This is a genomic window from Streptomyces sp. NPDC002742 (assembly GCF_042888885.1).
Classification (GTDB): domain Bacteria; phylum Actinomycetota; class Actinomycetes; order Streptomycetales; family Streptomycetaceae; genus Streptomyces.
In genome coordinates this window covers 300,146-356,353 of sequence record NZ_JBIAQF010000002.1, presented here as the reverse complement: position 1 = coordinate 356,353, position 56,208 = coordinate 300,146, and the positions used below count along the sequence as shown (strand labels likewise).

Here is a 56,208-nt window from a genome sequence, read left to right as displayed (position 1 = left end):
CCTGTCCCTCGGCACCGTCGCCGACGGACTCCTGTAGCCCCGTACCGGCTGAGCCCCCGGCCCGTCACAGGCTCAGCCGGTACGGCACCACGCACACGACGACGTCGGTACGGGCCCGCAGCGCGGCCGCCAGCAGCAGGCCGCGCTGGTTCTGGAGGATCTGGTACCGGCGGTGGCGCGGCTCGACCTCGGGAATGAGGACGGCGATCTGACGTCCTTCCTTCTCCGCCCGCCGGACGTAGTCCACGATCGGTTCCACGAGGGAGCGTTGCGGGCTGTCGATGACGTCCAGTCGTACGCCAGGATTCCAGCGGGCCCAACTCTCCTCCAGGGCACGTGCCTTGGCCGGATCACCGTGCACGGCGACCGCGACGACGTCGCGACCGAGCGCGCGGGCGGCCGTCAGCGCGAGCTGGGTGAGCTTGCTGACCTCGCCGACCGGCACGATGACGAGGGAGTCGGTGAGACGCACCGGCGGCGGAACCTCGCCGAGCCCGAGTTCCCGTCCGACCTCCGTGTAGTACCGCTGGACGCGGGAGAACAGCAGCATCAGCAACGGAATGGCGACGACCACCACCCACGCCCCCTCCAGGAACTTGGTGGACAGCAGAACGATGCCCGCCACGGCCGTCAGTACCGCGCCGATCCCGTTCAGCACCGCGCGCCGCAGCCAGCCGGGCTGCCGCTCGCGCCTCCAGTGCCGCACGAGCCCGATCTGACTGATCGTGAAGCCGATGAACACCCCGATCGCGAACAGCGGGATCATCCGGTGCGTGTCCGCGTTCACGGCGATCAGCAGCAGCGCCGCGAGCAGGGCGAGAGCCACGACTCCCCAGCGATAGACGGGTCGTTCCTTGCGCAGCCCGAAGAGATGCGGCAGCCGGTGGTCCTTGGCCAGCAGGCTCATCAGGACGGGCAGTCCGCCGAAGCTGGTGTTCGCGGCGAACGCGAGGGCCACGGTGACGATGAGATTGGTCGCGTAGTACGGCCAGCCCGTCCCGTACGAGCCCGCCGTGAGCTGTGCGAGTACGGTCACGCCGCCGCGCGGGGCCACATGGTCACGGCGGATCAGCACCGCCAGCCCGATCAGCATCAGCCCGAGCAGCCCGCCCAGCATCAGCTCGGTGCGCTGCGCCCGCCTGACGCGCGGCGCGCGGAAGGCTGGTACCCCGTTGGCGATGGCCTCCACGCCGGTGAGCGCGGAGCAGCCGGAGGAGAACGCCTTCAGGAGCAGCAGCACCCCCAACGCCTCGGTGGCGTGGACGGGTTGGTCCGTCCCGACGACGGCCGCCGGGTGGGGGCGCAGCAGCCCGAGCACGACGATGCCGAGGATGCTCACGATGAACAGCACCGTGGGCAGCATCAGCACCCGGGCGCTCTCGGCCACACCGCGCAGGTTCACGACCGTGAGCAGAGCGAGCCCGCCCAGGCAGAGCTCGAGCAGATGCGAGCCGAGCGAGGGGAAGGCGGACGCGAGACTGGCCGCTCCGGCCGCCAGGCTGACGGTCACGGTGAGCACGTAGTCCACGACGAGACTGGCCGCCGCGAGGTAACTCGTCCTGGGGCCGAGATCCTTCTTGGCCACCGCGTAGGCGCCGCCGCCGTCGGGGTGCACGGCGATCACCTGCCCGTAGGACACGACGAGCACCGCCAACAGCGCGGCGATGACCAAGGTCACCGGCAGCGTGGCGGACAGCGCCCCGGTCCCGGCGGCGATCAGGACGAGCACGATCGCCTCGGGCCCGTACGCCACCGAGCTCAGCGCGTCCAGGGACAGGGCGGCGAGCCCTTCAAGACTGGTGAGGTGGTGCCGTTCGCCTTCCCCTGGCAGCAACGGAACCTTCGGCCGCAGTTCGCGGCGGGCCAGACCGTACGCCATCAGGAACCACCTCGCGGTGCGGAGTGCGGAAGATCAAGGCTGTTCGAGGCCAGTGTGACCACGCCATCCGGGCGAGGAGCGCCAAGGACGCGCCAAGGCTTCGCTCCTCGTCGGGGAATCGGTTGCCCTCGGCCAGTGTGCGGGACTGGTATCCGGTGCGGATCTCAGCCAGGGACTCAGCGTTCGAAGCGGTAACCCATGCCGGGTTCGGTGATGAGGTAACGGGGGTGGGCGGGGTCCGCCTCCAGCTTGCGGCGGAGTTGGGCCATGTAGACCCGCAGGTAGTTGGTCTTGTCGCTCTGGCTGGCCCCCCACACCTCCTGCAACAGGTGCTTCTGCGTGATGAGCCGGCCGGGGTTGGTGACCAGGATCTCCATCAGATGCCACTCGGTGGGCGTGAGGCGTACGTCGTGCCCGGCGCGGGTGGCCTTCTTGGCGAGCAGGTCGAGGGTGAAGCCGTCCGTCGTGACGAATGTCGTCTCAGGGGCCAGGGGAATGTCCTCGGTGCGGCGGACGGCGGCGCGCAGCCGGGCCAGCAGTTCGTCCATGCTGAACGGCTTCGTGATGTAGTCGTCGGCGCCCGCGTCGAGTGCGGCCACCTTCTCGTCGGAGGCCCGGCGCGCGGACAGCACCACGATCGGTACGCGGGTCCAGCCGCGCAGGGCTTTGATGACGTCCGTGCCGTCCATGTCGGGCAGTCCGAGGTCGAGCAGCACCACGTCGGGTTGCCGGGCGGCGGCGAGGCGCAGCGCGGTGGTGCCGTCGGGAGCCGCGTCCACTCCGTACTTGCGGGCCCGCAGGTTGATCACGAGCGCCCGGACGAGCTGAGGGTCGTCCTCCACCACCAGTACCCGAGTCATCGGTGTGCGCCTTCCCTGTGGGACGGAGGGCCGGAACCTGTGGAACCGGCTTCGTGAACGCGGGAGTCGACGAGCCGGGGTGTCTTCCCGGTCGCCGACTCCCGCACGGTTTGCGTAAGGCCATCAGCTCTTCGCCGCAAGTTCCCTGAGTGCGATGTTGAGTTCGAGGACGTTGACGCGGGGTTCGCCGATGAAGCCGAGGGTCCGGCCGTCGGTGTGCTCGTCGACCAGCTTCTGCACCTGGGCGACGGGCAGGCCGTTCTTCTCCGCGATCCGGTGCACCTGGATGTCCGCGTACTCCGGGGAGATGTCCGGGTCCAGGCCCGAGCCGGAGGAGGTGACCGCGTCGGCGGGCACGTCGGAGGGCTTGACCGGGTAGCCGGGAACCGAGTTGTCCTTGATGACGGCGGCCTTGGCGTCCTTGACCCACTTGATCAGGTCGGCGTTGTCACCGGAACGGTTGGTGGCGCCGGACAGGATCAGGCTGTACTGGGTGTTGACGCTGTTGGTCCCCAGGCCGTTCTGCGGGCGGCCCTGGAACCACTTCAGGTCCGGCTCCGGGGTCTCCTGGCCCTTCTTCAGCGGCAGGTTGTACGCCTGCCCGATGAGCGAGGAGCCGACCACCTTGCCGTCCGCCTTGATCTCCGAGCCGTTCGCCTGGCCGGAGAACAGGCCCTGGGCGATACCGGTGACGGCGAGCGGGTAGATCACACCGCACACGACGGTGAGCACGAGCAGGGCGCGCAGGCCGGCCCAGAGCAACCGGGCCGTGCTGCTTACCGAGTTGTTCATGGGGATCAGCCGATTCCGGGGATGAGGGAGATGAGCAGGTCGATGATCTTGATGCCGATGAAGGGGGCGACCAGGCCGCCGAGGCCGTAGATCCCGAGGTTGCGGCGCAGCAGCTTGTCGGCGCTGACCGGGCGGTAGCGCACACCGCGCAGGGCGAGCGGCACCAGCGCGATGATGATCAGCGCGTTGAAGATGACGGCCGAGAGGATCGCGGAGTCGGGCGAGGACAGGTGCATGACGTTGAGCTTGTCCAGACCCGGGTAGACCGCGGCGAACAGTGCCGGGATGATCGCGAAGTACTTGGCGACGTCGTTGGCGATGGAGAACGTCGTCAACGCGCCCCGGGTGATCAGCAGTTGCTTGCCGATCTCGACGATCTCGATGAGCTTGGTGGGGTTGGAGTCCAGGTCCACCATGTTCCCGGCCTCCTTGGCGGCCGAGGTGCCGGTGTTCATGGCCACGCCCACGTCGGCCTGCGCCAGCGCCGGGGCGTCGTTGGTGCCGTCGCCGGTCATCGCGACGAGCTTGCCGCCCGCCTGCTCCCGCTTGATGAGCGCCATCTTGTCCTCGGGGGTCGCCTCCGCGAGGAAGTCGTCGACGCCCGCCTCCTCGGCGATCGCCTTCGCGGTCAGCGGGTTGTCACCCGTGATCATGATGGTCTTGATGCCCATCCGGCGCAGCTCGTCGAACCGCTCCCGCATGCCGTCCTTGACGACGTCCTTGAGGTGGATGACACCCAGGATCCGGGCGCCTTCCGTGTCCTCGACGGCCACCAGCAGCGGCGTGCCGCCCGCCTCCGAGATCCGGCTGGCCAGGGTGTCGGCGTCTTCGGACACCTCGCCACCCTGCTCCTTGACCCAGGTGATGACCGACCCGGCCGCGCCCTTGCGGATCCTGCGGCCGTCGACGTCCACACCCGACATACGGGTCTGGGCGGTGAAGGCGATCCACTCGGCGCCCGCGAGTTCGCCCTGGTGCCGCTCGCGCAGCCCGTACTTCTCCTTCGCCAGGACCACGATGGAACGGCCCTCGGGCGTCTCGTCGGCCAGCGAGGACAGCTGGGCCGCGTCGGCGACCTCCGCCTCGGTCGTCCCCGTCACCGGCACGAACTCCGACGCCTGCCGGTTGCCCAGCGTGATGGTGCCGGTCTTGTCGAGAAGAAGGGTGGAGACGTCACCGGCGGCCTCGACCGCACGGCCCGACATCGCCAGGACATTGCGCTGGACCAGGCGGTCCATGCCCGCGATGCCGATCGCGGAGAGCAGCGCGCCGATGGTGGTCGGGATCAGGCAGACAAGCAGGGCCACCAGCACAACCACGGTGAGGTGCGTGCCGGCGTAGTCGGCGAACGGCGGCAGGGTGGCCACCGCCAGCAGGAAGACGATCGTGAGGGACGCGAGGAGGATGTTCAGCGCGATCTCGTTGGGCGTCTTCTGCCGGGCCGCGCCCTCGACCAGGGCGATCATCCGGTCGATGAACGTCTCGCCGGGCTTCGTCGTGATCTTGATGACGATCCGGTCGGAGAGGACCTTCGTGCCGCCGGTCACCGCGGACCGGTCGCCGCCGGACTCCCGGATGACCGGGGCCGACTCGCCGGTGATGGCCGACTCGTCGACCGAGGCGACCCCCTCGACGACGTCACCGTCGCCGGGGATGATGTCGCCCGCCTCGCAGACCACCAGGTCACCCACGCGCAGTTCGGTGCCGGGCACCTGCTCCTCACGGTCACCCACCAGACGCCGGGCCACCGTGTCGGTCTTGGCCTTCCTGAGGGTGTCCGCCTGCGCCTTGCCGCGTCCTTCGGCCACCGCCTCCGCCAGGTTGGCGAAGATCACGGTGAGCCACAGCCAGGCGCTGATCGCCCAGCCGAACCAGTCGCCCGGGTCCTTGAAGGAGAACACCGTCGTCAAAACGGACCCGACGAGGACGACGAACATCACGGGCGACTTGACCATCACCCGCGGGTCGAGCTTGCGGACTGCGTCCGGCAGCGACCTGAGCAGCTGCTTCGGGTCGAACAGACCCGCGCCGACCCTTCCTTCGTCCTTGTGGCCGGTCGGCACATCACTGTGCGGCGCCCGAGTGGGAACAGTCGTGGACACGGCGTCCTCTTGGTTGTCTGTACGAGTGGTCATGACGCCAGCCCCTCGGCCAGCGGACCCAGCGCCAGGGCCGGGAAGTAGGTCAGACCGGTGATGATCAGGACCGCGCCCACCAGCAGCCCGGTGAACAGCGGCTTCTCCGTGCGCAGGGTGCCCGCGGTCGCCGGCACCGGCTGCTGCCCGGCCAGCGAACCCGCCAGCGCCAGCACGAACACCATCGGCAGGAAGCGGCCCAGCAGCATGACCAGCCCGATGCTGGTGTTGAACCACTGGGTGTCGGCGTTCAGACCCGCGAACGCCGAGCCGTTGTTGTTGGCGCCCGAGGTGTAGGCGTAGAGGATCTCGGAGAATCCGTGCGCCCCGGAGTTGGTCATCGAGTGGCCCGGGGTCGGCAGGGCCATCGCCGCCGCGGTGAAGACCAGCACCAGCGCCGGGGTGATCAGGATGTAGCAGGCCGCGAACTTGATCTCGCGGGTGCCGATCTTCTTCCCCAGGTACTCGGGGGTTCGGCCGACCATCAGACCGGCGATGAACACCGCGATGACCGCCATGATCAGCATGCCGTAGAGGCCGGATCCGGTACCACCGGGCGCGATCTCGCCCAATTGCATGCCCAGCATGGTGATACCGCCGCCGAGACCGGTGAACGAGGAGTGGAAGGAGTCCACCGCACCCGTCGACGTCAGCGTGGTCGCCACCGCGAAGATCGACGAGGCACCGACCCCGATGCGGGTCTCCTTGCCCTCCATCGCCCCGCCCGCGATCTGGAACGCGGGACCGTGGTGGTGGAACTCGGTCGCCATCATCAGCGCGGTGAAGCCGATCCAGATGGTGACCATCGTGGCGAGGATCGCGTAACCCTGCCGGACCGAGCCGACCATGACACCGAAGGTGCGGGTCAGCGCGAACGGGATCACCAGCAGCAGGAAGATCTCGAACAGGTTCGAGAACGGCGTCGGGTTCTCGAAGGGATGCGCGGAGTTGGCGTTGAAGTAACCGCCACCGTTCGTGCCCACCTCCTTGATCGCCTCCTGCGAGGCCACCGCACCACCGTTCCACTGCTGCGAGCCGCCGAAGAACTGGCCCACCGAGTGGATACCGGCGAAGTTCTGGATGGCGCCGCACGCCACCAGCACGACCGCGGCGACCACCGACAGCGGCAGCAGGATGCGGACCGTGCCGCGCACCAGGTCGGACCAGAAGTTGCCCAGCTCACCGGTCCGCGAGCGGGCGAAACCGCGGACGAGGGCGACGGCCACCGCGATGCCGACGGCCGCGGAGACGAAGTTCTGCACCGCCAGGCCGGCGGTCTGCACGACGTGGCCCATGGCCTGCTCGCCGTAGTACGACTGCCAGTTGGTGTTCGTCACGAACGACGCGGCGGTGTTGAACGCCTGGTCCGGATCGATCGCCGTGAAGCCCAGCGAGCCGGGCAGATGACCCTGCACGCGCTGCAGGAGATAGAGGAACAGGACGCTGACGGCGGAGAAGGCCAGCACACCGCGCAGATACGCGGGCCAGCGCATCTGCGTGTCCGGGTCGGCACCGATGCCCTTGTAGATCCACTTCTCGACGCGCAGGTGCTTGTCGGAGGAGTAGACCCGGGCCATGTAGTCGCCCAGGGGACGGTAGGCGAGTGCCAGCGCGGCTATGAGAGCGAGCAGCTGGAGCACGCCGGCGAGAACGGGACTCATATCGAGGCTCAGAACCTCTCCGGGAAGACAAGGGCGAGGACGAGATAGCCCAGCAGGGCGACGGCCACGACCAGGCCGACAATGTTCTCGGCGGTCACAGCTTCGTCACCCCCTTGGCGACGAGGGCCACCAGCGCGAACACCGCGATCGTGGTGACGACGAAGGCCACGTCGGCCATCGGAACTCCTAGAAGAGGTGCGGATCGAACGGACGTTTAGAGGAAACCGTCTCTCTGGCCGAATTCGAGCGCCGTTGACGCCACCCATACGGAGGCTCGGACACCTTTGACGGAACCCTTACGGCCGACTCGTCCATCTGTCGGAACCGATCCCCCATCCGCCTGAGACGTCGACGATCCGTGCGTCCGCGCCATCCAGGTGCGGGCAGTCCGCCATCCAGGTGCGGGCAGCCAAGGTGAGGCGTCGGAGGATGCGGTACCGCAGCCGGCGGATCACCACGTCCGTGTCACCGGCACCATCACCACGGTGCGGTCGCGGTGCGGGACTCCCTTTCCGGCAGCCCATGCCACACCGTGGCGTCAAGAACGAGCAGGGTGCCCATCAGAGTCCCGTCAAGACATGCGGTTCCGGCCTCGCGGGGTCTCTACCTTCGGCAACATGGAACGCCGCAACGACGCGCGACACGACGCGGTCCACACTCCTCCAGAGCCGCCTGCGGAAGTGGCGCACGACCGCCACTGGGCAAGGGATCTGCGCAGCTCGATCCGCTGCGCGGCCGTTCTGCTCACCACTCTCCTGCTGATCGACTGGGGAGCGGGCACCTTCACCCCCCTGCGCGGCGCGCTGTGGGCCGGGCTCGGCGTGCTCCTGTTCCTGGTGCTGTACCCGCCCAGGGTCAGCGCGGGCGAGGGCTGGCTGGCCTCACGCGGACTGCTGCGGAAGCGGCGGGTACGCACCGACCTGCTGGTGTCGGTGCGCTGTCTGGACGGCGTCTCGCAGCGGCTCCTCCTGCGGGACGCGTCCGGTGTGCGGGTCGAGATCAACCCCCAGGTCCTGGTGGACAACCCCGAACTGTGGCACCGCCTGGACGAGGACGCCCAGAAGTCGGCGGCGTCCGGATCGCTCACCTGCGGGGCGACCGCGCTGCGCCAGGTCTCGGAGCGGATCGATCGCGAGACCGCCCTCACCGTGTTCAAGGTCTCCGGGCTGGGCTGAGCGCACACCGCCGCTCATCCCCGTCTGTCCACCGGATGCGGCTGCACCCCGGTCATGAGGATGTCCAGACCGCGCCGCGTCGTCGCCGGCACGACTCGGTCGGCCGCCCGAAGCACCCGCCCATGGGGCGGACGCCAGTCGAAGCCGGGCCGGCGGAACCGGATCCCCGCGAGAGTGTCCCCGGACGAGGACCCGGGGTGCGCCATGGCGGAACCGACGGCCAGGACCCGCCACTCGTGCTCGCGGAACGCCTCATGCACCGAGCGTCCCTCGAGTTCGGGGTGCCCGGCCACGTCGACCACCGTGAACAGCAGCGAGCCCCGCTCGACCGGCATCACTCCCAGCACATGGCGGCCCATCATCGCGGCGGCGAAGGAGGGCGCCGCGAGCGCCGAAACGCTGCGGCTGCGGGTGGGCGCGTCGGGGTAGGAGGCGCGCAGGGTGCGTTGAACGGTGGCGGCGAAGTCGTCGTCGTACAGCCGCATCACCACCCGTACACCCGGGTTGGTCTCCCGTGCGGCCATCACGATGTCGAGGTTCTCGCCGTCGTCACGGGTGAGGACCAGCAGCGACTTGCTGTGCCGGACGCGCGCCCGCGGGTCCCGGTGGAGCGCGGCGATCTCGGAGCCGTGTTCGTCACGCCGGGAGGGCAGCACGACGGTGACGGCCTCGCCGCACACGGCGTCCAGCTCGACGGCGAGCCGGTGCGCGAGCCCGTCGTCGCCGCAGATCACCATGTGCTGGGAACGGAGGCCAAGTTCCGTATGTGTATGGAGAGTTGACGTCACATCAGTCAAGAACGGCAGCATGGACGGGACCAGTTCCGGGGAGACACCGGTTCGGCGTCAACGTTCCGTATGGGTCTGTCATCTCGTCCCGTACGCCTCCATCAGCCGTCCCTCACCGGCCCCGCCGTGTCGAGAGCCGCACCCGTCCGGTCGGCGAGGGTGACCGCGACCAGGCGTGCCTGGAGCGGCGGTACGGGGCCCGGGCCGGGGGTGAGCATGAAGTGGCCCAGGTAGCGGCCGTTGCCGTGGGTACGCAGCTCGGTCTCACCGTCCGGCCAGCCGCTCGCGTCGAGATCCCAGTGCCGCCGCCCGACCGCCACGTTGCCGTCCTGTTCCAGGCGCGGCGGCTGCCCCAACAGGGTGCCGTACTCGAAGCGGCAGCCACGCAGGCCGAGGAGTTCGGTCAGCTCCCGGCGGACGTGGTCGACCACGGTGTCCGAGGACTTCGCGGACTGGGCGAGCTCGGCCGTCTCGTGGATCCGGGCCAGGTATCCCGCGTCCGTCACGGTGATCACTTCGAGGCGGCGGGCGCGGGCCGCGAGCTGGGACACGATCAGGCCGACGATCAGCAGCAGGACCGCCGTCTCGATGTCCGAGGACGCGGTGATGTCGAAGGTCTGGTAGGGACGGGTGAGGAAGAAGTCGAACCAGGCCGCCGCCGACAGCGCCGCGAGCACCCCCGCCGCACGGCTGCCGATCGCCGCGACCGCGGCGACCACCACGACCAGGATCAGCGCCGCGTTGGTACGCGACAGATCCGTTCGGAAGGGCACGAGGGCGAGTGCCACCAGGAACGGGCCCAGGAGACCCGCCACCAGGGCGAGCCGGTCCCTCATCGGATATCCGGTCATCACGCCGTCACCTCCTGCGCTCGTCACGACGGCTCCGAGCGCCCGTGTCCTGGCGCTCACGAGTCCTGGTGTGCCGTGTTCGGTGCTGCTCATACGCCGCCTCCTACGCTCCGCGTGTCTCCGTGTTGCTCCGCCCGCTCGGCGACGGGCAGCGACAGGACCATCGTCAGACCGCCGCCAGGGGTGTCCTCCGGGGTGAGCGTGCCGTCCATCGCCTCCGTCAGCCCCCGGGACAGGGCCAGGCCCAGCCCGAGGCCGGTGGTGTTGTCGGTGTCGCCCTGTCGCTGGAAGGGTTCGAAGAGCCGGTCGCGTTCGGTGGCCGGCAGGCCGGGCCCGCGGTCGACGACACGCACTTCGACGCGGCCCGCGTGCGCGCTGGCGGTCAGCAGCACCTGGCGGTCCACCGGGCTGTGCCGGGCGGCGTTGGCTACGAGGTTGGCGATCACCCGCTCCAGCAGGGGCGGGTCGGCCAGCACGGCCGGAACCTCCTCCAGGTCCGCCACCTCGACCTCGGGGGTGTCCGCCAGCGCGGCCGGCAGGATCTCCTCCAGCGTGGTGGCGCGCAGATTGAGGGTGAGGACGCCTGCCTGGAGGCGGCTGAGATCGAGGAGGTTCTCCACCAGACGGTTCAGTTTCGCCATGGACTCGTCCGCGGTGGCGAGGAGTTCGTCCTGGTCCTCGTCGGAGAAGTCGACGTCCCGGCTGCGCAGCGAGGAGACCGCTGCCCAGCCCGCCGCGAGAGGCGTACGCAGGTCGTGACCGACCGCCCGCAGCAGCGCCGTACGCATCCGGTCGGCGGCCTTGACCGGTTCGACCTCGGCGGCGGCCTCGGCGAGCCTGGCCCGTTCGACGGCCGATCCCACGTGCGCGGCGAACGCGGCGAGGACGCGCCGCTCCGACGACGGAAGTGTGCGACCGCGCAGGACCAGGAAGGCGCCGGGTCCCGCGGGCACGACCGTCGCGCCGTCGTCTCCGGGCGGCTCGTCCACCAGCTCCACGGAGTCCATGCCGAAGGTCTCACGGGTCCGTTCCACCAGCGCCGGGATCGTCGCTCCGCCCCGCACGATGCTGCCGGCGAGCGAGGACATCGTCTCCGCCTCCGCCGTGGCCCGCGCCGAGCGCCGCGACAGGAGCAGGGCGCACGCCCGACGACCTCCAGGCCGTCGAGCATCCTCTCCGTGCCGGGGCGCCCGTGGCACTCCACGAATCCCACCACCACATCCACGCCGCGTGCCGCCCGGCGTCGCCCCTCGTCGAGCATGCGGTAGGTCTTGCCGACCCCGGGGGCGGCGCCGAGGTAGACCTTCAGCCGTCCGGGCCGTACCTCGCCCACACCAGGGGGTACGCCCACCGCGACGGGCCGTACCTCGCCCCCGCCGGTCCGTACGTCGCTCATATCGGTCCGTACGTCACTCATCGCAGCCGACGTGCTCCACTCACTGACGATCGATTCCCCGCAGGGAAGTGTTGCTTCCCCTACCGAACCTGTTGTGCGCGTCGCCCGGCGCGCTCCCTGACGCATCCTTGGCGCCGGTCCCGTGGACGTTGACACCGCTTTGACGGGCGCCGGCCCGATAGGGTGAAAGCGGTGTGCCGGGAAGTCTGGTCGGCGGGGAGCCAGAAGGTCTCCTCCTCATGAGCAAAGGCATGCCATGCGCGCGGTAGGGACAGTCCTGGCTCTCGTGGTCCTCGCCACCGTGGTGGCCACCTTCGCTCGCCATTGGCGTATCCCCGCACCCTCCCTGCTCGTGATCGCGGGCCTCGCCGTCGCCCTGCTGCCGGGCACCCCGGAGATCCAGATCAGCCCCGAGATCATCGGCCTCGTCGTCCTGCCACCCCTTCTGTACGCGAGCGCCGAAGACCTCCCCTGGCGCGACCTGCGTGCCGTGTGGAAACCGGTCGGAGTCCTGTCGACAGGCCTGGTCCTGGCCTCGGCGGCCGCCGTCGGGGCGGTCGCCTCCCTGGTCACGCCGCTGTCGTGGCAGATGGCGTTCGTGCTGGGAGCCGTGCTGGCGAGCACCGACCCGGTGGCGGTGACCGCGCTCGGCCGACGGCTGGCGCTGCCGCCCAGGGTGCAGGTGCTGGTGCAGGCCGAGAGCCTCTTCAACGACGCGACCTCCCTCGTCCTCTTCCGGGTCGCGGTGAGCGTCGCCGTGGCTTCGGCGGCGGCCGGCTGGGGTTCGGCAGCGGGAGAGTTCGCGCTGCTGGCAGGGGGCGGCATGATCATCGGTGCCGCGGTCGCGGGCGTGGTGACGCTGATCCGGCGGCGCACGGAGGACCCGGTCCTGGAGACGGTGATCGCGCTGGTCACGCCCTACGCGGCGTACGTCCTGGCCGAGGCCGCGCACGCCTCGGGCGTCACCTCGGTGGTGGTCGCCGGAGTCGTCCTGGGCGGACGGGGCGACGGCCTCACCAACGCCCGCATCCGCCTCCAGCTCCACGCCGTCTACGGCACGGTGGTCTTCCTGCTGGAGAGCGTCGTCTTCAGCCTGATCGGGCTCGCCCTGCCGGCACAGGTGCGGGCGCTGTCCGACGCCGATGGCGCCTGGCCCCTGTACGCGCTCGCCGTCGCCGCCACGCTCATCGCCATGCGCCTGTTGTGGCTGGCGCCGCTGTCCGCCGTGGTGCAGCGCAAGGGCGGGATCCAGCGGATGAACTGGCGGGTGCCGGTGGTCCTGACCTGGGCCGGCACCCGTGGTGTGGTCCCGCTGGCCGCCGCCCTGTCCATCCCGGTGACCATGGAGGACGGGTCGACGCTCTCGGAACGCCCGCTCGTCCTCGTCCTGACCACCTCGGTCGTGGTCGTCACCCTCGTCGTCCAGGGCTTCACCCTGGCTCCCGTCGTCCGCCGTTCGGGCATCGCCCTCGAACCCGACCACACCGAACGCGAGGAGGCTCGGGCCCGCTGCAGCCTGGCCAACGCGGGCCTGAGCCGACTGGACGAGATATCCGAACTGGAAGCCGTCCCCGACGTCGTCCTCGACCGGCTTCGCCGCGGCCTGACGGCCCGCCTGGACGACGCGAGCGATCGGCTCGGGCAGGCCGACGGCGACGGCACTCCGACGGAATCCGCCGACCTCACCTACCGCCAGCTGCGACGCGACCTGATCACGGTGGAGGAGGCCGAACTCCAGCGCCTCTACGACCGACACGACATCAGCGACCTGACCCGCCGCCGGCTGCAACGCTCGCTGGACCTGGAGGAGGCACGGCTGGCGGACGCCCACGGACTGCCCAGCGATTGAGGCCGAGCGCAGGCAGTCGATCGTGGGGCGGGCGACCGTCAGGGGGTGTCCCTGCGTCACCGCCGAACGCTCCCAGCGCCTCAGCGGAACTCGGTGAGCCGTGGCCGCAGCCCGAGGGCGGTGAGCGCGGCCACCGAGGCCAAGGCTCCCAGGGCCCCCGGCAGCAGATCCCCCACTGAGGACCGGCCAGCCCGGACCGAGGCGGTGAAGTGCCGGCGGTTGATGTCGGTCACCTTGTCCAGCGCCGTCATCCACGCCCCGAAGTGCGCGTTGGACGTGCCTGCCTGCCAGCCCATGCAGAACGCGACGGCCTCGCGTTCCTTTCCCCGCGTGAGCAGGGCGCGGATCTTGCGGTCGTCGCGTTGGTACACGGCGTACGTCTCGACCGTCTGCTCCGCCGCGGTTCGCTCTCCGTCGAAGGTGACGTTGTCGAGTTCTCGCCGGAACTCGCCGGTGAAGCGCAGGTCACCGTGGTCGGAACGGTATGCCCGCCAGGTCGTGGCGAGCTCGTCGTCGTACGTGGCGGGGGTCGCGTCCTTGAGCCCGTACAGCGCCTGCGACTTGGTGAAGAAGGTCTGCGCGTACCGCTCCCGGCGCCCGGGGTCGAGGAGATAGCGGCTCTCGTCGGCGTTCGCGTCGTACGCGATCGCCCGGGCGCGCGAGAGCGCGACGACGGAGTCGAACGCGTCACGCCGTGCCCCGCGCAGCTGCTCGGCGGTGGCCGACAGTGCCTGGATGCCCAGCAGGAGGGCAAGCAGCGCGCAGGCGGTGGCGGCCAGGACGCCGGGGTTGAGGATCCGGTGGAAACGGCGGGCCAGGTACCACTGGAGGACGCCGAGGGAGACGAGGAACAGTACGCCGAGGGCGGTGGCGACGACGAGTTGGGTGGCGAGGGCCGAACGGGCCTGTGCGTACCGCGTGTTGAACGCGCTGTCGTTGGAGTCCACCAGCTTCCGCGCGTCTGGGAGGAGTTGATTCCGTAGCAGGTCGGTGGCCTTGCGGTAGTCCACGAGGGCGGCCGGCTTGCCCCCGGTGCGGCCGTCGTTCTCCAGGGCGCGGCCTATGAGTTCCTGGTACTCGGCGAAGTCGTCGGTCAGGGACTCCACGGTGTGCTCGTCGATGCGGTCGCCCTGGGCGGCGACGGCGAGCGTGCGCAGGTCGTGGCCGATGGTGCGGCGGGCGTCCCCGTAGAAGCCGACCGCCTTCGCGTACGGCGTCGCCAGGCGCCCTTGGCCCGCGTTGCCGCTGGACAGAAGGATGGTGGCGGCCTGCGCGTCCATGTCGTTCAGGGCGAGGTCGAGGTCGGCGGCGCTGGTGGTGCGGGGCGCGTCCCGTCCCGCGACGGCGTCCCAGGTACTGATGGCGGCGAGCCCGGCCGACACGAGCAGCAGGGCCAGGGCGACGGCGAGCGAGACCGTGGTCATACGCAGGAGACGCAGCCGCGCGGGCAGGGTGGCCCAGTAGCGGCGGCGCACAGCAGCCCAGGCACCGCAGAGCCCGGCGGCCACCGGTTCCCGTACCGGCACGACCTGCCCGGCGCAACCTGATGCTGTACGGCCTCGGCGGGCTCGTCCTGCCCTTCGTCGGCATCGAACTGATCGACCTGATCGATCTCCGGGGTGCCGGGTCTTGGCTGAGCCGCGCACACTCCCGCGCCCCGGCCGTCAAGGACGCGTATGCGCACGTCAGAAGCACATCAGAGAACGGGCTTCCGGCTTGCCCGAGGTCTGCGGAACCGCTTCGATGGAGCCTGTGAACAGCGCCTGGCTCCTCTTCGACCGGCCGCCGAGTCCCGCTCGGCCGCTCCGTCGTGCGCCGCGCTGCGCGGAAGCGCCCGCGTCCTTCTGACGCGCTCGTCCGCGAACCGAGGGGCGTCGTGATCCGATCCGACACCCCTTTCCCTCCTCACCTGCCCGCACGTGCGCCGCCCCTCGCCGGGGCTGTGCGCGTGCTCGTACCCCTGGATGAACCACGCTCCGTGCCACTCGACCCGCCACACCTTGCCGTGACGGTTCTCGAACTCGACGAAGCTGCCCTCACCGCCCTCCATCAGCCGAAGCTCCTCCAGCAGGCGCTTCGGTTCGGTAAGGCCGCGTCCGGGGTTGCCGCTCCGGCCCCGGGTGCGCGTATTGGTGTAGCGCATCTTGAGAAAGGGGAGAGGCTCGCGGTCGAAGTTGTTCATCTTGAGCGTGCGGTACCGGGAGACGGCCTCTTCGAGGGTCTCGTCTCCGGAGAACTCGCAGGAATGGGCGGGAAACGTCAGGCGGACGTGTGGAGCGAGGTCGGGATTCTCGACCCGGTAGAAGCCGTGCACCTGCGGCCCCACCCCCGCCACCACGTCGAACCGTCTTCCCCGGGCGCCGCGAATCCGCCGGCCGTGCCCAGATGGGGACGGCCCGCGAAGATGCCCTCCTCGTGCTCCCGCGCGAACTCCAGTGTGGCGACAGCCAGTTCCTGGTCGTACGAATTGCGGGCACTGAGCTGGAGCAGCCGCCGGCCGTCCGCGGAGAGCGCGCCCGCGAAGTCGATCCCCGGAGCGGGTGACCAGTGCCAGGCGTCCGCCGGGCCGGGAAGCGGCTCCGCATTGGGGAAGCCGCTCACTACGGCACGGATGTCCATGAATCCTCCACGATCAGGTGCACGAGTAGCCCTCTCCGACTGGACCACCGGGTCCAGATGCCCGTAGGTCACCGTCCGGTTGAAGGGCTTCGGGTTCTCGGCGGTCGGGTCCCAGATCAGCTCGTCGTTGCCGTTGCGCCAGGTCGCGCGAGGCTCCGGGCGCGCTTACGGACCGAGGTGAAGACCCTGCACGGGGCCAATGCCGAGGCTGTGTTGCGCAGGCTGATCCCGATCGTTCGCGGTTGGGCGGCCTACTACCGGACGGTGGCATCCACGACGACGTTCTCGTCGCTGGATCACTGCACGTGGCGGCTGACCTTCAAATAGGCCAGGCGTCGTCACCGCAACAAGTCGAGGTACTGGGTCGTGGACCGGTACTTCGGCAGGTTCCACCCGTCCCGGCGAGACCGGTGGGTGTTGTTCGGCGACCGCGACAGCGGCGCCTTCCTCATCAAGCCAGGTCGTGTCGTCCCGGGACCGTACAGGGACAGCCACACCTTTGCGCCCCTTCGGATCCGTGGCAGAAACCACGAATGGTTTGTCCGTCGAAGGCTGCGGCGGTATGCACAGAACAAGCACCCCGCTCTCCTCTGGGCAGGCCACCCACTCGATGCGGAGATCGCGCACCAGAGGCAACACCTGCTCCAGGAGAGATCGGTCACCGCTCCAGTATCCGGGACCTTGCGGGACCGACGGCGGCGATGAGCTCGGGGTCTGGGGCAGGTCAAGATGTCACCCGATCGTGCATCAGACCCGCAAGACCGTGACCTCACTGCCTTGGGATCACGCGATCGATGGGTTGCCTACCACTGCTGATACCAGTCGTCTCCGCCAGTACGTAGCGAACGACCGAGGTAGTCCCGCAGGTCCCTGGCCACCCATCGGCGACTGTCACTCTCGTGCTCCCAGACGAACACGTCCGCACGCTCCGGCTTCTGCACGAAGGCGAACTGGTCACCGCCCCCGTTGTCCCCGAAGAACAAGAAGGCATCGAAGGACATATAGAGCTGAGTGAAGGATTCGTCAGACCAGAAGACGAGGTTCCGCTCGACGATCTGGTCGACAGTCCAGACAGTGTCGACGTGGGTGCGGCCGGTCACACCGTTGCTCTCCAGAAGCAACTGCTTGAGCTCCGCCGGCAAACTTCGCCCGAGCCGCATCTCAGCCTCGGCAAGCGCCGATGCGCGAATGGGCTCCTGGATCCCTGCCTCGGGAAAGACTTCCAGCACTACTTGTCTCCACACGGTCGAGAGCTTAGCCAAGCCCGGCAGAACGGACGGCCTCTGCGGGCCAGAAGTCCGAGTCCGGAAGAGAACGGCCAGAATGATCCAGTGGCTGAACGTGTGCAGGTCCGGGCGATTGAGGACGCCGAGGGCGAGCGGCTACTGCGGATCATCCGTGGAGTGGTCCGACTGGCAGGTGCCCGTAGATGAGGCGCGTCCTCCGGCTTTTCACTTCGACGCCGATCAGTACGACGCCGAACTCACCCGAGCGCTTACAACATTTGCCTCGTGACAGTCCGCCGCGGTGGGTGGTTCCCCGTTCGGCGGGCCGGGCCAGAATGACCACGTGGACGACCTGCCGATCCTCCACGCGCGGTCCTTCGTGGATCACCCGCCCGAGGCCGCACCCTGGTTCGCCGGACACACGCTGCCGGTCGGCCCATTGGGCCGGACGTACGGCACGTCTGCTCCACAGTCTCGCGCCGCAGTCGGCTACTTGGCCAGGCCGAGCAAGAACGCCGAGACCAGCGGCCCGGTCACGACACGTCGCGGCGCATGCTCGTGCCGACCGCCAGAACCGCGAAGGCGAAGGTGTAAACCACCAGGACGGTGCCGCCACCCCAGCGTGGCAGCAGGTCACGCGCCATCATCGGCTCGGCGGCAGCGCCGAGGGCCTGGCCGGCGTTGAAAGGCAGCCAGCGGGCGAGGCCGCCGATCAGCTGGCCGACGATGCCTTCCACGAGGGCGACCCAGGCCAGCGCGACGGCGATCGCGCCGACGAGGCTGCGGACGAGAGCGCCGACTCCGACGCCGATGGCGGCGAACGCGGCGTTCCAGGCGATGCCGCCGCCGATCGTGGTCCACATCGCCGGGTCCGCCCAGGCGAAGGACGCACCCTTGCCGGCCCACCAGGCGGCCGTGACCGCGAGGCCGACGACGCCACTCACCACCCCGGCCAGCGCGCCGAAGACCGAGTACACCAGGAGTTTCGCGCCGATGACGAGCCCGCGTGCGGGTGTGCTCAGATAGGTGTCTGTGATCGTCTGGTGCCGGTACTCCCCGGCGACCGCGAGGATCCCGAACACGAGAGTGAACAGCGAGGCCAGGCCCACGTGCGCAAGCGCCTGGCTCTGCGCGACCACGTCGAGCGGCCTGTTGCCGGATATGGCCAGACCGCTGGCGCCCGCCACAACCAGAAGAGGCGACGCGGCGAGCAGGAGCCAAGGGCTGCGGACAGTGCGCAGTTTCAGCAGTTCGGTGCGGATCAGGGGGTTCATGTGGCTCGCTCCTCGCGGGCTCAGCGGTGGGCGGACGCCGGCGCGGCGCCGCTCGCGGGGTCGGTGTCCTGATTCGAGGTGAGCCTGAGGAACGCGGCTTCGAGTGTCTCCGTCTTCGCGCTGGTGAGTTCGGTCAGCGTTCCGGCGTAGCGCAGGGTGCCGGCGGCGACGATGACCACGCGGTCCACGGTCTGTGCGACCTCGCTGAGGACGTGGCTGGACATCAGGACCGTGCGTCCTTCGCCTGCCAGATCGCGCAGCAGGTCGCGCAGCTCGGCCATGCCGGCCGGGTCCAGGCCGTTGGCGGGTTCGTCGAGGACGAGCACGTTCGGGTCGCCGAGCAGGGCGGAGGCCAGACCGAGGCGCTGGCGCATGCCGAGCGAGTAGCCGCCGACCCGCCGGTCCGCGGCGTCGGCCAGACCGACCCGCTCCAGTACCTTCTCCACGCGCGAGAACGGGATGTCCGCCGCCAGGGCGAGGATCCTCAGGTGGTCGCGGCCACGTCGGCCGGGGTGGAACCCGGTCGCCTCCAGCACCGCGCCGACTGCCCGCCTCGGCTCGCTCAGCTCGGCGTACCGGCGGCCGTCGATCAGGGCCCGGCCCGCGGTGGGTGTCACCAGGCCCAGGAGCATGCGCAGCGTGGTGGTCTTTCCGGCGCCGTTGGGACCGAGGAACCCGGTCACCTTGCCGGGCTCGACCTCGAAGGTCAGCCGGTCGACCGCGGTCACCGCGCCGTAGCGCTTGGTCAGGCCGTTCACCGTGATGCCGCTGCTCATCGTGTCCTCCGGTGCGAAGCTGCCCTGTGATGTCGAGCTGTCCTCCGATGAGGAGCCGGCAGAGAAGTCGTGTGCATCGGGGCTCTCCCCTTTTCCATTGCGTTGCCTGCTTGGCCGAGACGCCCGCCACCGAGCGCCGTGATCGCCTGTCATCACGCTCCCGTCCCGGCCCGCCGCGTGTCGTCGGCCGGGCACGGTAGGAACGGCTACCGCGTCTGCGGTGGTCAAACGGCTGTCTGCCACGTACGCGGTAGTCCGGGCTGCTGCCTACGGCCGACGGCGGCCGGGACGAGCGCGCCTATCGTGAAGGCATGAATGCCATCGGCCACCTGCGTCGTGCCGTCCGCAACCATGCGCATCTGGCGGATGCGACGGTTGCCGTGGCCGTGTTCGCGGCGATTCTGGTGACTGCGTACGACGGCCGTTCCGCTGCTGGGGGCAACCAGACCGCGGCTGTCGTAGCCGCGGCACTCGGCTGCGGTGCGCTGGCATGGCGGCGTCGGCGTCCGCTGGCGGCGCTCGCTGTCAGCGCGGGTGCTGCGGAGGTGTTCCTCGCCTGGAGCGGCAGTACGAGCGGAGAGCTGATCCTGCTCGCCCCGCTCATCGCCCTGTACACCGTGGCCGACCTCGTCGAACGACGGCCCGGTCTCTTCCTTGGCTGCGGCGCGGTGGCAGCGCTGGCCGTCGTCCACGCCGTACACAAGCCGACGCTGTTCGGCCCGCAGAACCTGGCGTTCATCGCGCTCGGCGGTCTGGCGATCGCGGCCGGCGACTCCTCCCGCAATCGCCGCGCCTACCTCGCCGAGGTCGAGCAGCGCGCCGCACGCGCCGAACGTGAGCGCGAACAAGACGCGCGACGCCGGATCACCGAGGAACGGCTGCGTATCGCCCGCGACCTGCACGACGCCGTGGGGCACCAACTCGCGCTCATCAGCGTGCAGTCCAACGTCGCAGGTCAGGTCCTCGACAACGACCCGGCGTCGGCACACGTTGCCATCAGCCACGTGAAGTCGGCCAGCCGCAGGGCCTTGGGAGAACTTCGCGACACCGTCACTCTGCTGCGACAGCCGGGGGAGTCGGTCGCTCCCACCGCGATCCCCGCGCCGGGTCTCGACGGACTTGAGGAACTGCTTGCATCGCTGCGCGCCTCCGGCCTGGACATCGACCGACGCGTCGAAGGCGCTGCACTCCCCCTTGCCCCCGCAACCGATCTCACCGCGTACCGCCTGATCCAGGAATCGCTGACCAACGTGTACAAGCACTCTGACGGGCGTCAAGCACGTCTGACGTTGCGCTATGCCCGCAGCGAGCTGCGCATAACTGTCGACGACCTGGGGCGCTGTGAACGTGCGGCCGACGGGCACGATCCCGTCTCAGCTGCCGTGCCGACCGGTCGGCACGGCATCGTCGGTATGCGCGAACGCGTACTGGCTCTCGGCGGAGACTTCACCGCAGGTCCGTGCTCGAGCGGCATGTTCCAGGTGCGCGCTGCCCTGCCCTACCAGCCTCTCGACCTCGATGCGGAGAACCGCCCGTGACCATCCGCGTAGTCATCGCCGACGACCAGCCACTGGTGCGCACCGGATTCAAGGCCCTGATCGAACCGGCACCGGACCTGGAGGTGGTCGGCGAGGCGGGCGACGGACGCGAGGCGGTGCGCCTGGCCAAGGCCGCCGGGGCGGATCTGGTCCTTATGGACATCCGTATGCCGGTCCTTGACGGCCTCGCGGCGACTCGCCTGATCACCGGGAACGAGGACCTCGCCGGTGTGAAAGTTCTGATCCTCACTACATTCGAGATCGACGCCTACGTCTTCGAGGCACTGCGCGCCGGGGCCAGCGGCTTCCTCGGCAAGAGCGCCGACGCCGAGGAGTTGCTGCACGCGATCCGCACGGTCAACCGGGGCGACGCGTTGTTGTCACCCGCCGCGACCAGAACCCTCATCAGCCGGTTCCTCGCCTCCCCTGCCGTGCCACAGCCCATGGACGAGACCGCCCGCCGCGGTCTGGATGCCCTCACCGACCGGGAGCGGCAGATCACCACACTCGTGGCCACAGGCCAGTCCAACGACGAGATCGCCGCGCAGCTCGTGCTCAGCCCCGCCACCATCAAGACCCATGTGAACCGGGCGATGGTCAAGGTCGGTGCCCGCGATCGAGCCCAACTCGTCGTCTTCGCCCACCGCAGCGGCCTCGCGGAATCGGCGTAGTTCGCCCCCATGGGGGTTACCCCGTGGACGAAGGCGCGGTGACCTCACCCGGGCGGGCCCGTCATCGAGCCCCCCGCCTCACCCTCGATTCGGGCCTCGCCCTTGCCGGGGTGCGTTACGGCCGCCCCATCACGGTGGTCACCGACGAGGTCATGGAGCCGTCGACGACCCGGCCGCGCTGCGGGACACGGCTACGCCTCCGTCATGTCGGAGGCGTAGAACCGCACGCGTTCCGGCCCGTCCGCCCGTTGCCGAACCTGTGCGCGAGGCAGTCGCACGACAGGGACGGCGAGTCGGACTCCACGCACGCGAGCGCGAAAGGCTGCGGCAACAGGGGCTCCGGGTGATCGGTTTGGTTCGCGGCCCCGAATCATCAGGGGCCCTGCTGTCATGCGTCGGCCCTGGCGCGATCAGCCGATCAGGAACCCTGTTCGACCGGACCAGCCCTGCGATTGATACGTGGCGTCTCAGGGGCAAGCCCCCTTTTGGAAGACAAGCACCTCGGTGGAGGCGACGCCCATGGGTGCCAGGAAGCTGGCCTCCAGGCTGCAGCCGAGGGTCGCGAAGAGGTCCACGCATGTCTGGCGAGGTATGGCGGCAGGGTAGGAGCCGTGCCCCGCGCCGCCCTGCGTCGCCCAGGCACGCACCGTGGCCGGGTCCAGGCAGTTCTCTGTCATGACGTCGAAGACGATCCGACCACCGGGTCGCGTGACACGTGCCATCTCGAAGAAGTAGCGGGAGGCGTAGAGGAAGGTCACGGTGTTGAAGACTTTATGGGCCTGAACGAGGTCGATGCTGCCGTCGGGGGTCGGGGCGAGACTGCATCCTGCGGTCGGCTGGGCGACCACGCTGAAGGTGTCCACCAGGTAGTCGGCCCAGGGCGCTGCCGTCTCGTAGATCTGGTAGCGGCCTGGTGAACACTCCTTCAGTGTCTTCTCCAGGTACCGTCCGGACCCGGGGCCGATCTCCAGCACCGTGTCTGGGTCATCAGTGAAGACGCCGAGAGTGCGTAGTTCATCGATGGTGGACTGGGTGGCGCCGGGTGTCCCGTTCATCACCTCGTCGATGTAGTCACCGACCGACAGACCGGCTGCCCGAGCAGCTTGCATTGTTGCCTCGAACGGGATGAAGTCATCCACTCCACCCCGGTTATTGCTGGTGCGCACGATATCGAATCCCACGCGCCCCAATAGCCGCTTGACCGTCGACTTCAATTAACGTTCCCCGCCCTGCTGGGCTCACCAAGACAGGCCCCCAGCTCGTCTCCGCCCTCGGTCCCCAAAAGCATAGGACCGCTGACGCCGACGCGCAGTTGGACGCCGAACTTCGCTACGCGGCAGGCGAAGTCCGGTCCACGGCACCGGGGTCTCACGCCCGCTCTGCGCTTGCCGGTCCTTGGTGGCCGGCACGGGAGTCTCGGCCACCGCGCGGCCTCCTCACGGGCCGTCTTCTCCCGCGCCTGCAGCATTCGCAGCACCGACGGCATCAGCCAACTCCGCCGGCGAGCACGAGCCGACGGACAACCCGATACCTCCCGCAGCCAGGGGCAGTTCACGCCCACCCAGACCCGATCAAACGATCACGTTCGAAAAGTGGAAGCCTTCCGGAGTCATGCCGACCAGCCGAGTGAGCGGGAAGACCGCGCACGACTAACGCGGGAGCGCCGCAAAAAAGCTCTATGGCTTTGTTCGCGAGAACCAGTTCTTCTGTGGTGCGCGGGCGCTGAGCCCGAAACGGATCCTGGGACGATACCGGCGGTGACGGGGTGTTCGTCGCTGCAGTCAAGGAGCCTGGCCACCACGGCCTTGAAGAGGCGGTCTTCCTCGGCCGGAAGCCAAATCTCAAGCTGTCGCCCGGCTACGTTGCACACCAGCATTGAGAGTTCGGCGACGACTTCGCGTGGGGTCTCGAGCGGCAGTTCGAAACTGTGCTGTCGACGGTGGAAAGGAAGACACCTTCGGCTTTCACCGTCAAGCGAGCGCGGTGTCGAGCTCAGCCTGCATTGCGGAATCTTGCGGCACAGCGGATGTGGGTGGTTTTCCCACGGTTCAGTGCGGCGACCGTCCGGGCGATGCGCCTTCTGCGCCATCCCTTCTGCATCCGGCGAAGCGAGTCCTGCGTAGGCCGTAGCGCGGGCGGTTCTGCACAGCGCTGTGCGGGGAAAACGGGATGAGGCGTCGCGGGCGATGTCCTTGTTGAAGGCGAGGCAGCGGCCGCGGTTGTGCTCTGCCGTACCAACGAAGTTCGGGCTTTGAGACCCGGCGGGTGCTCTCGTGGAAGACCGCCTCTCGTGCGGGAGGCGGCCCGGAGCGCCTCGCCTCCGGTAAGGCGAATCCGTGGCTCGGTGAGTCGGGCCTTGCCCTCATGTGCGTACAACCGGAAGACCACCCGACCAGGAACCCCGTTCACTGCGCGTTCCATGCTGGAGTCATCATGTGGCCTGTGGCCACGTGGCGGGGTCGATGCGCGGCGGTCCTGCAACGTCTCGCGCGTGGGGTATGCCCGCTGAGGTGAGGGTGCCCTCTGAAGGGTAGTCGTCGGGGTACTGGGCACGCAGGGGGCTGAGGATCGCCTCCGCTTCCTCGGCGGCGGTCTCTGCCTCGTAGCATTCGCCCAACGTCGTGAGGGTATCGCCGAGATGCAGCAGCACATGGGCAAGTGTGCTCTTGTCCGGGTCCTCGGCGGCCAGCACCCGCCGCAGCTGCACCGCCTCCTCAGCGATGACCAGCGCTTCCTCCGTCCGGTGCGACTGCCACAGGGTCTGGCCGAGGTGGTGCAGCGCATGGGCGAGGTCGTCCTGGTGGGTGTCCGGGTCCTCGGCGGCCGGCACCCGCAGGATCCGCACCGCCTCCTCCAGGACGGGCTCCGCCTCCTTCCACGGCCGACCCGAACACAGGAGGGCTCGGCCGAGGCCGTGCAGCGCATCGGCGAGGTCGTCCGGGTGGGAATCCGGGTCCTGTGCGGCCGGCACCCGCAGGATCCGCACCGCTTCCTCCAGGACGGGCACCGCTTCCTCCCACCGGCCCAGCCCCCGCAGGGTGCGGCCGAGGTGGCGGAGAAGCAAGGAGCGCTGCCGGTCGGTGCAGGGGCGCTGCAAAAGGGTGCGGGTGAACGTCTCTGCGGTGTGGGCCAGGGCCACAGTGCCGGTCGGGACGATCGCAAGGAGGCCGACGAGCTGAGTCTCGGTGAGGTCTGCGGCGATGGCCGCGAGGGCGTCGCGGATCGCGGTGTCGACGGGTCCGGAGCCTTCGAGGGCGATCCGGAAGGCGACCGGGAGGAGCGTGTCGGGCGCTTCGGCGAGCAGGGCGGTGAAGTCGGCGTGTGCCTGCGGTGAGCGGGAGGCGGAGAGGGCGAGGCGGGTCAGCAGGAGTTCGCCGGAGGTCGGGGTCATCGGTGTCCTACGGGGTAGGGGGTGGTCGCGGAAGCGGTGACGGCCGCGAGGAGAGCGGGGCAGGCGGCGGGGGACGGCGACGCAGGGAGTGTGGAGACAGGAGTGGGCCGATCGCCTGGCGGCCTACCACCTCTGGACGGCTTCACTCATGCCGGGGCCGTCGCAGGCCGGGCGCCGGTCCGAACTGCCCCGTGTACCAGTCACCGGCTCACACGAGGCACAGGCCAGGGGAGGGAGCGACGGCACCGGGCTGGAGTGAGGCAGAGGCCGCGCGGTCGTGCTCCCCGGCTACGACGAGGCGTTCCAGGGGCGGCACGGCGACTTCGGGATCCGCCGACGCGGAGCGCACGCGCTCGATCGTCCGGTCATCGGGCAGTTCGTCGTTCACCGCTGGATGATCGCAGCGAGGTGTGTCTCACCGCGACTCGTTTCTTGGCGGTGACGGGCATGGTCCGGAGCCGAATCGGGTGTTTGGGCAGACAAGGGCTATCAGGGCGCCGACGGCACAGTGCGAGTGCCCTGCCGTGGCCGGTGGAGAAGCTGCCCGAGGGGCAGCGAGCCGTCGACGTCTCCCACGCCCGGATTCGCGCACTCCGCGGTGGCGTCGGTGTACGTGACGGCCTCGAAGTTCACGACGAGCCAGCGCACCGGCGGGCGGGCGCGGCCGAGCAAACCCTCGATCCTGCTGGTGAAGAAAAACCGTGGGCGAAGTCAACAGACCCGTCAGGAATGAGTGCACACGCGCCCTGGGCGAACCGTCCGGGATCGCTGGCCGCGCACGGCTGCGTGCACGAACGCTCGACAGGCGCGGTGGCCGCTCGGTCAGGCGTTGGAGTTGGTGAGGGCGAAGTAGGGCGAGAAGTCGTCGAGCAGGCCGGTCAGGGTCGCGAATACGGCGAGGTCGCCGTCCGCCGTGATCTGACCGGCCTCGGCGGCCGCCGCGAGGGCCCCCGGCTTGAGCAGGGCGCCGGCAAGCTGTGCCTTGCCCAGGCGCAGAGTCAGGTCGGCGTTGTCGGTGTGGCGGGGGCGGTGGTGCAGGACGCCGTTGGCGAGCTGGAGGCTGTGCGGGCCGGGCTGGTCGCCGTCGGTGAGGTCGAGGTTGACGGCCAGGGAGGTGTCGGCGGCCTTGGGACCGTTGAGGCGCACCGCGATGAAGTCGAGGAAGAGGTCGAGCGGCATCGCCATGACCGTCTCGATGCTGCCGGTGCTCTGGACGCCGGTGGTGGGGACGCCGTCGCGCAGTTCCTGCGCGACGGTGAGGTAGAGGTTGCGCCACTGCGGGCCTTCGGACTGGTAGCCGAGCTGCTCGTAGGCGTCGGCCTGGATCCCGCGGGCGATGTGGTTGCCGGGGTCGGCGAACACGGCCTGCCCGGTCAGCTCCACCACCCAGCGGTAGTCGCCCGCCTCGAATGCTTCGCGGGCCAGCTCGACGACCCTCTCGGTACCGCCGATGGCCTCGACGTAGCGTCGGGCGTTCTCGGCCGGCGGCAGGGGGTGCAGGTGCATCGGGTTGCCGTCGTACCAGCCGAGTTCCTTGGCATAGACGGCCTTGAGGTTGTGGTTCACGGTGCCGTGGTAGCCGCGGTTCCACCAGGCCCGGCCGAGTGCCGGCGGCAGGTCGAGCTGTTCGGCGATCTCGATCGGGGTCAGTCCGTGGTTGGCGAGGCGCAGGGCCTGGTCGTGGAGGTACTTGTAGGCGTCACGCTGGGAACCGAGGAAGTCCCGGACGTTGTCCCTTCCCCAGACGGGCCAGGTGTGCGGGCCGTAGTGGACCTCGGCGTCGGGGAACAGCTCCATCGCCTCGTCCAGACAGCGGGCGAAGTTCGAGGCGTCCCGGGTGCGGGCACCGCGCAGCGTCTGGATGTTGTGCAGGGAATGGTTGGCGTTCTCCGCGCAGGTGAGCGCCTTCAGCTCGGGGATGTAGAAGTGGAACTCCTCGGGGGCCTCGGTGTCCGGCGCCATCTGGAAGACGAACTCCAGCCCGGCCAGGGTCCGCCGCTCACCGGTGGTGGTGATGGTGTCGGTGGGCGGGAGGTAGGCGAAGGTGCCGGTGGGCGGCAGTGCCAGGCCGCCGCCGTCGGTGACGAAGCCGAGCGGCCCGTGCGGCAGCAGGGTGCCGAACGCGTGCGCGGCCCTGCGGGACATGACGTTGCCACAGGTCACGTTCTCGCCGAGCGCGTACTTCTCGAAGTTCTCACCGGGCGCGAGGATCGCGATCTTGCCGGAGGCGACCTCCTCCGGGGTGACGATCCCGGTGATGCCGCCGTAGTGGTCGATGTGGGTGTGCGTGTAGATCACCGCGACCACCGGCAGCCTCTCGGGCCGGTGCGCGTAGTAGAGGTCCATCGCGACCTTGGCGCACTCGGCCTTGGAGCCGGTGTCCACGACGATCAGTCCGCCGTCGCCCTCGATGATCGTCACGTTGGCGAGGTCGTGGTTGCGGACCTGGTAGATCCGGTCCGACACCTCGTAGAGGCCGGCTTCGGTGATCAGCTGGGACTGCCGCCACAGGCTGGGGTGCACCGAGTCCGGGGCGGGCTCGCCCGCCTCGACGAACGAGAACCACGCCAGGTCCCACACCAGGTCGCCGGCCGCATCGCGGATCACCCCGTTGTCCGGCAGTTCCGCAACGAACCCGCGCCGGACGTCCTCGAAGTCGCCTACGTCGTCGAACGCCAGCTCCTGCAACGCGGCCCGGTTGGCCGCGGCTGTGGCGCTGGAAGCTGCTTTGGGAGGTACCGGCATGACACGTTCCTTAGTCCAGGCAGTGCATCGGTCCCACCATCCTGTCCCGCCCCCGGCGATTCAGCAGGACATGACGCGTGGGCTCGCGGTGGTCAGGTGCCGAGCGGCCAGGACTTGAGGAGTTTCCGGGCGGTGCCGTTGTTGCCCAGTTGGTGGACGGCGAGAGCGGCTGGGCGGATGTCGAAGGCGTCGAAGGGTTCGGCCTGCAGGACCTTGAGGTGTTCCACGGTGTCGAGGCCGACAGTGAGGTGGGCGGTGTAGTTCGCTCCCGTCTGGTCGGGCACGTAGGTCCCGACCCAGTCCTTGGTCGTCTGGCTGATGTGCTGGCCTGGGTCGGTGACGAACGCGGCGTCGGTACCGCCCGAACCGGTGAACGGGGCCACCGCGGCCACCAGCGCGGCCTGGAGGTCGAGGAGCAGCTGGTTGGGCCGGACACCGAGGACGGCGGCGGCCTGACCCGGCGGCCCCCAGTGCTCCGAATAGGTGATCCCGGGGACGTGGTAGCTCAACAACGCGGGGTCGGTGGCCGCCAGGGTCCGTTCGATGGCCGCGTACGCCGCGTCGAGGTCGGCGGTGACGAGGTAGCGCTGGAGCATGGTGATGTGCGGAAGGTGCGTGTCGTCGAGGGTGATCCCGGCGGGGATGCTGAGCGGCATCCGCCGGTTCACCGCGCGCGCTCGCTCGATCGAGTCGGTGTCCGGCTCGATCAGGATGTCGACGGCCGTGAGATCACTCATCGCTGCCCCGGCTTCCCGTAGAGGGTGGTCCAGTCGTTCTTCATGCTCACGACGGTCCAACCGAGCTCTTCCGCCTTCGCCAGGGACGCCTCCGCGGACGTGATGTATGCGAACTCGCGCTCGGCGTCGTCATGTTGGATCAGCAGCGCGAACCTCGCCGAACCGAGCATCTCGATGTCCACGTCGGCGTTTCCGCCGGCGAACACGGGCAGCCGGCCGGTCTGGGCGAAGATGTGCTCCGGCTTGCCAGGGCCGAGATCGAGTCTGCCGAGCATCCGCTCGCCGCGCACGATCCGGCCGTCGGCGTACGTGTACTCGGCGGCCGAGCCGATGACGTTCTCCTTGGGGATCCCCCAGGTCTCCTCGGCGAACACCCGCATGAAGTCGCGGCCCCCGCCGGAGCACACGAAGACGCGGAACCCGTTCTCCTTCAGCAGGTCGAAGAGCTCCAGCATCGGCTGGTAGACGAGGTCCTTGTAGAGGACGCCGAGTGTCGGCTGGCGGACCGTGTCCAGCCACTCGCGGACCTGCGCGTCGAACTCGGCCGGGGTGGTCCCCGCCCACGAGCGCGCGAACGCCTTCAGCAGCGACTCGATCACCGATGGGTCCTGCGTCGCCACCCCATGCAGGAACGAGGCGTCCTTCTCGATCAGCGCCTTGTACGGCTGCCGGCCGGCGAGCGAGGGATCCGCCTTGACCTCCTCGGTCCAGCGCCGGAACACGAAGTCGAACTGCGGTGGCAGCGGCTGCTCCACCCACAGCGTGCCGTCGTTGTCGAAAGCCGCGATCCGGTCCGCCGGAGGAACGAAGTCCGGCCCCTCGCCCGTCGCCCGTCGCCCGTCGCACGACGCACGACGCACGACGCACGAAGTCCACGATCGCATCCTTGGCTTGGCCGTCTCGCCAGCTCGCAAGCAGTGTGTCGTCACTCAACGCAAGATCCTCTCGTCTGGAAAATGCCTCGGCCCGGTCGGGCTCCGGAACACGGTGAACCTCCAGGTCGGAACGGGGCATCGTTCGCGACGGACCCCTCACGGGGACACGGCCGCCGCGGGCGGTGCGGGAGCGGGAGCGGGAGCAAGGCGCTGCGAGAGGACGTAGGAGACCACGACCGCGACGATCACGAGGGGCATGACAGTGAGGCCCTGTGTTCCCAGGAGCAGGGTGGCCAGCAGCACGGCGGTCATCGGCAGTTTCAGCATCGCCACGCACATGGCGCCGACGCCCATCGCGAAGCCCGATGTCACGTCCAGCCCGGGGAGGTGGCTCATGGCCAGCCCGACTGCCGCTCCTACGAACATCGACGGAAAGACCGGCCCGCCGCGGAAGCTGCTGAGCGAAAGGCTGTAGGCGACGGCCTTGCAGACCACAAGAACGACCAGGGCGGCCGCCGAGTATCCGGCCTGACCGGCCAGCAGCGGGCCGAGCGCGCTCTGGCCCGAGTACAGCACCTCGGATGCCGCCTTCCCCGTCCCCTCGGCGTACACCAGCGCGGCCGCTCCCACGAGGGCACCCGTCAGCGCCGTGGCCACCACCCGCCGCCGCTCGACCCGTGGCTGCAGGAACAGTGCCGCCCGGCGGATACCCGTCCCGAGCAGGGCAGCGGCTACTCCGATGACGAGTGCCCAGCCGAACCCGGCGATGTCCGGGCGGTCAGCATGCGGCACGTTGTTCGCCGGGGCGTGCCGACACAGTGCGGTCTGCTATGTCTTTGCCTCGTCAGGCTGCGCTGTCGACCACTTGAGCTCGATCTCCAGCTCGATCTGGTCGTCTCCCACCTCCACCTCGACTTCGCTCTGCAGCTCGTCGGGAATGTGCACGCTCAGCTTGCCGGGGCCGAGCTGTAGTTCGGCGCGGCCGCCATGGCGCAGAGCGGCCGAGAGTGCCGCGAGCTGATCGGCGGCTTCAAGGCGTGACAGCGACCGCTTGTGCTCGAATTCGAGGTCCTTCACAGAGCCCTCCGATCCAGCGGATAAGCCTCATACCAGATCATTGTGAGGCCGTGCGTCGCGGACGGCACACTCACGCTGCGCAATCCTTCGGCCCCGGCCCAGGACGCACAGCAAAGGCGGCAAAGGCGCAGCTGTCGGCAGGACGCCGGTGCGGCAGCGGCCGTCACGGCTTGCTCGTGCGTGCGCGGCGAAGGGCGACCCGTCGCCAGACCTCCCGCTGGCAGCGGAGCGTGACAGTACCGACCACGATCAGCACGAGGATGTTGACCATCAACTGCACGAACGAGCCCCAGGCCTCGCTCCCGCTGCCGAAGGCGGCGGAGACCGCGATGTCGGCAGCCGCCGGAATGGTCGTGACGGAGATGAACACGCCGAGCAGTGCGCTTGTCTTCGCCTCGGTGAGCGAGACGATGCCCACGATTCCGGCCAGGCCGGCGACGGCGAACGAGAAGAAGTCGGGTGTATCGATCAGCTCGGAGACAGGCCTCACGCCCAGGCTGAAGGCTTTTGACTCGAAGTCACACACGCGGATCAGCAAAGCGAAGAGGAAAGTCGTGACGATGGCCAGCACAAACCCCAGCAGCAGGGCGCGCAGTCCCTGCCGGATCCGTAGCCCGTTGTGCCGGTCGATGCCGAGCGCGATGCTGACGATCGCCCCGTACTCCGGACCGACCACCATGGCCGCGACGATCAGGACTTGCGAGTTGGTGACGATTCCGACCGCGCCGATGAGACCGGCGATGACCAGATAGAGGTAGAAGCTCGGCGCGTACGTCCCTTCAGCCCGGATCCGCGCCTCGACCTGGTCCCAGACGGGCGCGTGGGTAAGTGCCCCGAGCTCCTGTGGAGCCGCAGCGCCTCCACCGACGAAGGCCATGTCCACCGGCTCGATGACGATGGAGCCCCGGCTGTCCAGGTGCAGGGCGCGTAGGGCCCGCAGGACGTCGTTCGCGGCGCCGGTCAGCACGTCGCAGACGATGCCGTCGCCGTCCGGGTTCCGCGCCGCACCACGCTGCACGATCAGATTCAGGACCGACGGGTCGCCGGCAAGGAAATCGACGGCCTGGTCGGTGAGGTCCGGCGGGCTCACCGCTCGGACGTGGATCATGTCCAACCCTGAACCTCCACGAGCTCGGGTTCCACGGCACGCTGCCGGCCTGTGCAGGATCCCTCACACGAACCGGTCCTCCACGGCAACGCCGCGCGCGGGTTGCCGACCGTCCACGATCACTGAGAGGGACCCGGACAGTCGGCCGTCGACAACAGGCGCGTCCCGTGGTCCTGGCCGATAGTGAATCCCAAGGACCGCTCTGACCTGGGGACACTCATGGACCGCTATGCGCCCATCGCTGAGCACGGCCTCATCGGCGACCTGCAGACCGCCGCGCTGGTGACCTCGCGGGGCGTCGTCGACTGGTTCGCAGCGCCCCGCTTCGACTCTCCCAGCGTCTTCGCCGCGCTGCTCGACCATGACCGGGGCGGCTACTTCCGGATCGCCTCGGCGGATCCGGAGGCCAGCTGCAAGCAGTTGTACTACCCGGACACCGCCGTCCTGGTCACCCGCTTCATGTCCCCCGACGGGGTGGGTGAGGTGATCGACTGGATGCCGCCGAACACCAGCCGCACCCCGACCGACCGGCACACCTTGATCCGAGCTGTGCGCGCGGTGCGGGGCACCGTGCGCTTCGACATGGAGTGCCGCCCGCGCTTCGACTACGGCCGGGCCACGCACGACCTCGACGTGCGCCCCGAGGCCGCCGCCTTCAGGGCGCCCGGTGTCTGCGCGTACCTCCAGAGCACCTTCCCGGTCGAACGTGACGGCGATGACCTGCGGGGCTCCGTGACGCTGAACGTCGGCGAAACGGCGGCAGCCGTCCTGACCGTCTGCGACGCCGACGGACAGGCCCCGCCACCGCCCACCGTCGACGGGGTCACCCAAGGACTATGGGACGCCGCAGACTTCTGGCAGAAGTGGGTGCACGGCTCCAACTACCGCGGCCGCTGGCCGGACATGGTCAACCGTTCCGCGATCACCCTCAAACTGCTCACCTACGCCCCCACCGGAGCACCCGTCGCCGCGGCCACCATGGGCCTGCCCGAGCAGGTCGGCGGTGAACGGAACTGGGACTACCGCTACACCTGGGTCCGGGACGGTTCGCTGTCTGTGCGCGCCCTGCTCGACCTCGGATTCGTCGAGGAGGCCACCGACTTCACCCACTGGCTCGGCGACCGGCTGCGTGAGTCCGCGGGCAAGGACGGCGAACCCCTGCAGATCATGTACCGGGTCGACGGACAACCCATCCTCAGTGAAGAGATCCTCGGTCATCTGGAGGGCTACCGGGGGTCCGCACCCGTACGCCTCGGGAACGCGGCCGCCGACCAACTGCAGCTCGACATCTACGGCGAAGCCCTCTACGCGCTGTCCGAAGGCCGCGAGATCGCCCGCCAGGCCGGCTACCGCGGCTGGAAGGTCCTTTCCCGGACGCTGGACTGGCTGGCCGACTCCTGGGACCGCCCGGACGAGGGCATCTGGGAGACCCGCGGAGGCCGCCAGGACTTCACCTACAGCCGGGTCATGTGCTGGGCCGCCTTCGACCGCGGCCTCCAACTGGCGGCCGGGTTCAGACGGCCGGCCGACACCGACCGCTGGACGAAGGCCCGCGACGCCATCCTGCTGCAGGTCGAGGAACACGGCTGGAACGAGAAGGCTCAGGCGTACGTCCAGCACTACGGCGATGACGCCGTCCTGGACGCCTCGCTGCTGCTGATGCCCCGGGTCGGATTCGTCGCCCCGCAGGACCCGTCCTGGCTGTCCACCCTCGACGCGATGGACCGCACTCTGGTGTCCGACAGCCTCGTCTACCGGTACGACCCGGCCGCCTCGCCCGACGGACTGCGCGGTTCCGAGGGCACCTTCAGCCTCTGCACCTTCCTCTACGTCGACGCACTCGCGCGGGCCGGTCGGTTGCGGCCCGCCCGGTACACGTTCGAGAAGATGCACACCTACGCCAACCACGTCGGTCTCTTCGCCGAGGAGGTAGGCCCCAGCGGTGAGCAACTCGGCAACTTCCCGCAGGCGTTCACCCACCTGTCGCTCATCATGGCCGCGAGCACCCTGGACGAGGCCCTCGACCAGCAGCGTGGCTGACAGGCCCCCAGGAGCGATGTTCATGCCCGCACACCACCAGCGGCATCCTCGACCGCGCCAGAGCCAGGACGATTTCAAGGAGCTCTACGCGCGCCTTGCACACCTGGGGACGGGCGACGCCTGGGGCGCGCTGGCCACCATCACCCCGGAGCGCGTCGCCGCCGCGGCGCGCGAGGTCCGCCTCGGCCGGACGGTGACGATGGCGGCGCCCGTCGGAACCCGAACCGCCCCCGACAACCCGCACCCCGCCGGCCACAGGCTGACCGGGCCGCCCGAGGACGGGGAGCACGCCCACGGGCTGCACTTCGCCACCGACCACTTCGGCATGAACGTGCACGGCGACGCCGACAGCCATCTCGACGCGCTCTGCCATGTGGTCTACGACGGCACCCTGTACGGCGGGGTCCCGGCGTCCACCGTCAGCGCGGAGGGCGCCACGGCACTCTCCGTCGAGCTGGTCCGCGACGGGATCGTCGGCGACGGCAACAACGACACCGCCCCGAGCGTCACCGACGGCGTGGACTTCCCCGTGCACGTGCTGGGCGTCCACGCGCTCGGGCTCCACCTCCTCGACTACCTCCAGTTCGAGGACCTGGTGTCCCTGTGCGAGCAGGAGGGCCGCTGGTCGTTCCTGTGCTTCATCGCGCCCCTGCGTCTCCCCCAGGCCACCGGTTCCCCCGTGAACCCCATCACGATCCTCTGACCCCCGATCCGCCAACCGGCAGTGACCCTTGCCCCGACGACACCGAGGTGGCCGACATGTCCGACGACCAGCACTACGACGTCATCATCATCGGCACCGGAGCAGGCGGCGGCACCCTCGCGCACCGGCTCGCCCCCACCGGAAAACGCGTCCTGATCCTGGAGCGGGGCGGCTATCTTCCCCGCGAGCGCGACAACTGGGAGTCGACCGCCGTCTTCGTGAAGGGCAAGTACCGGGCCCCCGAGTTCTGGTACGACAAACACGGTGAGCAGTTCCCGCCCGAGGTCAACTACTACGTCGGCGGCAACACCAAGTTCTACGGCGCCGCGCTGTTCCGTCTGCGCCCGGAGGACTTCGGCGAGTTGCGCCACCACGGCGGCATCTCCCCGGCCTGGCCGATCCGTTACGAGGACCTGGAGCCGTACTACACGCAGGCCGAGCACCTCTACCTCGTGCACGGGCACCACGGCGAGGATCCGGGCGAGGGACCGGTCAGCGCCCAGTACGCCCATCCGCCCGTGCGACACGAGCCGCGGATCCAGCAACTCAGCGACGACCTGGAGAAGCACGGCCTGCACCCCTTCCACCTGCCCATCGGCGTCAACCTCACCCAGGACGCCAACGGCGGCGCCACCCACGGCAGCGTGTGCATCCGCTGCAACCGGGTCGACGGATTCCCTTGCCTCGTCCGCGGCAAGGCCGACGCCCAGGTCATCTGCGTCGAGCCCGCGCTGGAGCACGACAACGTCCGGATGATCACCGGCGCCAACGTCCGCAAGCTGGAGACCGACGACACCGGACGCACGGTCACCGGCGTGGTCGCCGAGCTGGAGGACGGCTCCGAGGCGCGCTTTCACGGTGCCATCGTGGTGGTCGCCTGCGGGGCGGTGAACTCCGCCGCGCTGCTGCTGCGTTCGGCGAACGAGCGGCACCCGAACGGCCTGGCCAACAGCTCCGACACGGTCGGCCGCCACTACATGCGGCACAACAACCTCGCCCTGATGGCAGTTTCGAAGGAGCCGAACGACACGCAGTTCCAGAAGACCCTCGCCCTGAACGACTGGTACCTGGGCGCGGACGACTGGGAGTTCCCGCTCGGCGGCATCCAGATGCTGGGCAAGTCGGACTCCGACCAGATCAAGGGCGAGGCACCTCGGTGGGCCGGACTCGCCTCACCGGACATGCCGTTCGAGGAGCTCGCCCACCACGCCGTGGACTTCTGGCTGTGCGGCGAGGACCTCCCCCAGCCGGACAACCGCGTCACCCTGGACAACAACGGCGACATCCATCTCGCCCTGGACGAGAAGAACAACATCGAAGGACTGAACCGGCTGCAGCACAAGCTGCGGGGCATGCTCGGCAAACTCGGCATGCACCCGCACCACCTGCTGCCGCACAGCATCTACCTGCACAAGGGCATGCCGATCGGCGCCACCGCCCACCAGGCCGGCACGGTCCGGTTCGGCAACGACCCGCAGACCTCCGCGCTCGACGTGAACTGCAAGGCCCACGACCTCGACAACCTCTACGTCGTGGACACCAGCTTTTTCCCGAGCATCGGCGCGGTGAACCCGTCCCTCACCGCCATCGCCAACGCCCTGCGCGTCGGCGACCACATCACCGAGCGGATCCGCTGAACGCCACCGCCGGACCCGCCCCGCCGGTGGCGACCCACGCGGCACGAACGTCGGCCGGATGCACCCGGGTTGCCCGCGGGCATCCGGCCGAAGCGCCGTGAACGTGAGCCGTACCGCGGGCTGCCGTGAACGGGAGCCCTACCGTGACGGATCGGCCGTTGGCGTCAGCAGGATGGCGATGTCGCCGCCACCGGCCGTCGGCACACTGCTCTCGGTGGCCGCGAAGAGCCGCCCGTCCGGCCGCACCACGAACAGCACGTCGTGTCCGGCCGGGACACCCCCGTCGACCCGGTGGGTGACGATGCGCGCGCCGTTCGCGTACCGGCGCGCCAGCGCGGGCCGGTTGAGCCCCTCCCCGAACAATGCCTCGCTGCCCGTGTAGGGGGCCACGACCCCGTGACTGCGGGTGGGCGGTGCCAGGCGATGGACGGGACCTTCCACCGTCTCTTTGAGGGTCATGAACGCCAGAGCGTTGAAGTCGTCCTCGTCGGTGAGCAGCAGCACGTCCGTGATGCCCTCGAGTTCGGCACCGGCACCGCTGGCGGCGGCGAGCAACTGGCCCGGGGCCAGGTCGAGGCCGGCGTCCGCGATGCTCCGGCGCTCGCGGTCGAGGCCCGCCCACATCAGCACGTCCAGGCCCGCCGAGCGCAGGGCACGCCCCAGCTCGACCACCCAGGGGTCGCCGCCGACCAGGAGCGGGCGTGACCGGGCCGAGCGGCGGACGCCGAGCCACCGGGCCACCGGGAGCGCCGTCAGGCCGTACACCATGACGGTGGCGACGATCACCACGAAGGTGGCGGGGAGGATCTTCTGCGCGCCACCGATGCCTGCCTGGACGAGGGAGACGGAGAAGGTGGAGGCGGTGGCAGCGGCGACGATGCCGCGCGGGGCCATCCAGCCGATGAACCACCGCTCCCGGAACGGCACGTCGGTGCGGAAGGTGGAGAGCAATGCCACCAGGGGTCTGACCACCAGGACGAGGGCGGCGACGAGGCCGAGGGTCGGCAGCGCCACGTGGCGCAGGGACTGCGGGGTGACGGTGGCCGAGATCGAGATGAACAGCAGCCCGATGATGAGCGAGACCATTGTTTCGAAGAAGGGCCGGCGAGCGGGCATGTCCAGTCCGGGCAGATTGGCCAGGGCCATTCCCATGACGACGGCGGCGATGAGTCCCGTGTCGTCCCGGAAGGCGTCGCAGACCGCTGCCACCAGGACCACTGAGGCAAGTTGAAGCGTCGTGGAGAGGACCTCGTCGAGGGTGAGGTGACGCAGCAGCAGCCAGAGGAGAGCCAGCCCGATGGCTCCGCCGGCCAGGCCGACCGCGATGCTGGCGCTGAACTTTCCGAGCTGGCTGCCGGGGCCGTGCTGTTCGCCGGCCAGGACGCCGTGGAAGACGAACGCCCCGAGGATGCCGCCGATCGGGTCGATCAGTGAGCCCTCCCAGATGAGGACGCGTTGCAGTCTTTCCGTCGGCCGCACGTAGTTGAGCAGCGGCCCGACGACGGTCGGGCCGCTGACGACGAGAATGGCGCCCAGCATCACGGCCGCGCCCCTGGACATGCCGACGATGGGGATCGCGAGCAGGGCGGCCGCCAGCCAGGTGATGAGCGCCCCGAGCCAGATCAGCCGGACCACGACCTTGCGGGTGTGGCCCTTGAGGCGTCGCAGGTTCAACCCGAGTCCGGCGTCGTAGAGGATCACCGCCACGGCCAGCGAGACCAGCGGTGAGAACGCGGGGCCCAGCAGCTTCTCGGGGTTGACGTCATCGGTCAGCGCGCCGGCGACGAAACCGGCCGGCAGCAGGAGAAGGATCGCCGGGACCCGCAGCAGGCTCGCCACCAGCTGGCAACCGACGGCGAGGGCCACGATCACCCCGATGCCGAGCAGAACCTCACTCGATGTCACTGCATCCCCTCCTGGCGTGCCACCCTGCCCGACGAAATGGCGCATGCGCGTGCCGAGCCGGCTGCCGCCGCTCGCCGCGGGCGATCAGCCCGACGCCGAAGGCGAGTTCGAAGACCGTCACCACGGTGGTTCCGCTGTTGGGCGTGGCCGGGGTTCCCGACCGTCACAGGCACCGTGGCACGGACCAGGGTCGCTGTACCGTCGGCCGTCGTCACCGTTCATTCGCCACCGTCCTCTTCGGGGACGGGTTGCAGCACGCCCTGGGTGTCCAGGCGGTACAGCACGACCAGGGCGGGGCCGACGAACACGAGGGCGACGACCGCGACGATGATCATCCACTGCATCGTCGCGCTCGCCCCCGCACCCTGCTGGACGGTCAGCGAGGTGGGCACCAGGTAGGGCCGTTGGGCGAACCCCCAGGCGGCGACCAGCAAGGCCACCACGGCCACCGAGCTGTACCGCGCCCAGCCGGCGGCCGGGCCGGCGACCAGCCATGCCGTGACCGCCAGGGCCACCGCAGCGGCGATGACGAGAGCGAGCCCGACGCCGTGGGTGAGCCCGTGGTGAACATAGCTCGCGTGCGAGTCGGTCACGGTCAGGCCGATCACGCCGAGGATCAGCAGTGCGGCGGCGGCGATCCAGGAGCGCAGCCGGAAGTAGCCGACGAGGTCGTGGGCCTCGAAGCGGTGGGCGTCCGCGGTGAGGAACACCGCGCCGAGGAAGGCGGTGGCGGCGACGGTGATCAGGCCCGCCATGACCGAGGTGGTGTGGGCCCAGACGTCCGTCGAGGCGGTGGTGCCCGGTGCGGCATGTCCGGAGGCCACCGCGCCGATGACCGTGCCCAGGAAGAACGGGGTGAGCAGTGACGAGACGGCGAACATGGCGCCGTAGATGCGGCGTTCGGCGAGGCGGTGGGTGGGTTTGCGCAGTGCGAAGCCTGCGCCGCGCAGGACCATGCCGACGGCCGCCAGCGCGAGCGGGAGCCACAGGGCGGTGAACACGGTCTGGAAGAAGACCGGGAAGCCCGTCCACATGAGGACCACGATGAAGATCAGCCAGACGTTGTTGACCTCCCAGACCGGTGCCATGGCGTGGTCGATGAGCCAGCGGGGGCGTCTGCCGCGATCGGCGCCGCCGGCCAGCAGGTCCCAGAACCCGGCCCCGTAGTCGACACCGCCGCCGCAGGCGTAGGCGGCGACCGCGAGCAGCAGGACCCAGGCGACGACGGTGGCGGTCACAGGTCGCTCCCGGGTGCCCGGTGGTCACCGTGCACGGCGGTGGCGGCCGGCTGCGGGCGCGGGCCGTACGGTGTGTCCGACTCGGGGCCCTCGACCGGCACTCCGGCGGAGTCGGCGAGGCGCCAACGCGTACGCATCTTGAGCAGCACGGCGAGGAACGACCCGAAGACGAGCACGTAAACCGTGACCATGATGCCGAACATCGTCCACAGCGAGCCGGCGCCCGTCGGGGTGACCGCTTCGGAGACGCGCATGTTCTGGTAGACGATCCAGGGCTGGCGACCGACCTCCGTGGTGATCCAGCCGCACTCCACGGTGATAACGCTGGCGACCCCTGCGACAGCGGCACAACGGAAGAACCACCGGGACTTCGGCAGGTCACGGCGCCGCCACCAGCACCAGGCGTACCAGAGGGCGAGCAGGATCAGGACGCTGCCGATGAGCGCCATGATGTCGAACGTCCAGTGGACGATGGTGGCCTGGGTGGCGGTGGGCCGGTCGGAGGCGGGTACCGAGGAGAGGCCCGTCACCTGAGTGTCGGGACTGAACCCGGCCAGGATCGAGTCGAGTTGGGGGATCTTGAGCCCGCCCTTGATACTGCCGTCCTCCTGGAGGCGCCCGAACATGTACTCGGGCACATGGGTGTCGGTCTTCCAGACCAGCTCGGCGGCGGCGAACTTGACCGGCTGCTTGTGGAAGATCTGCCGGGCGATGTTGTCGCCCAGTACGAACTGCACGGGAGTGAGGATCGCCGCGACGGTGAACGGCACGGTGAACCCCAGGCGGTGGTAGCGGTCACGGCGGCCGCGCAGCCACCCCACCGCGTACACACCAGCCACCACGTAGCCCGCCGTCAGGAACATCGCCACCACGAAGTGCCAGTACTGCGGGCCGAACATCGGCGTGAAGATCGCCTGCTCGACGTCGACGTTCACGGGCTTCCCGCTCGCGTCGAGGGTGAAGCCCTGCGGGGTGTTCATCCAGGAGTTGGCGGCGATGATGCCGAACGCGCCCATCAGGGCCGCCAACGGGAGCGGGACGGCGAGCCAGAAGTGCGTACGGGGCTTCAACCGGCGCCATCCGTAAAGGTAGATGGCGATCAGGATCGCCTCCAGGAAGAAGGCCCACGCCTCGACGCCGAATCCGAGGCCGAAGACGTCGCCCCAGCGGCCCATCATGCCGGGCCACAGCAGGCCGAACTCCAGCGAGAGCACGGTGCCGGTGACGATGCCGACGGCGAACTGGACGGCCATCACGGCCGACCAGCGACGGGCCAGCAACATGGCGACCGGATCGTTCTTCCGGAGACCCCGGTAGTGCATGACCAGCGTGATGAACGGCAGCGCGACGCCGAACGGCACGAGCATGATGTGGGAGGCCAGGGTGAAGGCCATGAGTTCCCGGGCGGGCAGCAGTTGCGCCGGGGTGTTCGCCAGGAAATGGGCGGCGGTGTTCATGCGGGCCTCGGTGGCTCGTGCCGGGTGACGGGGTCAGCCGGTGGACCGGACGGGGAGAGGACGGGCGCGGCGGCGGAATGCGGGACCGCCGCGGGGAAGGCGCGCTCGCGGCGCGATCCGGAGGCGAAGACCACCGCCCAGCTGAGCAGCGCGCCGACCCTGCTGCGGAACCCGGTGAGGAAGACGATGTGGATGAACAGCCAGATCAGCCAGCCGATCAGCCCCGAGGCGTGGAAGCGGCCCATCTTCACGACGGCCCGGCCCCGCGAGATGTAGGCCGCGCTGCCGAGGTCCAGATACCGGAACGGACGGGGCTTGCCAGTCCTTCCCTCGACGTCGTGGCGGATCCGTCGGCCGGCGTAGGCGCCGCTCTGCATCGCGACCTCTGCGAGTCCGGGCAGCTTGTCCAGGCTCATCAGGTCGCCGACCACCCGGATCTCCGGGTATCCGGTGATGGTGAGGTCGGGTTCGACCTTGACGCGTCCCGCCCGGTCCTGCTCGGCGCCGGTCGCCCGCGCGAGCGCCGTCGCCAGGGGCGGTGCCTCGACTCCGGCCGTCCACAGCACCGTGCGCGCCTCCACCCGGTCCGTGTCGCCGTTCTTGCGGCGCACCGTCAGGCCCCGGTCGTCGACCGCGGTGACGATCGAGTTCAGGTGGACCTCGACACCGAGGGTGTCCAGTGTGCGAGCGGCCTTGCGGGACAGCACCGGACCGAAGGCGCCGAGTACGCCGTCCGAGCCGTCGAAGACCAGGACCCGCGCGCGGCCCGGATCGATGGCCGAGAACTCCCGATCGAGTGTGTGGCCGGCGATCTCCCGGATCTGCCCGGCCAGCTCGACCCCGGTGGGGCCGCCGCCCACCAGGGCGAAGGTGAGCCACTGCGCGCGCTCCTGCGGGTCCTCGCTCGCCTCGGCCATCTCGAAGGCCTGGTAGATCTTGGTCCGCACGGCCAGCGCGTCCGCCAGCGTCTTCATGCCGGGCGCGTGAGGCGCGAACTCGTCGTGTCCGAAGTACGACTGCCGTACTCCGATGCCCACGATCAGATCGTCGTAGGGCAGTTCCAGCCCGCCGCCGTCCAACCGCCGCGCGTGGACGACCCGCCGGGCCACGTCCACGTCGGTGGCCGTGGCCTGCAGGCACCGCACTTGAGGGTGGCGGCGCAGGACAGCCCGCAGCGGCTGGGCGATCTGGCCCTCGGAGAGAATTCCGGAGGCGCACTGGTACAGCAGAGGCTGGAACAGGTGGTGGGCACAGCGGTCGACCAGGGTCACCGCGACCGGGGCGCTGCGCAGGGCCCGCACGGCGAACAGGCCTGCGAAGCCACCGCCGAGGATCACCACCCGGCGGGGGGTCACATGGTCTTCCACAGTGTGGTCAGCCTCCGGTGGCGAAGCCGGGGAACAGGGTCATCCCGCCGTCGACGAACAGGGTCGTGCCGACCACGTAGTCCATGAGGTCGGAGGCCAGTACCGTCACCGCGTCGGCGATGTCCTCGGGCTCCCCGACCCTGCGGTAGGGGATCAGTTTGAGCAGCTCCGCCTCGGCCTCGGGGGTCTCCCAGGCGCTGCGGTTGATCGGGGTCTTGATGGCACCCGGCGCGACCGCGTTGACCCGGACCCCGTGCGGGCCGAGCTCCTGGGCCAGCGTCTGCATGAGCATCAGGACACCGCCCTTGGACGCGGCGTAGTTCAGGTGACCGGACCACGGAATGATCTGGTGCACGGAACTCATGCAGACGATCTTCCCGGCGGAGCGGGACACCTCGGGCACCACACCGCGGCGCAGGAACTCCTTGGCCGCCTCCCTGGCACACAGGAACTGGCCGGTGAGGTTCACGTCGATGACCTTGTGCCACTGCGCGAGGGTCATCTCCGTCACCGCCGCGTCCCGTTGCAGACCGGCGTTGGCCACCAGGATGTCGATCGTGCCGAACTCCTCCAGCATGCGCGCGAACATCCCGACGACCTGACCCTCGTCGGACACGTCCGCCTCATGGGCGAAGGCCCGTACGCCGAAGGCCTGGATCTGCCGGACCACGTCCTCGGCGGCCTCCTGTCCGGCGACGTAGTTGACGACGACGTCGGCACCCGCCCGGCCCAGCGCGACCGCCGTCGCCAGTCCGATGCCCGAGTTCGCCCCGGTCACCAGGGCCTTCTGGCCCCGCAGCAACGGCAGCCCCGCAAGCTGCCCACCGGTGTCCACGCCTGAGGTCACTGCCGTCTCCCATCGTCTGCCGATTGTCGGCACCAAGGGACAACACTCCTAGGCCGTGAGCGCGCGCGCGGGCTCACGGGCCGCCACACTCGACCATTCGGACAGAGGTGTCCCTCGAACGGCCCAGCCGAGGCTTGGCCAGCCCTGTGGGGCCGTCTCCGTGGCTGGGCCCGCATGGCCTGACCACTCAGCGCGAAGTCCGACGCAAGAAGGCCTAGGGACGGGCGAACGCGAGGACCACACCGCGCGCGGCGAGGTCCGTCTGCCACTGGGCGAGGGCCTCGACGGCGGTGGCGTCAATGTAGGTGCCGGCTTCGACGTTGACGACGACCTACCGCGCCGCGGGCCGTGCGCCGTCGATCAGTTCCTTCGCCTGGGCAGCACGGAAAAGGGACGAGGGCGGCGTCGAAGCGGTGGACCACTTGGCCAAGCTGGGTCTGGGCGTGCTTGTTCTTCCCGATGTCACCGTAGCTGTCGATGCCCTGGAGACGGCCGAATACGGCAGCGTGCGGGCGCACCGTGCGGTCGACGGAGACACCGATCGGCAGGCCGACGGCGACGATGAGGCCGTTGAAGCATGACCCTCGGCTCCGCGTACCCCCGTGACCGAACGACCGCCTCAGAGCCAGTAGTCGGGTGCGCTCGTTGTTGCTGCTCGGGGCAGCGTTGAGCCCTCCAACGCAGTTGCTCGGCATAGGGCAGACCGGTGAGCGCGTAGAGGACCATGACATCTCCAGGCAGGGGAAGCTGGCCGTGCCTTGTGGCGAGGGGCACGAGAGTCCAGACACCTGCCTGGGTACTGCCTGGCCGACGCCAGCGTGCTGCGGGCCGAGCCCGACGCGTTCGGGCCGGTCGTCTCCGACCCCACCGTCTCCCGCCTGGTTGACCCGCTCGCCTGGTCCGGGCCCCGTGCCCTGGAGGCGATCCGCCGGGCCAGGGTCGAAGTGCGGGACCGGGTCTGACAGTTGGCCGGTGAGCGGGTCCCGCAACCAGGAGCGTGACCTACAGATCGAGGTTGACGCAGCCATCGAGACCTGACTGGCGAGGCCTGGGACGTTCGTGAGGAGTCAATTGACTATGGTGCCAACTATCCCGCTTTTGTGCCAACTAAAAAGCCTCGCCACACACGGCGCTACCGCCGCACCCGGGGCATCCCCAGCCCGATCCACGAGATGATCTCCCGCTGGATCTCGTTGTTGCCGCCGCCGAACGTGAAGATCACTGCCGATCGGTAGCCGCGTTCGAGTTCGCCGTGCAGGACGGCGCCCGCGGAGCCCTCCTTGAGGACGCCGGGGGCCGCGACGATCTCCATCAGCCAGGCGTACGCGTCCCGGCGCGCCTCGGAGCCGTACACCTTGACGGCGGAGGCGTCCTGCGGGGTGAGCGTGCCCTCCTGGACGGCGTTCACCATCCGCCAGTTGAGGAGTTTCATGGCGTCCAGTTTGGTGTGCGTCCGGGCGAGGAGGCGGCGCACCCAGGGGAGGTCGACGACGCGGCGGCCGTCGGCGAGTTTGGTCTCCGCCGCCCAGCGCTGGACGTCGTGCAGGGCGCGGATGGCCATGGTGCCGTGTGCGGCGAGGGTGACGCGCTCGTGGTTGAGCTGGTTGGTGATCAGCCGCCAGCCCTTGTTCTCCTCGCCGACCCGGCGCGTGGCGGGGACGCGGATGTTCTCGTAGTAGCTCGCGGTGGTGTCGTGCGAGGCGAGCGTGTTGATGATGGTGCACGAATAGCCGGGATCGGAGGTCGGCACGAGGAGCATGGTGATGCCCTTGTGGGGCGGGGCGTCCGGATCGGTGCGGACCGCGAGCCAAACCCAGTCGGCCGTGTCGCCGTTGGTCGTCCAGATCTTCTGGCCGTCGACCGTGTAGTGGCCGGTCTCCTCGTCGCCTTCCCGTACGGCCCTGGTCCTGAGCGCGGCGAGGTCCGTCCCGGCGTCGGGCTCGCTGTAGCCGATCGCGAAGTCGAGTTCACCGGAGAGGATCTTCGGCAGGAAGTACGACTTCTGCTCCTCCGTACCGAACCGCATGATCGTCGGTCCGACGGTGTTGAGGGCCATCAGCGGCAGCGGTACTCCCGCCTGGGCCGCCTCGTCGAAGAAGATGAACTGCTCCATCGGGCTCAGGCCGCGCCCGCCGTACTCCTTCGGCCAGCCGACCCCGAGCCAGCCGTCCGCGCCGAGCCGTCGGATCGTCTCGCGGTAGAAGCGCTTCTGCGCCGCCGGATCGCCATAGCGCGCGTAGGCGTTGTCCGGTACCAACTCGGAGAAGTAGACCCGCAGTTCGGTCCGCAACCGCTGCTGCTCCGGCGTGTATTCGAGATGCACGGCGCCTCCTGCCTCCCCGAGCCCGACCTGACGGCGCACACCGTAGAACGTGTTTCAGAAATTGGGAATGCCGATGACGCGGACGCCGGGTCCGCGGGGTGTGGGCGGGCGGGCCTGCGCACGTGAGGGGGCGGTGCCCGGCCGGCCGGGCACCGCCCCCTCACCTGGGCCGGGGTTCCCGGCCGTCGCGGAATATCGTGGCTCGTACGTTTCCCGTCGCCGTCAGTGGCAGGGGAAACCGAGCAGGTGGCGGGCGTCGTGGACCCATTCGTGGACGTTCTCGCCGGACACGAGGGAGGTGGCGCCCTGTTCGGCGCCGACGAAGTAGAGCAGGACCAGCATCAGGATGCCGAAGAAGGCCGCCCAGGGGACGATCGCACCGATCGGCAGCTTCGCGGGAACGGCGGTGGGGGTGACGGTCGGCTGAACGACGGACTGCGCCATGGGGCAGAACCTCCTGGGGAACTCGCGTCCCGGCTCGGTGGTGCACAGGACGACAGCCACGGGTCTGACTTGGCCCGCCTCCACCGCTCCTGGCCGGAGCGACAAGTGCTGGGCTTACAGTGGCGCGACCGTGCCGGATTTCCACCGGGCTTCCGCCGAACCGTCGTCAATATCCACGTGACCGTACCGCGAAGCCGGTTCGGGGCCAAGGGCGCACGCACGGGTGCACCCTGTGCGCCCCGTGCGCCTGGGAACTCGACGACCGCCCTGCCGGACCAGGTGGTTCGCCTCCGACCACGGTCGGCGACGCGCGGGCCCCTGCGCACGAGCCCGGTACATGAGCCCGGCACACGAACCAGGTCCACGAAGCATGAGAGTGATGGCATGACCAGCCGAGTGATCTTGATCTCCGCGGCGATCAGCGAGGCGCTGCGCGAGGCCCGCTTCGACGACGGGAGTCCGGTGGACGCCGCGGGCCTGCGGGCCGCCAGGACGGCGGCCGCCGCGGGTGCCGTGCCGGCCGCGGGCCGCCTGTGGGTCTCCCCCACCGTGCGGTGCCGCCGGACGGCGGTTGCGCTCGGACTCGACGGCGGTGTCGAGGCACCGGAGTTGGCCGGTCTGGACGTGGGCCGCTGGCGCGGCGCGACGCTGGCCGAGGTGAGCGCGAAGGAGCCGGAGGCGGTGGCGCGGTGGCTCGCCGATCCCGCGTCGGCGCCCCACGGCGGCGAGTCGGTGCGGGCGTTCTGCGACCGGGTGGCGGAACGCCTCGACGCGGCGTCGGAGTTCGACGGCCGCACCGTCGCGGTGGTGGAGCCCGAGGTGGTACGAGCCCTGGTGGTACGGGTGCTGGGGGCGCCGGAGTCGGCGTTCTGGCGCGTGGACGTGCCGCCGCTCACCGTCACGGAGTTGAGCGGGCGCGGGGGGCGCTGGAACATCCGCGCCGGACGCCCGCTCGCCGAACCGTCCTGACCAGGGCCGCCGTTGCCCGCACCGTAGATCCCCGACCCGGGCGGCCCTGGTCCTCAGGGGCTTGACGTCCTCAGCGCGGGAATTGACGTCCTCAGCACGGGACTTGACCCGGCCGTCCGGGTGCGGCCCCAGAGCCCCGACCCGGGAGGCCCGCACGTCAGCGCGGAGCACGGGCGGACCGCACCCTCGCCACAGCGCCCTGCCGCGGGGCCGACCTCGTCCTCACCGCGGACTTGACCCGGACCGCCCGGGCCTCACCTCGGAATCCTCTCCCGGGGCGCTTTCGTTCCTCACCGCAGCGTGGCCATGAAGTCCGCGCACGCCTGGGCGCACTCACGGCAGGTCTTCGCGGCGGTCTCCGCGCCGGGGCATCCGTCGAAGGCGTCGGCGCACTCCAGGCAGACGTCACGGCACCACTCCAGCTGCGCGCGGATGCCTCTCTCGTTCTGCTCCAGTTGGCGGGACAGCACATGGCAGGTCGCCTCGCAGACCTCCGCGCACAGGATCCCCGCGCGCCGTGCCGCTTCCTGGTTCTTCGGCCCGTCGGGATCAAGGAGACTCGCGCGCAGCGCACAGGCGTGGGCACACTCGGTGCAGGCCTGGGCGCAGGCGAAGCGATCCTCCAGGAACCGGAAGAGCTCCCGCTGTGATGTCGTCGTCGTCACAACGCGCGGGTTGCCGCGGAGAGTCGGTTCAAACAGCGCGGGACACGGACCTCACGCGCCGGCCGCTTCCCGGGAGATCTGTTCGAACTGCGCGCCCATCGCCTCGGAGAGCGCCTGCGCCGCCGACAACGGGCGCACCATCACGGTGAGTTCGTCGATGCGTCCGTCCTCGTCGAAGTGCAGGAAGTCACAGCCGTTGATCTCCTTGTCACCCACCTTGGCCGTGAAGACCAGCGCGTGGTCACGGCCGTCGGCTCCGGCGATCTCACGGACGTAGCGGAAGTCGCTGAAGACACGCCAGACGCCGCGCAGGATGGCCGCGGTGATCGCCTTGCCCGGGTAGGGCTTGAAGGCGACCGGGCTGGTGAACACGACGTCGTCGGCCAGCAGCTCCTCGACCGCGCCGAGGTCCCCGGCTTCCACGGCCTTGCGGAAGGCGTTCATTGCGCCCACCTCTCTTACTCAACTAATTGATTAGGTGCGGATAAGATTAGTCGTGTGGAGACAGGCCGTCTAGCCTTGTGGGATGGCATTGCGCAACGCGGTACTGGCCGCGCTCCTGGAGGGCGAGGCGTCGGGCTACGACCTGGCCAAGGGGTTCGACGCCTCGGTGGCCAACTTCTGGATGGCGACCCCGCAGCAGCTCTACCGGGAACTCGACCGGATGGAGTCCGAGGGGCTCATCGCGGCCCGGCTCGTGCAACAGGAACGCCGGCCCAACAAACGGTTGTTCTCCCTGACCGCGGCGGGGCTCGACGTCCTGTCCGCCTTCACCGCCGGGCCCGCGAGGCCCACGGCGATCCGCGACGAGCTGATGGTGAAGGTGTACGCCCTCGACGAGGGGGACGCGGACGCCGTCCGGGCGTCGATCGCCGAGCGCCTGGAGTCGGCGCGCGCCAAGCTGGCGCACTACGACCGGATCGGCGCCCGCCTGCTCGACGGGCGCACCGAGGACGAGTACCTCGCCGGGGCCGAGCGCGTCGGCCCGTATCTCACTCTCCTGGGGGGACGCGCCTTCGAGCAGGCGATCATCGACTGGGCGGAGCGGGCGTTGCGGGTCCTGGAACAGCGCGCGTCCGTCGCCCGCTAGGCAGCCGCGGCCTGCGGGCGCCGCCCCGTGCGACGAGTACGCCCACGGTCCCGTCGCACGGGCCGTGGCTGCGACCGCGTTACCTGTTGGTCACCGGGGTCCGGCCCGCATACGGTCGAGTACATCGCCACCCTGGCGTTCCACGTGCGGAACGTCAGGGGCGTACGACCGGTATCCCATCCAGGCCGTCAGGGCCCGCACCCTCGGAGAATCGCACCATGTCGAAGATCCTTTTCGTGTTGACCGGCGCCGACCACTGGACGCTCGCCGACGGCACCCCGCATCCGACCGGCTTCTGGGCCGAGGAGGCCGCCGCCCCGTACGAGGCGTTCAAGGCGGCCGGGCACGACGTCGTCGTCGCCACGCCGGGCGGGGTCGTGCCGACCGTGGACCAGAAGAGCCTGGCGCCCGAGTTCAACGGTGGCCAGGAAGGCGCCGAGAAGGTCGAACGCACCCTTGCGTCCATGGCAGAGCTGCGCCGACCGCTCAAGCTGTCGGAGGTGAACCTCGACGACTACGCCGCCGTCTTCTACCCGGGCGGGCACGGTCCGATGGAGGACCTCTCGGGCGACACCGGGTCCGGCCGGCTGCTCATCCGCGCGCTGGAGTCGGGCAAGCCGCTCGGTGTGGTGTGCCACGGTCCGGCGGCGCTGCTGGCCGCCACCCGGGAGGACGGCACCAACGCCTTCGCGGGCTACCGGGTCTCGGCGTTCACGAACGCCGAGGAGACCCAGGCCGGTTTCGCCGACAAGGCCAGTTGGCTCCTCCAGGACCGGCTCGTCGCGGCGGGCGTCGACTTCCAGGAGGGCGAGCCGTGGATCCCCAAGGTGGTCGTCGACCGCAACCTCGTCACGGGCCAGAACCCTGCCTCCGCCGCCCCGCTCGCGGCGGAACTGCTGAAGAAACTGGCCTGACCGACGGCGTGTCCAGGGCGGGAACAGTTCCGCGGTGGGACCGTGGCGGAGGAGGCGGCCGTCCCCCAGCAGATGCACGGTGTCGGTGTGCGCCGCCCCCGAGGACGCCGAGATCGGAGCCCTCGTCGACCTCGGCCTGATCGACGAGGGCGTCAGGGTCGGTGCCGTCGAGGCCTTCGTCGCCTGCGCGCGGTCCCTCACCGCGCTGACGGCGGCTCGTTCGGCCCGCCCGGGCCCTACCGTTCCGGGCGGCGACAGCGTGAGCGCGCCGCCGGGCGGGTCGGGGACGGCTCGGGCATGTCGTTGAGGAATACGCCGAGAATGGGCTTCACTGTGAGCCGGTAGGTACTCGGACCGGTCCGGTGAAGGGCAGTCATGGTGCGTGCGCTCGGTGTCGCCGTCGTCGGGTTCGGCTGGATGGGACGCGTGCACACCCAGGCGTACGCCCGCGTGCCGCACCACTTCCCGGAACCGGCCCTGCGTCCCGAACTGGTCGCTGTCGCCGACGAGGTGCCGGGCCGCGCCGAGGAGGCCGCCGCGCGGTACGGCTTCGCCACCGCCGCGCGCGACTGGCGCGAGATCGCCGCCGATCCGCGCGTCGAGGCCGTGAGCATCACCGCGCCCAACTTTCTGCACCGTGAGATCGGTGTCGCCATGGCTGGGGCCGGCAAGCACATCTGGATCGAGAAACCGGTGGGTCTGACCGCCGACGACGCCCGAGCCGTTTCGGACGCGGTGGCCAAGGCAGGCGTCCGGGGCACGGTCGGCTTCAACTACCGCAACGCGCCCGCCGTCGTGGCCGCCCGCGAGCTGATCGCCTCCGGCGGCATCGGCGACGTCACCCACGTGCGCATCCGCCTGTTCAGCGACTACGCGGCCGACCCGGAGGGCGCACTGACCTGGCGCTACGAGCGGGAGCGGGGCGGCAGCGGGGTCCTCGGCGACCTTGCCTCGCACGGCGTCGACCTGGCCCGTTTCCTGCTGGGCGAGATCGAGGCGCTGGCGGCGGACACCGCGGTCTTCGTGCCGCTACGGGCCCGGCCGGCCGGCGCGACCGCGGGGCACGCGCTCGCGACGGGCGGCGAGCCGACGCCCGTGGAGAACGAGGACTACGTCAACTGCCTGCTGCGCTTCGCCTCCGGTGCGCGCGGTGTCCTGGAGGCGTGCCGGGTCTCGGTGGGTGAGCAGAACAACTACGGGTTCGAGATCCACGGCACCCAGGGCGCGGTGTTCTGGGACTTCCGCCGAATGGGCGAACTCGGCGTCAGCCGGGGCACGGCCTACCAGGACCAGCCGGTCAGCACCCTGTACGTCGGTCCGGGGGCCGGGGACTACGCCGCCTTCCAGCCCGGCGCGGCGAACAGCATGGGCTACGACGACCTCAAGGTCGTCGAGGCGCACACCTTCCTTCGGTCCATCGCCGACAACCGGCCGTACGGTGCGACGCCGGTCGACGCGGTCCGCAGTGCCACCGCGCTGGACGCGATGGTCCGCTCCGCGTCGTCGGGCACCTGGGTGACGCTCGCCGCGGAATGATCCGCGGCCCCTCCCCGGGCGCTGCCACGGCGCGGGGTCGGGGCGCGCCCGGGGCGGGGCCATGCCCGAGTGCGGGGCGCGCGCCCGGTCGTGGGGCCCGCTCGGGTGCGGGGCACGTCCGGCGATGGGCCCGGCTCCGGTGCGGGGCGAGCCCGGTGGTGGGCCCGGCTCCGGTGCGGAGCACGTCCGCTTGTGGGCCCGGATCCGGTGCGCGGCACGTCCGGGTGCCGGGTCAGAGGAGGGCGACCGCCGTGTCCACCGCGGTCTCCACCCTGCCGTCGGCCGGGTAGAGCAGAGAGCGGCCGACGACCAGGCCCTGCACGGTGGGCAGACGGAGGGCCTTGCGCCATCTCTCGTACGCGGCCTCCTGGTCCGTGCCCACCTCTCCGCCGAGCAGCACGGCAGGCAGGGTGGAGGTCTCCAGGACCTCGGCCATGTCGTCGGGGTCGCTGGTGACGGGCAGCTTGAGCCACGTGTACGCGGAGGTTCCGCCGAGACCCGAGGCGATGGCGATGGAGCGGGTGACGGCCTCCGCGCTCAGATCGTTGCGGACCGCGCCCTTCTCCCGTCGGGATATGAACGGCTCGACGAACAGCGGCAGTCGGCGTGCGGCCATGGCGTCCACGGCGCGGGCGCCGCTCTCCAGGGTGGCGAGGGAGCCGGGGTCGTCGTAGTCGATGCGCAGCAGAAGCTTTCCGGCGTCGAAGCGCAGCCGCTCGATGTCCTCGGCGCGGTGGCCGGTGAAGCGGTCGTCCATCTCGAAGGAGGCGCCCGCGAGTCCGCCGCGGTTCATGGAGCCCATCACGATTTTGTTCTCCAGGGCGCCGAGCAGCAGCAGGTCCTCCAGGATGTCGGCGGTGGCGAGCACCCCGTCGACGCCGGGCCTGGACAGTGCCAGGCAGAGGCGTCCGAGGAGCTCGGCGCGGTTGGCCATGGCGAGCCGGTGGCCGCCGACGCCGAGCGCTCCGCGTGCCGGGTGGTCGGCGGCCACGATCATCAGACGGCCGCTGTCGCCGATCAGCGGGCGGCGGTCGCGGCGGGCGGCCGCTTCGGCGATGGCCTCCGGATGCCGGGCACGCACCGTGACCAGATCGGGGATGCGGATGCTCAAGTCGGGCTCCGTTCAGGGGTGTTGCCGGTCGGCCCGATCACGCGCCCGAGGGTCCGGCGGACTCGGGCAGGCGTGATGCTCCTGATGTGGGGGATGCATGGGATGCGGCGAGGTGGCGAGGAGGCGCCCCGCGCCTCTCAGGTGTAGGACGCTCAGCTCTCCCCCGTCAACAGGTTGTACGGACATTCGAACCTACTACTGAAATAATGTCTTAACAAAGTATTGACAGGTGGGTGCGACAGGGACTTGTATCCGGTCCCAACGCAACCGCCGCTCCACCGGATCCCGACCCCGGACCCGCCGTCCGGGACCGGCGTCCGGACCCGTCGTCGCGGACCCGCACGGGTCCCGCACCCCGTACCGTCCCGTTCCCTCTCCCCCGCTCGCACAGTGAGGTGCTGGAAAGATGGATCGCACGTTCCACCCCCGTTCCCGGAGAATCGCCCCCCTCGTGGCCCTGGCGGCGGCGTCCGCGCTGCTCGCCGCGGGCTGCTCCAGCGGTTCGGGCGGCAAGAAGTCCGAGGAGGGCGGGGCCGGTGCCACCGCGGGAAAGGCGAACACACCCCGGATGACGGTCGCCCTCGTCACCCACCAGGCACCCGGCGACACCTTCTGGGACATCGTCCGCAAGGGCGCCGAGGCCGCGGCCGCCAAGGACAACATCAAGCTCGTCTACTCCGCCGACCCGAACGCGGGCGGTCAGGCCAACTTCGTCCAGAACGCGATCGACCAGAAGGTCGACGGGATCGCCATCACACTGGCCAAACCGGATGCCATGAAGGACGTGGTGGGCAAGGCGACTTCGGCCGGCATACCCGTCGTGGGTCTCAACTCGGGTCTCAGCGACTGGAAGAGACTGGGCCTGACGGAGTTCTTCGGCCAGGACGAGACCGTCGCGGGCGAGGCACTCGGCAGGAAGCTGAACGCGGAAGGCGCCAAGAAGGCCGTCTGCGTGGTCCAGGAACAGGGCAACATCGGCCTCACCCAGCGCTGCGACGGCGTGAAGAAGACCTTCGGCGGCAGCACGGAGAACCTGTACGTCAACGGCACCGACATGCCGTCCGTGAAGTCCACGATCACCGCCAAGCTCAAGCAGGACCCCGCGATCGACTACGTCGTCACGCTCGGCGCCCCGTACGCCCTGACCTCCGTGCAGTCGGTGAGCGAGGCCGGCAGCAAGGCGAAGATCGCCACCTTCGACCTCAACAAGGACCTCACCGGCGCCATCGGCAAGGGCACCATCCAGTTCGCCGTCGACCAGCAGCCCTACCTCCAGGGCTACTTGGCGATCGACTCGCTGTGGCTCTACAAGAACAACGGCAACTACAGCGGCGGCGGCGAGCAGCCGGTCCTGACCGGCCCGGCGTTCGTGGACAAGAGCAATGTCGACGCCGTCGCCAAGTTCGCGGCGAACGGCACCCGGTGATGAGCACGGCCGGGCGGGCCGGACCGACGGTGACCGCGCCGCCGGCTCCCGGCCCCCGGACGACCGACGGGCGGACGGCGCGGCGCCCCCTGGCGCTGCGGCTGCTCGCCCGGCCCGAGGTCGGGGTGTTCCTGGGCGCCGTCGCCGTGTTCGTCTTCTTCCTGATCGCGGCCCCCTCGGTGCGCTCCGGCGGTTCGATGGCGACCGTGCTCTACCAGTCGTCGACGATCGGCCTCATGGCCCTGCCCGTGGCGCTGCTGATGATCGGCGGCGAGTTCGACCTGTCCGCCGGTGTCGCGGTGATCACTTCGGCGCTGACCGCGAGCATGCTCAGCTATCAACTGACCATGAACGTGTGGGTGGGTGTGGTCGTCGCACTCGTCGCCTCGCTCGCGATCGGCGCGTTCAACGGCTGGATGATGGTCCGCACCGGGCTGCCGAGCTTCCTGGTGACGCTCGGGACCTTCCTCGTCCTGCAAGGCGTGAACCTCGCCGTCACCAAGCTGGTCACCGGCAACGTGGCCACCGACGACATCAGCGACATGGACGGCTTCGGCCAGGCGAAGAAGATCTTCGCCTCGTCGTTCGACGTCGGCGGCGTCCAGCTGAAGATCACGATCGTGTGGTGGCTGGTCTTCGCGGCCCTGACCACCTGGGTGCTGCTGCGTACCAGGTACGGCAACTGGGTCTTCGCGGTCGGCGGCGACCAGGACAGCGCCCGCGCGGTCGGCGTGCCGGTGACCTTCACCAAGATCACGCTGTTCATGACGGTCGGCTTCGGCGCCTGGTTCGTCGGCATGCACGAGCTGTTCTCGTTCAACACGGTGCAGTCCGGCGAGGGCGTCGGCCAGGAGCTGATCTACATCGCCGCGGCGGTGATCGGCGGTTGTCTGCTCACCGGCGGCTACGGCTCCGCGATCGGTCCGGTCTTCGGCGCCTTCATGTTCGGCATGGTGAACCAGGGCATCGTCTACGCCGGCTGGAACCCCGACTGGTTCAAGGCCTTCCTCGGCGTGATGCTGGTCGGCGCCACGCTCGTCAATCTGTGGGTCCGCCGCACGGCGACCCGGAGGTGAAGCGACTCATGACACGCGACAACGGATCCGGAACCACGGGCGCCGTCCTGCCGGACACCCCGCCGGGGGACGGCGGCGCCGCGATCGTCGAACTGCGCCGCGCGGGCAAGTCGTACGGCAACATCCGCGCCCTGCACGACGTCTCCCTCACTGTCCACCCCGGCCGGGTGACCTGCGTCCTCGGCGACAACGGCGCCGGCAAGTCCACCCTCATCAAAATCATCTCGGGGCTGCACCAGCACAGCGAGGGCGAGTTCCTCGTGGACGCCACCGCGGTGCGCTTCAGCACCCCTCGCGAGGCCCTCGCCAGGGGCATCGCCACCGTCTACCAGGACCTCGCGACGGTGCCGCTGATGCCGGTGTGGCGGAATTTCTTCCTCGGTTCCGAGCTGACGAAGGGCTCCTGGCCCCTGCGCCGTCTCGACATCGCCCGGATGAAGCGGACCGCCGACGAGGAACTGCGTGCCATGGGCATCGTCCTGGGCGACCTCGACCAGCCGATCGGCACGCTCTCCGGCGGCCAGCGCCAGTCCGTGGCCATCGCCCGCGCCGTCCACTTCGGCGCCCGTGTCCTCATCCTCGACGAACCGACCGCCGCGCTCGGCGTCAAGCAGTCCGGCGTCGTCCTCAAGTACATCGCCGCCGCCCGCGACCGAGGCCTCGGCGTCATCTTCATCACCCACAACCCGCACCACGCCTACATGGTCGGGGACCACTTCAGTGTGCTGCGGCTCGGCACGCTCGAACTCAGCGCCGATCGCGGCGAGATCGGTCTGGAGGAACTCACAAACCACATGGCCGGCGGTGCCGAACTGGCCGCGCTCAAACACGAGTTGGCTCAGGTGCGCGGGGTCGACGTACAGGAGCTCCCGGAAGCGGAGGACCTTCGGGCACCCGCGCCCACCTCCCCCGAAGGGACCTCCTGAACCGACTTGGCCGTCCGCCGATGCCGCAGGACCGGCACCGCGACGCCGGTGAGCCGCCGTACTTCACGGAGCGGACCGAGCGGATGCCCATCACTGACCCTGTCGTGGCCGTCGGCTCGTGAGAAGCCCCCGCGAGGACCTCTCGTGAAGGCGTCTCACGAGCCGATGGCGGCCCGCCCCCGCCTGCCATACCCGGCGGCCTCCCTCCTGGAGGGGGACGGTTACACTCAAGGAGGAACGGTTACGCTGAGATCATGCCGTCCACACGTCGTACCGCGCGCCAGACCGACCTGCTCGAACGGCTGGTCGCGCTGCTGGTGGCGGAGGGCTTCGCGGCGTTCACCCTCGACGAGCTGACCGAGCGGCTGCACTGCTCGAAAACGACGCTGTACCAACTGGCGGGCAGCAAGCAGGAGTTGGTCCGGGAAGCGGTGAAACACTACTTCCGGGAGGCCGCCCAGGCCGTCGAGAAGCAGGTGGCCGACACCGCCCCGCCCTCCGAGCGCGTGGTGGTCTACCTGAACGCGGTCGCGCGGCAGCTGCGGCCGCTGTCCCGGCAGTTCCTCGACGACATGGCCCAGTTCGAGCCGGCCCGCGAGGTGTACGAGGCCAACACGCGCCTCGCCGCGGGCAGGATCAGGCAGTTGATCGCGGACGGCGTGGCCGCCGGAGCGTTCCGTGACGTCCACGCCGCCTTCGTGGGCGAGGTGGTGGCCGCCACGATGCAGGAGATCCAGCGCGGCGAGGTCGCCGCACGCACCGGGCTGAGCGACGCCGAGGCGTACGCCGAGCTGGCGTCGCTCATCGTCCACGCCGTCTCACCCTGACGCCGGCACGGCCCTCGGGTCCACGCCCCAGTCCCGTAGTACCGGCACCGTGTCGGCTCCTGGCTCGTCCGGGGCGGCCGGCCGAGGGCCGGGGTGCGGGAGAACCGCGAGGCGGGTGCGACCTGGAGGACCCCGTTCGTCACGACGAGGGTGTCCCGAGCCACCAGATGCCGGTGCCCGCCGTCCCCTACGAAGGTGAGTACCGGGGGGACACAGGCGTCCGTTCCGGCGAAGTGCGCGGCCCAGGCGTCACGGGTCCGGGATCGGAACCGCTCGGCGAACCG

Annotated in this window: 52 protein-coding genes, 5 pseudogenes and 1 riboswitch (2 of these 58 only partly in view); of the genes and pseudogenes, 22 read left to right on the top strand and 35 right to left on the bottom strand. The window is 69.8% G+C overall.

Annotated features, from left to right (window positions below; all coding sequences use genetic code 11):
- Positions 1 to 37 carry the end of a potassium-transporting ATPase subunit KdpA gene (locus tag ACFYW8_RS04390; protein WP_389067710.1) on the top strand. The gene continues 398 nt to the left of window position 1, outside the view, so only the last 37 of its 435 coding nucleotides appear in the window; its start codon lies beyond the left edge, outside the window; its stop codon occupies positions 35 to 37.
- A 27-nt stretch (positions 38 to 64) separates the two neighbouring features.
- On the opposite strand, the gene ACFYW8_RS04385 is transcribed toward ACFYW8_RS04390, so the two are convergent.
- The 6 genes from ACFYW8_RS04385 to kdpF form a co-directional block, all read right to left on the bottom strand.
- Complete coding sequence (locus ACFYW8_RS04385; RefSeq protein ID WP_389067707.1) at positions 65 to 1,879, bottom strand: APC family permease; 1,815 nt, start codon at positions 1,877 to 1,879, stop codon at positions 65 to 67.
- Positions 1,880 to 2,055: 176 nt separating this feature from the next.
- Positions 2,056 to 2,739, bottom strand: coding sequence for a response regulator (locus ACFYW8_RS04380; protein WP_389067704.1), 684 nt, complete (start codon positions 2,737 to 2,739; stop codon positions 2,056 to 2,058).
- A gap of 123 nt (positions 2,740 to 2,862) precedes the next feature.
- Positions 2,863 to 3,531, bottom strand: coding sequence for a potassium-transporting ATPase subunit C (locus ACFYW8_RS04375; protein WP_389067701.1), 669 nt, complete (start codon positions 3,529 to 3,531; stop codon positions 2,863 to 2,865).
- 5 nt (positions 3,532 to 3,536) lie between these two features.
- Complete coding sequence (kdpB, locus tag ACFYW8_RS04370; RefSeq protein ID WP_389067698.1) at positions 3,537 to 5,666, bottom strand: potassium-transporting ATPase subunit KdpB; 2,130 nt, start codon at positions 5,664 to 5,666, stop codon at positions 3,537 to 3,539.
- Positions 5,663 to 7,327 carry a potassium-transporting ATPase subunit KdpA gene (kdpA, locus tag ACFYW8_RS04365; RefSeq protein WP_389067696.1) on the bottom strand — a complete coding sequence of 555 codons (1,665 nt, stop codon included), beginning with the start codon at positions 7,325 to 7,327 and terminating at the stop codon, positions 5,663 to 5,665. Before kdpA ends, kdpB begins: the two co-directional genes overlap by 4 nt.
- An 8-nt stretch (positions 7,328 to 7,335) precedes the next feature.
- A complete protein-coding gene (kdpF, locus tag ACFYW8_RS04360; RefSeq protein ID WP_033264828.1) occupies positions 7,336 to 7,425 on the bottom strand; it encodes a K(+)-transporting ATPase subunit F in 90 nt (29 codons plus the stop codon).
- Between the two features lie 519 nt (positions 7,426 to 7,944).
- Here kdpF and ACFYW8_RS04355 point away from each other — a divergent pair.
- A complete protein-coding gene (locus ACFYW8_RS04355; protein WP_389067692.1) occupies positions 7,945 to 8,502 on the top strand; it encodes a hypothetical protein in 558 nt (185 codons plus the stop codon).
- Positions 8,503 to 8,516: 14 nt separating this feature from the next.
- Here ACFYW8_RS04355 and ACFYW8_RS04350 read toward each other — a convergent pair whose 3' ends face one another.
- From ACFYW8_RS04350 to ACFYW8_RS04335, 4 genes and pseudogenes are all read right to left on the bottom strand, one after another.
- Positions 8,517 to 9,239: an NAD-binding protein gene (locus ACFYW8_RS04350; RefSeq protein WP_389067690.1), complete on the bottom strand. Its 723-nt coding sequence runs from the start codon at positions 9,237 to 9,239 to the stop codon at positions 8,517 to 8,519.
- 152 nt (positions 9,240 to 9,391) lie between these two features.
- On the bottom strand, positions 9,392 to 10,234 hold the full coding sequence (locus ACFYW8_RS04345) for a DUF4118 domain-containing protein (protein ID WP_389067688.1): 843 nt from the start codon (positions 10,232 to 10,234) through the stop codon (positions 9,392 to 9,394).
- A pseudogene (locus ACFYW8_RS04340) lies at positions 10,231 to 11,280 on the bottom strand (sensor histidine kinase); the annotation flags it as partial. The pseudogene ACFYW8_RS04340 and the gene ACFYW8_RS04345, both read right to left, overlap by 4 nt.
- 41 nt (positions 11,281 to 11,321) lie before the next feature.
- Positions 11,322 to 11,402 (bottom strand): annotated as a pseudogene (locus ACFYW8_RS04335) (hypothetical protein); the annotation flags it as partial.
- A 391-nt stretch (positions 11,403 to 11,793) separates the two neighbouring features.
- Here ACFYW8_RS04335 and ACFYW8_RS04330 point away from each other — a divergent pair.
- Positions 11,794 to 13,386: a Na+/H+ antiporter gene (locus tag ACFYW8_RS04330; protein WP_389067685.1), complete on the top strand. Its 1,593-nt coding sequence runs from the start codon at positions 11,794 to 11,796 to the stop codon at positions 13,384 to 13,386.
- A gap of 80 nt (positions 13,387 to 13,466) precedes the next feature.
- On the opposite strand, the gene ACFYW8_RS04325 is transcribed toward ACFYW8_RS04330, so the two are convergent.
- From ACFYW8_RS04325 to ACFYW8_RS04315, 3 genes are all read right to left on the bottom strand, one after another.
- The gene (locus tag ACFYW8_RS04325; protein ID WP_389067682.1) at positions 13,467 to 14,912 is read right to left on the bottom strand and encodes a hypothetical protein; all 1,446 of its coding nucleotides are present in this window, start codon (positions 14,910 to 14,912) and stop codon (positions 13,467 to 13,469) included.
- Between the two features lie 170 nt (positions 14,913 to 15,082).
- Positions 15,083 to 15,712, bottom strand: a complete 630-nt coding sequence (locus ACFYW8_RS04320) for a hypothetical protein (protein WP_389067679.1) — start codon at positions 15,710 to 15,712, stop codon at positions 15,083 to 15,085.
- Entirely contained in the window at positions 15,646 to 16,005 is a 360-nt protein-coding gene (locus ACFYW8_RS04315) for a hypothetical protein (protein ID WP_389067676.1), read from the bottom strand. The genes ACFYW8_RS04320 and ACFYW8_RS04315 overlap by 67 nt, the downstream gene beginning before the upstream one ends.
- 57 nt (positions 16,006 to 16,062) lie before the next feature.
- Between ACFYW8_RS04315 and ACFYW8_RS04310 the strand changes: the two genes are divergently transcribed.
- Positions 16,063 to 16,332, top strand: coding sequence for a group II intron maturase-specific domain-containing protein (locus tag ACFYW8_RS04310; protein ID WP_389067674.1), 270 nt, complete (start codon positions 16,063 to 16,065; stop codon positions 16,330 to 16,332).
- A gap of 476 nt (positions 16,333 to 16,808) precedes the next feature.
- Here the strand turns inward: ACFYW8_RS04310 and ACFYW8_RS04305 are convergent, their stop codons facing one another.
- From ACFYW8_RS04305 to ACFYW8_RS04295, 3 genes are all read right to left on the bottom strand, one after another.
- A complete protein-coding gene (locus tag ACFYW8_RS04305; protein WP_389067672.1) occupies positions 16,809 to 17,234 on the bottom strand; it encodes an SMI1/KNR4 family protein in 426 nt (141 codons plus the stop codon).
- Between the two features lie 530 nt (positions 17,235 to 17,764).
- Entirely contained in the window at positions 17,765 to 18,505 is a 741-nt protein-coding gene (locus ACFYW8_RS04300) for a hypothetical protein (protein WP_389067669.1), read from the bottom strand.
- 20 nt (positions 18,506 to 18,525) lie between these two features.
- Positions 18,526 to 19,281, bottom strand: coding sequence for an ABC transporter ATP-binding protein (locus ACFYW8_RS04295; RefSeq protein WP_365875492.1), 756 nt, complete (start codon positions 19,279 to 19,281; stop codon positions 18,526 to 18,528).
- Between the two features lie 311 nt (positions 19,282 to 19,592).
- Here ACFYW8_RS04295 and ACFYW8_RS04290 point away from each other — a divergent pair, with 311 nt between their 5' ends.
- Both ACFYW8_RS04290 and ACFYW8_RS04285 read left to right on the top strand, forming a co-directional pair.
- Positions 19,593 to 20,819 (top strand): sensor histidine kinase, encoded by a 1,227-nt coding sequence (locus ACFYW8_RS04290; RefSeq protein WP_389067664.1) that lies wholly within the window; start codon positions 19,593 to 19,595, stop codon positions 20,817 to 20,819.
- Positions 20,816 to 21,490 carry a response regulator gene (locus ACFYW8_RS04285; RefSeq protein WP_389067661.1) on the top strand — a complete coding sequence of 225 codons (675 nt, stop codon included), beginning with the start codon at positions 20,816 to 20,818 and terminating at the stop codon, positions 21,488 to 21,490. Before ACFYW8_RS04290 ends, ACFYW8_RS04285 begins: the two co-directional genes overlap by 4 nt.
- A gap of 467 nt (positions 21,491 to 21,957) precedes the next feature.
- On the opposite strand, the gene ACFYW8_RS04280 is transcribed toward ACFYW8_RS04285, so the two are convergent.
- From ACFYW8_RS04280 to ACFYW8_RS04270, 3 genes are all read right to left on the bottom strand, one after another.
- Positions 21,958 to 22,704 (bottom strand): methyltransferase domain-containing protein, encoded by a 747-nt coding sequence (locus ACFYW8_RS04280; protein WP_389067659.1) that lies wholly within the window; start codon positions 22,702 to 22,704, stop codon positions 21,958 to 21,960.
- A 1,217-nt stretch (positions 22,705 to 23,921) separates the two neighbouring features.
- Entirely contained in the window at positions 23,922 to 24,881 is a 960-nt protein-coding gene (locus ACFYW8_RS04275) for a tetratricopeptide repeat protein (RefSeq protein ID WP_389067655.1), read from the bottom strand.
- Positions 24,882 to 25,089: 208 nt separating this feature from the next.
- Positions 25,090 to 25,269 carry a hypothetical protein gene (locus ACFYW8_RS04270; RefSeq protein ID WP_389067652.1) on the bottom strand — a complete coding sequence of 60 codons (180 nt, stop codon included), beginning with the start codon at positions 25,267 to 25,269 and terminating at the stop codon, positions 25,090 to 25,092.
- An 84-nt stretch (positions 25,270 to 25,353) separates the two neighbouring features.
- Between ACFYW8_RS04270 and ACFYW8_RS04265 the strand changes: the two are divergent.
- Positions 25,354 to 25,475: pseudogene (locus tag ACFYW8_RS04265) on the top strand (IS5/IS1182 family transposase); the annotation flags it as partial.
- A gap of 228 nt (positions 25,476 to 25,703) precedes the next feature.
- On the opposite strand, the gene ACFYW8_RS04260 reads toward ACFYW8_RS04265, so the two are convergent.
- The 6 genes and pseudogenes from ACFYW8_RS04260 to ACFYW8_RS04235 all read right to left on the bottom strand — a co-directional run bounded on the left by ACFYW8_RS04260 (position 25,704) and on the right by ACFYW8_RS04235 (position 31,429).
- Positions 25,704 to 27,626, bottom strand: coding sequence for an alkyl/aryl-sulfatase (locus ACFYW8_RS04260; RefSeq protein ID WP_389067650.1), 1,923 nt, complete (start codon positions 27,624 to 27,626; stop codon positions 25,704 to 25,706).
- 92 nt (positions 27,627 to 27,718) lie between these two features.
- Positions 27,719 to 28,363, bottom strand: a complete 645-nt coding sequence (locus ACFYW8_RS04255) for a hypothetical protein (protein ID WP_389067647.1) — start codon at positions 28,361 to 28,363, stop codon at positions 27,719 to 27,721.
- Complete coding sequence (locus ACFYW8_RS04250; protein WP_389067643.1) at positions 28,360 to 29,223, bottom strand: HAD family hydrolase; 864 nt, start codon at positions 29,221 to 29,223, stop codon at positions 28,360 to 28,362. Before ACFYW8_RS04250 ends, ACFYW8_RS04255 begins: the two co-directional genes overlap by 4 nt.
- Before the next feature lie 171 nt (positions 29,224 to 29,394).
- Positions 29,395 to 30,033, bottom strand: a pseudogene (locus tag ACFYW8_RS04245) (chloride channel protein); the annotation flags it as partial.
- A gap of 33 nt (positions 30,034 to 30,066) precedes the next feature.
- Positions 30,067 to 30,315, bottom strand: coding sequence for an amphi-Trp domain-containing protein (locus ACFYW8_RS04240; protein WP_389067639.1), 249 nt, complete (start codon positions 30,313 to 30,315; stop codon positions 30,067 to 30,069).
- Between the two features lie 163 nt (positions 30,316 to 30,478).
- Entirely contained in the window at positions 30,479 to 31,429 is a 951-nt protein-coding gene (locus ACFYW8_RS04235; RefSeq protein ID WP_389067633.1) for a DUF389 domain-containing protein, read from the bottom strand.
- Between the two features lie 213 nt (positions 31,430 to 31,642).
- Between ACFYW8_RS04235 and ACFYW8_RS04230 the strand changes: the two genes are divergently transcribed.
- The 3 genes from ACFYW8_RS04230 to ACFYW8_RS04220 are packed head-to-tail and all read left to right on the top strand — an operon-like array spanning position 31,643 to position 35,803.
- Complete coding sequence (locus ACFYW8_RS04230; RefSeq protein WP_389067628.1) at positions 31,643 to 33,463, top strand: glycoside hydrolase family 15 protein; 1,821 nt, start codon at positions 31,643 to 31,645, stop codon at positions 33,461 to 33,463.
- Positions 33,464 to 33,485: 22 nt separating this feature from the next.
- A complete protein-coding gene (locus tag ACFYW8_RS04225) occupies positions 33,486 to 34,166 on the top strand; it encodes a cyclase family protein (RefSeq protein WP_389067622.1) in 681 nt (226 codons plus the stop codon).
- A 56-nt stretch (positions 34,167 to 34,222) separates the two neighbouring features.
- A complete protein-coding gene (locus tag ACFYW8_RS04220) occupies positions 34,223 to 35,803 on the top strand; it encodes a GMC oxidoreductase (RefSeq protein WP_389067619.1) in 1,581 nt (526 codons plus the stop codon).
- Positions 35,804 to 35,941: 138 nt separating this feature from the next.
- On the opposite strand, the gene ACFYW8_RS04215 is transcribed toward ACFYW8_RS04220, so the two are convergent.
- From ACFYW8_RS04215 to ACFYW8_RS04195, 5 genes are all read right to left on the bottom strand, one after another.
- The gene (locus tag ACFYW8_RS04215; RefSeq protein ID WP_389067615.1) at positions 35,942 to 37,708 is read right to left on the bottom strand and encodes a cation:proton antiporter; all 1,767 of its coding nucleotides are present in this window, start codon (positions 37,706 to 37,708) and stop codon (positions 35,942 to 35,944) included.
- Positions 37,709 to 37,926: 218 nt separating this feature from the next.
- A complete protein-coding gene (locus ACFYW8_RS04210) occupies positions 37,927 to 38,946 on the bottom strand; it encodes a cytochrome d ubiquinol oxidase subunit II (RefSeq protein WP_389067610.1) in 1,020 nt (339 codons plus the stop codon).
- On the bottom strand, positions 38,943 to 40,403 hold the full coding sequence (locus tag ACFYW8_RS04205) for a cytochrome ubiquinol oxidase subunit I (protein WP_389067605.1): 1,461 nt from the start codon (positions 40,401 to 40,403) through the stop codon (positions 38,943 to 38,945). Before ACFYW8_RS04205 ends, ACFYW8_RS04210 begins: the two co-directional genes overlap by 4 nt.
- Positions 40,400 to 41,758, bottom strand: coding sequence for an NAD(P)/FAD-dependent oxidoreductase (locus ACFYW8_RS04200; RefSeq protein WP_389067601.1), 1,359 nt, complete (start codon positions 41,756 to 41,758; stop codon positions 40,400 to 40,402). The genes ACFYW8_RS04205 and ACFYW8_RS04200 overlap by 4 nt, the downstream gene beginning before the upstream one ends.
- A 19-nt stretch (positions 41,759 to 41,777) precedes the next feature.
- Positions 41,778 to 42,572: an SDR family oxidoreductase gene (locus tag ACFYW8_RS04195; protein WP_389068141.1), complete on the bottom strand. Its 795-nt coding sequence runs from the start codon at positions 42,570 to 42,572 to the stop codon at positions 41,778 to 41,780.
- Between the two features lie 365 nt (positions 42,573 to 42,937).
- Here ACFYW8_RS04195 and ACFYW8_RS04190 point away from each other — a divergent pair, with 365 nt between their 5' ends.
- Positions 42,938 to 43,198, top strand: a complete 261-nt coding sequence (locus ACFYW8_RS04190; RefSeq protein ID WP_389067598.1) for a hypothetical protein — start codon at positions 42,938 to 42,940, stop codon at positions 43,196 to 43,198.
- Positions 43,199 to 43,405: 207 nt separating this feature from the next.
- Positions 43,406 to 43,576, top strand: a pseudogene (locus tag ACFYW8_RS04185) (IS1380 family transposase); the annotation flags it as partial.
- A 173-nt stretch (positions 43,577 to 43,749) separates the two neighbouring features.
- Here the strand turns inward: ACFYW8_RS04185 and ACFYW8_RS04180 are convergent.
- Complete coding sequence (locus ACFYW8_RS04180; protein ID WP_365875484.1) at positions 43,750 to 44,940, bottom strand: acyl-CoA dehydrogenase family protein; 1,191 nt, start codon at positions 44,938 to 44,940, stop codon at positions 43,750 to 43,752.
- Positions 44,941 to 45,162: 222 nt separating this feature from the next.
- Positions 45,163 to 45,384, bottom strand: coding sequence for a CbtB-domain containing protein (locus tag ACFYW8_RS04175; protein ID WP_355768047.1), 222 nt, complete (start codon positions 45,382 to 45,384; stop codon positions 45,163 to 45,165).
- A gap of 37 nt (positions 45,385 to 45,421) precedes the next feature.
- Positions 45,422 to 45,584: riboswitch (cobalamin riboswitch) on the bottom strand.
- 184 nt (positions 45,585 to 45,768) lie between these two features.
- Here ACFYW8_RS04175 and ACFYW8_RS04170 point away from each other — a divergent pair.
- A complete protein-coding gene (locus ACFYW8_RS04170; RefSeq protein ID WP_389067589.1) occupies positions 45,769 to 46,353 on the top strand; it encodes a histidine phosphatase family protein in 585 nt (194 codons plus the stop codon).
- Between the two features lie 290 nt (positions 46,354 to 46,643).
- On the opposite strand, the gene ACFYW8_RS04165 is transcribed toward ACFYW8_RS04170, so the two are convergent.
- Together ACFYW8_RS04165 and ACFYW8_RS04160 are read right to left on the bottom strand one after the other, a co-directional pair.
- Positions 46,644 to 47,018 (bottom strand): ferredoxin, encoded by a 375-nt coding sequence (locus tag ACFYW8_RS04165; RefSeq protein WP_365875480.1) that lies wholly within the window; start codon positions 47,016 to 47,018, stop codon positions 46,644 to 46,646.
- Positions 47,019 to 47,069: 51 nt separating this feature from the next.
- Positions 47,070 to 47,462, bottom strand: a complete 393-nt coding sequence (locus tag ACFYW8_RS04160) for a nuclear transport factor 2 family protein (RefSeq protein ID WP_389067582.1) — start codon at positions 47,460 to 47,462, stop codon at positions 47,070 to 47,072.
- An 82-nt stretch (positions 47,463 to 47,544) separates the two neighbouring features.
- On the opposite strand from ACFYW8_RS04160, the gene ACFYW8_RS04155 reads away from it, so the two are divergent.
- The 4 genes from ACFYW8_RS04155 (at position 47,545) to ACFYW8_RS04140 (ending at position 50,558) form a co-directional block, all read left to right on the top strand.
- Positions 47,545 to 48,108, top strand: a complete 564-nt coding sequence (locus ACFYW8_RS04155) for a PadR family transcriptional regulator (RefSeq protein ID WP_365875476.1) — start codon at positions 47,545 to 47,547, stop codon at positions 48,106 to 48,108.
- A gap of 218 nt (positions 48,109 to 48,326) precedes the next feature.
- The gene (locus ACFYW8_RS04150) at positions 48,327 to 49,022 is read left to right on the top strand and encodes a type 1 glutamine amidotransferase domain-containing protein (protein ID WP_389067576.1); all 696 of its coding nucleotides are present in this window, start codon (positions 48,327 to 48,329) and stop codon (positions 49,020 to 49,022) included.
- 85 nt (positions 49,023 to 49,107) lie between these two features.
- Positions 49,108 to 49,329, top strand: coding sequence for a hypothetical protein (locus ACFYW8_RS04145; RefSeq protein ID WP_389067571.1), 222 nt, complete (start codon positions 49,108 to 49,110; stop codon positions 49,327 to 49,329).
- Between the two features lie 68 nt (positions 49,330 to 49,397).
- Positions 49,398 to 50,558: a Gfo/Idh/MocA family oxidoreductase gene (locus ACFYW8_RS04140; RefSeq protein WP_365875472.1), complete on the top strand. Its 1,161-nt coding sequence runs from the start codon at positions 49,398 to 49,400 to the stop codon at positions 50,556 to 50,558.
- Between the two features lie 232 nt (positions 50,559 to 50,790).
- Here ACFYW8_RS04140 and ACFYW8_RS04135 read toward each other — a convergent pair whose 3' ends face one another.
- A complete protein-coding gene (locus tag ACFYW8_RS04135; protein WP_389067566.1) occupies positions 50,791 to 51,669 on the bottom strand; it encodes a deoxyribose-phosphate aldolase in 879 nt (292 codons plus the stop codon).
- Positions 51,670 to 52,075: 406 nt separating this feature from the next.
- Here ACFYW8_RS04135 and ACFYW8_RS04130 point away from each other — a divergent pair, with 406 nt between their 5' ends.
- The 5 genes from ACFYW8_RS04130 to ACFYW8_RS04110 form a co-directional block, all read left to right on the top strand.
- On the top strand, positions 52,076 to 53,095 hold the full coding sequence (locus ACFYW8_RS04130) for a sugar ABC transporter substrate-binding protein (RefSeq protein ID WP_365875470.1): 1,020 nt from the start codon (positions 52,076 to 52,078) through the stop codon (positions 53,093 to 53,095).
- Positions 53,095 to 54,171: an ABC transporter permease gene (locus ACFYW8_RS04125; protein ID WP_389067561.1), complete on the top strand. Its 1,077-nt coding sequence runs from the start codon at positions 53,095 to 53,097 to the stop codon at positions 54,169 to 54,171. The genes ACFYW8_RS04130 and ACFYW8_RS04125 overlap by 1 nt, the downstream gene beginning before the upstream one ends.
- Before the next feature lie 8 nt (positions 54,172 to 54,179).
- Positions 54,180 to 55,097, top strand: a complete 918-nt coding sequence (locus ACFYW8_RS04120; protein WP_389067557.1) for an ATP-binding cassette domain-containing protein — start codon at positions 54,180 to 54,182, stop codon at positions 55,095 to 55,097.
- A 254-nt stretch (positions 55,098 to 55,351) separates the two neighbouring features.
- Positions 55,352 to 55,924 (top strand): TetR/AcrR family transcriptional regulator, encoded by a 573-nt coding sequence (locus ACFYW8_RS04115; protein WP_365875464.1) that lies wholly within the window; start codon positions 55,352 to 55,354, stop codon positions 55,922 to 55,924.
- Between the two features lie 167 nt (positions 55,925 to 56,091).
- Positions 56,092 to 56,208, top strand: the 5' portion of a protein-coding gene (locus ACFYW8_RS04110; protein ID WP_389068163.1) for a hypothetical protein. The gene runs 78 nt beyond the window's last position; 117 of the gene's 195 nt are visible here — the first part of the coding sequence; the start codon lies at positions 56,092 to 56,094; the stop codon falls past the right edge of the window.

Coding starts and splice junctions, on each gene's coding strand:
- ACFYW8_RS04385 (WP_389067707.1), bottom strand. CDS start 1,879: ATGGCGTACGGTCTGGCCCGCCGCGAACTGCGGCCGAAGGTTCCGTTG.
- ACFYW8_RS04380 (WP_389067704.1), bottom strand. CDS start 2,739: ATGACTCGGGTACTGGTGGTGGAGGACGACCCTCAGCTCGTCCGGGCG.
- ACFYW8_RS04375 (WP_389067701.1), bottom strand. CDS start 3,531: ATGAACAACTCGGTAAGCAGCACGGCCCGGTTGCTCTGGGCCGGCCTG.
- kdpB (WP_389067698.1), bottom strand. CDS start 5,666: ATGACCACTCGTACAGACAACCAAGAGGACGCCGTGTCCACGACTGTT.
- kdpA (WP_389067696.1), bottom strand. CDS start 7,327: ATGAGTCCCGTTCTCGCCGGCGTGCTCCAGCTGCTCGCTCTCATAGCC.
- ACFYW8_RS04355 (WP_389067692.1), top strand. CDS start 7,945: ATGGAACGCCGCAACGACGCGCGACACGACGCGGTCCACACTCCTCCA.
- ACFYW8_RS04350 (WP_389067690.1), bottom strand. CDS start 9,239: ATGGTGATCTGCGGCGACGACGGGCTCGCGCACCGGCTCGCCGTCGAG.
- ACFYW8_RS04345 (WP_389067688.1), bottom strand. CDS start 10,234: ATGAGCAGCACCGAACACGGCACACCAGGACTCGTGAGCGCCAGGACA.
- ACFYW8_RS04330 (WP_389067685.1), top strand. CDS start 11,794: ATGCGCGCGGTAGGGACAGTCCTGGCTCTCGTGGTCCTCGCCACCGTG.
- ACFYW8_RS04315 (WP_389067676.1), bottom strand. CDS start 16,005: ATGGACATCCGTGCCGTAGTGAGCGGCTTCCCCAATGCGGAGCCGCTT.
- ACFYW8_RS04310 (WP_389067674.1), top strand. CDS start 16,063: ATGCCCGTAGGTCACCGTCCGGTTGAAGGGCTTCGGGTTCTCGGCGGT.
- ACFYW8_RS04300 (WP_389067669.1), bottom strand. CDS start 18,505: ATGAACCCCCTGATCCGCACCGAACTGCTGAAACTGCGCACTGTCCGC.
- ACFYW8_RS04295 (WP_365875492.1), bottom strand. CDS start 19,281: ATGAGCAGCGGCATCACGGTGAACGGCCTGACCAAGCGCTACGGCGCG.
- ACFYW8_RS04290 (WP_389067664.1), top strand. CDS start 19,593: ATGAATGCCATCGGCCACCTGCGTCGTGCCGTCCGCAACCATGCGCAT.
- ACFYW8_RS04275 (WP_389067655.1), bottom strand. CDS start 24,881: ATGACCCCGACCTCCGGCGAACTCCTGCTGACCCGCCTCGCCCTCTCC.
- ACFYW8_RS04260 (WP_389067650.1), bottom strand. CDS start 27,626: ATGCCGGTACCTCCCAAAGCAGCTTCCAGCGCCACAGCCGCGGCCAAC.
- ACFYW8_RS04255 (WP_389067647.1), bottom strand. CDS start 28,363: ATGAGTGATCTCACGGCCGTCGACATCCTGATCGAGCCGGACACCGAC.
- ACFYW8_RS04230 (WP_389067628.1), top strand. CDS start 31,643: ATGGACCGCTATGCGCCCATCGCTGAGCACGGCCTCATCGGCGACCTG.
- ACFYW8_RS04225 (WP_389067622.1), top strand. CDS start 33,486: ATGCCCGCACACCACCAGCGGCATCCTCGACCGCGCCAGAGCCAGGAC.
- ACFYW8_RS04220 (WP_389067619.1), top strand. CDS start 34,223: ATGTCCGACGACCAGCACTACGACGTCATCATCATCGGCACCGGAGCA.
- ACFYW8_RS04205 (WP_389067605.1), bottom strand. CDS start 40,403: ATGAACACCGCCGCCCATTTCCTGGCGAACACCCCGGCGCAACTGCTG.
- ACFYW8_RS04175 (WP_355768047.1), bottom strand. CDS start 45,384: ATGGCGCAGTCCGTCGTTCAGCCGACCGTCACCCCCACCGCCGTTCCC.
- ACFYW8_RS04170 (WP_389067589.1), top strand. CDS start 45,769: ATGACCAGCCGAGTGATCTTGATCTCCGCGGCGATCAGCGAGGCGCTG.
- ACFYW8_RS04160 (WP_389067582.1), bottom strand. CDS start 47,462: ATGAACGCCTTCCGCAAGGCCGTGGAAGCCGGGGACCTCGGCGCGGTC.
- ACFYW8_RS04155 (WP_365875476.1), top strand. CDS start 47,545: ATGGCATTGCGCAACGCGGTACTGGCCGCGCTCCTGGAGGGCGAGGCG.
- ACFYW8_RS04150 (WP_389067576.1), top strand. CDS start 48,327: ATGTCGAAGATCCTTTTCGTGTTGACCGGCGCCGACCACTGGACGCTC.
- ACFYW8_RS04140 (WP_365875472.1), top strand. CDS start 49,398: ATGGTGCGTGCGCTCGGTGTCGCCGTCGTCGGGTTCGGCTGGATGGGA.
- ACFYW8_RS04130 (WP_365875470.1), top strand. CDS start 52,076: ATGGATCGCACGTTCCACCCCCGTTCCCGGAGAATCGCCCCCCTCGTG.
- ACFYW8_RS04125 (WP_389067561.1), top strand. CDS start 53,095: ATGAGCACGGCCGGGCGGGCCGGACCGACGGTGACCGCGCCGCCGGCT.
- ACFYW8_RS04120 (WP_389067557.1), top strand. CDS start 54,180: ATGACACGCGACAACGGATCCGGAACCACGGGCGCCGTCCTGCCGGAC.
- ACFYW8_RS04115 (WP_365875464.1), top strand. CDS start 55,352: ATGCCGTCCACACGTCGTACCGCGCGCCAGACCGACCTGCTCGAACGG.